General features: G+C 66.7%; 33 protein-coding genes and 4 pseudogenes. 8 read left to right on the top strand and 29 right to left on the bottom strand.

The genetic code is table 11. The features are described 5' to 3' along the window. Window positions 1-216: 216 nt before the first annotated feature. From AB0H93_RS42005 to AB0H93_RS41975, 7 genes are all read right to left on the bottom strand, one after another. Window positions 217-2115 (bottom strand): acyl-CoA dehydrogenase, encoded by a 1899-nt coding sequence (locus AB0H93_RS42005; protein ID WP_358582011.1) that lies wholly within the window; start codon window positions 2113-2115, stop codon window positions 217-219. 39 nt (window positions 2116-2154) lie between these two features. Next, a complete protein-coding gene (locus tag AB0H93_RS42000) occupies window positions 2155-3378 on the bottom strand; it encodes a beta-ketoacyl-[acyl-carrier-protein] synthase family protein (RefSeq protein ID WP_358582009.1) in 1224 nt (407 codons plus the stop codon). Further along, on the bottom strand, window positions 3378-3617 hold the full coding sequence (locus AB0H93_RS41995) for an acyl carrier protein (RefSeq protein ID WP_358582007.1): 240 nt from the start codon (window positions 3615-3617) through the stop codon (window positions 3378-3380). Before AB0H93_RS41995 ends, AB0H93_RS42000 begins: the two co-directional genes overlap by 1 nt. 32 nt (window positions 3618-3649) lie before the next feature. Beyond that, complete coding sequence (locus AB0H93_RS41990) at window positions 3650-4672, bottom strand: beta-ketoacyl-ACP synthase III (protein WP_358582005.1); 1023 nt, start codon at window positions 4670-4672, stop codon at window positions 3650-3652. A 729-nt stretch (window positions 4673-5401) separates the two neighbouring features. Then, the gene (locus AB0H93_RS41985; protein WP_358582002.1) at window positions 5402-5899 is read right to left on the bottom strand and encodes an SRPBCC family protein; all 498 of its coding nucleotides are present in this window, start codon (window positions 5897-5899) and stop codon (window positions 5402-5404) included. Window position 5900: 1 nt separating this feature from the next. Further along, window positions 5901-7184, bottom strand: a complete 1284-nt coding sequence (locus AB0H93_RS41980; RefSeq protein ID WP_358581999.1) for an aminotransferase class III-fold pyridoxal phosphate-dependent enzyme — start codon at window positions 7182-7184, stop codon at window positions 5901-5903. After that, window positions 7181-8239, bottom strand: a complete 1059-nt coding sequence (locus AB0H93_RS41975) for an SDR family oxidoreductase (RefSeq protein ID WP_358581996.1) — start codon at window positions 8237-8239, stop codon at window positions 7181-7183. The genes AB0H93_RS41980 and AB0H93_RS41975 overlap by 4 nt, the downstream gene beginning before the upstream one ends. 248 nt (window positions 8240-8487) lie before the next feature. On the opposite strand from AB0H93_RS41975, the gene AB0H93_RS41970 reads away from it, so the two are divergent. After that, window positions 8488-10122: a flavin monoamine oxidase family protein gene (locus tag AB0H93_RS41970; protein WP_358581993.1), complete on the top strand. Its 1635-nt coding sequence runs from the start codon at window positions 8488-8490 to the stop codon at window positions 10120-10122. A 292-nt stretch (window positions 10123-10414) separates the two neighbouring features. On the opposite strand, the gene AB0H93_RS41965 is transcribed toward AB0H93_RS41970, so the two are convergent. The 14 genes and pseudogenes from AB0H93_RS41965 to AB0H93_RS41900 form a co-directional block, all read right to left on the bottom strand. Next, entirely contained in the window at window positions 10415-11803 is a 1389-nt protein-coding gene (locus AB0H93_RS41965) for a hypothetical protein (RefSeq protein WP_358581990.1), read from the bottom strand. Window positions 11804-12037: 234 nt separating this feature from the next. Then, a complete protein-coding gene (locus AB0H93_RS41960; RefSeq protein WP_358581987.1) occupies window positions 12038-12316 on the bottom strand; it encodes a hypothetical protein in 279 nt (92 codons plus the stop codon). Window positions 12317-12380: 64 nt separating this feature from the next. Further along, window positions 12381-12626, bottom strand: a complete 246-nt coding sequence (locus AB0H93_RS41955) for a non-oxidative hydroxyarylic acid decarboxylases subunit D (protein WP_358581984.1) — start codon at window positions 12624-12626, stop codon at window positions 12381-12383. A gap of 26 nt (window positions 12627-12652) precedes the next feature. Then, window positions 12653-14074, bottom strand: a complete 1422-nt coding sequence (locus AB0H93_RS41950) for a non-oxidative hydroxyarylic acid decarboxylases subunit C (RefSeq protein ID WP_358581982.1) — start codon at window positions 14072-14074, stop codon at window positions 12653-12655. Continuing rightward, entirely contained in the window at window positions 14064-14711 is a 648-nt protein-coding gene (locus AB0H93_RS41945) for a non-oxidative hydroxyarylic acid decarboxylases subunit B (RefSeq protein ID WP_358581979.1), read from the bottom strand. The genes AB0H93_RS41950 and AB0H93_RS41945 overlap by 11 nt, the downstream gene beginning before the upstream one ends. Before the next feature lie 149 nt (window positions 14712-14860). Further along, window positions 14861-14944 (bottom strand): annotated as a pseudogene (locus AB0H93_RS41940) (RpiB/LacA/LacB family sugar-phosphate isomerase); the annotation flags it as partial. A gap of 5 nt (window positions 14945-14949) precedes the next feature. After that, window positions 14950-15552, bottom strand: a complete 603-nt coding sequence (locus AB0H93_RS41935; RefSeq protein WP_358581976.1) for a hypothetical protein — start codon at window positions 15550-15552, stop codon at window positions 14950-14952. Between the two features lie 216 nt (window positions 15553-15768). Next, window positions 15769-16095, bottom strand: coding sequence for a methyltransferase (locus tag AB0H93_RS41930; protein ID WP_358581974.1), 327 nt, complete (start codon window positions 16093-16095; stop codon window positions 15769-15771). 37 nt (window positions 16096-16132) lie between these two features. Further along, window positions 16133-16426 (bottom strand): methyltransferase, encoded by a 294-nt coding sequence (locus AB0H93_RS41925; protein WP_358581972.1) that lies wholly within the window; start codon window positions 16424-16426, stop codon window positions 16133-16135. 299 nt (window positions 16427-16725) lie between these two features. Beyond that, entirely contained in the window at window positions 16726-17301 is a 576-nt protein-coding gene (locus AB0H93_RS41920) for a sigma-70 family RNA polymerase sigma factor (RefSeq protein ID WP_358581970.1), read from the bottom strand. 301 nt (window positions 17302-17602) lie between these two features. Further along, window positions 17603-20491, bottom strand: a complete 2889-nt coding sequence (locus AB0H93_RS41915; protein WP_358581967.1) for an AAA family ATPase — start codon at window positions 20489-20491, stop codon at window positions 17603-17605. 392 nt (window positions 20492-20883) lie between these two features. Next, window positions 20884-22014, bottom strand: a complete 1131-nt coding sequence (locus AB0H93_RS41910) for a S8 family serine peptidase (protein ID WP_358581965.1) — start codon at window positions 22012-22014, stop codon at window positions 20884-20886. Continuing rightward, window positions 22011-25997: a type VII secretion protein EccCa gene (gene eccCa, locus AB0H93_RS41905; RefSeq protein WP_358581962.1), complete on the bottom strand. Its 3987-nt coding sequence runs from the start codon at window positions 25995-25997 to the stop codon at window positions 22011-22013. The genes AB0H93_RS41910 and eccCa overlap by 4 nt, the downstream gene beginning before the upstream one ends. Before the next feature lie 157 nt (window positions 25998-26154). Further along, window positions 26155-26343: a hypothetical protein gene (locus AB0H93_RS41900; RefSeq protein WP_358581960.1), complete on the bottom strand. Its 189-nt coding sequence runs from the start codon at window positions 26341-26343 to the stop codon at window positions 26155-26157. A gap of 75 nt (window positions 26344-26418) precedes the next feature. On the opposite strand from AB0H93_RS41900, the gene AB0H93_RS41895 reads away from it, so the two are divergent. Beyond that, a complete protein-coding gene (locus tag AB0H93_RS41895; protein ID WP_358581958.1) occupies window positions 26419-27987 on the top strand; it encodes a glycoside hydrolase family 88 protein in 1569 nt (522 codons plus the stop codon). 177 nt (window positions 27988-28164) lie between these two features. Here AB0H93_RS41895 and AB0H93_RS41890 read toward each other — a convergent pair whose 3' ends face one another. After that, the gene (locus AB0H93_RS41890) at window positions 28165-29391 is read right to left on the bottom strand and encodes a glycosyltransferase (RefSeq protein ID WP_358581955.1); all 1227 of its coding nucleotides are present in this window, start codon (window positions 29389-29391) and stop codon (window positions 28165-28167) included. A 368-nt stretch (window positions 29392-29759) separates the two neighbouring features. On the opposite strand from AB0H93_RS41890, the gene AB0H93_RS41885 reads away from it, so the two are divergent. Both AB0H93_RS41885 and AB0H93_RS41880 read left to right on the top strand, forming a co-directional pair. Then, window positions 29760-30116 carry a hypothetical protein gene (locus tag AB0H93_RS41885; protein WP_358581952.1) on the top strand — a complete coding sequence of 119 codons (357 nt, stop codon included), beginning with the start codon at window positions 29760-29762 and terminating at the stop codon, window positions 30114-30116. A gap of 327 nt (window positions 30117-30443) precedes the next feature. Continuing rightward, on the top strand, window positions 30444-30971 hold the full coding sequence (locus AB0H93_RS41880) for a VanZ family protein (RefSeq protein WP_358581949.1): 528 nt from the start codon (window positions 30444-30446) through the stop codon (window positions 30969-30971). Between the two features lie 75 nt (window positions 30972-31046). Here the strand turns inward: AB0H93_RS41880 and AB0H93_RS41875 are convergent, their stop codons facing one another. The 4 genes and pseudogenes from AB0H93_RS41875 to AB0H93_RS41860 all read right to left on the bottom strand — a co-directional run bounded on the left by AB0H93_RS41875 (window position 31047) and on the right by AB0H93_RS41860 (window position 34554). Further along, window positions 31047-31415, bottom strand: coding sequence for a Tn3 family transposase (locus AB0H93_RS41875; protein WP_358582015.1), 369 nt, complete (start codon window positions 31413-31415; stop codon window positions 31047-31049). A gap of 193 nt (window positions 31416-31608) precedes the next feature. Continuing rightward, complete coding sequence (locus tag AB0H93_RS41870; RefSeq protein WP_358581947.1) at window positions 31609-32391, bottom strand: hypothetical protein; 783 nt, start codon at window positions 32389-32391, stop codon at window positions 31609-31611. Window positions 32392-32431: 40 nt separating this feature from the next. Continuing rightward, a pseudogene (locus AB0H93_RS41865) lies at window positions 32432-32626 on the bottom strand (DUF4158 domain-containing protein); the annotation flags it as partial. 155 nt (window positions 32627-32781) lie between these two features. Next, window positions 32782-34554 (bottom strand): hypothetical protein, encoded by a 1773-nt coding sequence (locus AB0H93_RS41860; RefSeq protein WP_358582013.1) that lies wholly within the window; start codon window positions 34552-34554, stop codon window positions 32782-32784. A gap of 399 nt (window positions 34555-34953) precedes the next feature. On the opposite strand from AB0H93_RS41860, the gene AB0H93_RS41855 reads away from it, so the two are divergent. Both AB0H93_RS41855 and AB0H93_RS41850 read left to right on the top strand, forming a co-directional pair. Continuing rightward, a complete protein-coding gene (locus AB0H93_RS41855; RefSeq protein ID WP_358581945.1) occupies window positions 34954-35955 on the top strand; it encodes a LacI family DNA-binding transcriptional regulator in 1002 nt (333 codons plus the stop codon). A 13-nt stretch (window positions 35956-35968) separates the two neighbouring features. Beyond that, window positions 35969-36223, top strand: a pseudogene (locus AB0H93_RS41850) (FAD-dependent oxidoreductase); the annotation flags it as partial. Between the two features lie 200 nt (window positions 36224-36423). Here the strand turns inward: AB0H93_RS41850 and AB0H93_RS41845 are convergent. Then, entirely contained in the window at window positions 36424-37032 is a 609-nt protein-coding gene (locus AB0H93_RS41845; RefSeq protein WP_358581942.1) for an AMP-binding protein, read from the bottom strand. Between the two features lie 570 nt (window positions 37033-37602). On the opposite strand from AB0H93_RS41845, the gene AB0H93_RS41840 reads away from it, so the two are divergent. Continuing rightward, window positions 37603-39447 (top strand): Hsp70 family protein, encoded by a 1845-nt coding sequence (locus AB0H93_RS41840; protein WP_358581939.1) that lies wholly within the window; start codon window positions 37603-37605, stop codon window positions 39445-39447. On the opposite strand, the gene AB0H93_RS41835 is transcribed toward AB0H93_RS41840, so the two are convergent. Both AB0H93_RS41835 and AB0H93_RS41830 read right to left on the bottom strand, forming a co-directional pair. Further along, window positions 39435-39833 (bottom strand): tetratricopeptide repeat protein, encoded by a 399-nt coding sequence (locus AB0H93_RS41835; protein ID WP_358581937.1) that lies wholly within the window; start codon window positions 39831-39833, stop codon window positions 39435-39437. The two genes, AB0H93_RS41840 and AB0H93_RS41835, sit on opposite strands and share 13 nt — an antisense overlap. A gap of 172 nt (window positions 39834-40005) precedes the next feature. Further along, on the bottom strand, window positions 40006-41160 hold the full coding sequence (locus AB0H93_RS41830; protein ID WP_358581935.1) for a hypothetical protein: 1155 nt from the start codon (window positions 41158-41160) through the stop codon (window positions 40006-40008). 303 nt (window positions 41161-41463) lie between these two features. Here AB0H93_RS41830 and AB0H93_RS41825 point away from each other — a divergent pair. Then, window positions 41464-41769, top strand: a pseudogene (locus AB0H93_RS41825) (IS5/IS1182 family transposase); the annotation flags it as partial.

Here is a 41769-nt window from a genome sequence, read left to right as displayed (position 1 = left end):
AGCTGCTCCAGCCGCACGTCGGGGTCGCGCGGATCCCGTTGCGCCTGCTCGGTTTCCGGCCGGGTGGCCACTGCGGTCATCGGATCCTCCGGAAGTTCGGTGTTGGGTGGTCCCTCGGGGCTCCCGAGTTGGTGCGGGTCAGTGGCTCGTGAGTCCGGTGCTATGACGCCTCAACAGACTCACGAGCCCAGAACGGTGGAAACCATGCGGGGAAGGTCAACGGTTTGCGGTGCGCGGAGCCGGGAGAGCGTGACCGACCAACCTGCTGACAGCCGTGATGTAGTCATCATCTGCGATCGGTGCCCGCAGGAGTTCTGGCGTTAGTTTGAACCCGTCGACCAGCAGCCGGGAATGCGGAAGGATCTGCTCGCACAGCGATTCGATCTCGCGCGGGAGTCGTTCGACCTGCTCGGCCGTCAGCGCGTTTCTGGCGAGATACCAACCGCTGTCCCTGTTGACCTCGAGGAGTCCGTAGAGGCATGCCAGCAACCGCAGGGCGGTGCGGCCGTCTTCGGTTTCCGCGTTTTCCACGGCGGTCAGGAATTGCTCCAGTGCCAGTCGCACCCCACGGGTGCGTGCCATGGATGTGGCCGCGGTCATGTTCTGGTTCCAGGCGGAGAACAGCGTGCCGTCACCGCGGGTCTCCTCGGTCATCGCCTGCCGTGCTTCCCGCCGCAAGCTGTCTTCCCGATACTGCAGCAAATCGAGCTGGAACGTGCCTGTCAGCAGGTCCCTGCTTGCCGGATCGGATGGTGTCGTCTTGCCTGCCGATCGGCTGCGGCGCGCGAGCATCTGTGCGGCCACGGTGGCGAGAAGTGGCAGGTTGTCGCCTTCAGCCGTCACCACTCCTTGGGCCATCGGCACGTAATCCGCGATGCGGTTGATCGAGAACATGCCCTGGGCGCCACACCGCTCACGGCAGACGTGGATGACCCTGGACATCTCCCAACTCGACAGTGCCTTGGCGATCGAGATCAACTGGTCGACCTCGGCCTCGTTCCCGCTGTGGCGGGACAGGTATTCCGTCTTGACGTGGTTGACGAGAAAAGTCATTGCGTAGACCTGCGCGAGCGCGCTGAACAACGCGATCTGCTGACTGCGGTAGGCGAGGATCGGCACCTCCCCGCGACCGGGCGCAGCCGTCAAACGCTGCTCCGCGTACCGCACGGCGATGTACACGCTGGCGCGGCCGGCCGAGATGAGCGCACCAGTCAGGCAGATACGCCCCGGGTTCACCCGGTCCAGTGCGCGCAGGACCTGCTTGCGCTTACTACCAACGGCGCCTTGGAACACGCCATCGTCGGTAAGCTGTCCCATGTCTCCAGTCAGCAAATTCCGGCGGGGAATCCGGACGTGGTCGAACCGCGTCACCGCGTTGTCCAGGGCGAACCCCGGTTTTTCCGGAAGCCTTGTGACGTGCACCCCTGTGCACAGGCCGTTGCGGTCGGAAATCCTGACGATGAAAGGGAAAACACCACGATCCGCCCCGTCGACCTTCAGCCGCGCCATCACGACTGCCAGCTTCGGGATGTCGGAGATCCCCGTGTTCGGCATGAATTTCTGCGCGCGGGCGTGCGGGGTGTTCAGCACGAACTCGCGACTGGCGTGGTCGTAGACGGCCTCGGTCTCCAAGGCCGCGATGTTGTTGCCGTGGCCGAGTTCGGTGGCGATCAACAGACCGATCGACGACATGCTGCCGAGTTCGTCGATGTAATCCGCGAGATCGTCGCGCCCTGCACCGTGTTGGAGGATCGTCCCCAAGCAGAGGTTGTAGTGGATGTTCAGGATCGGAAGGGTGGTGGTGTCGATCAGGCACGACCATTCGCCGATCGCGAACATCCGGAGCTGATCGCGCATCAACTCAGCCGCCGGTTCGAGGCGACTGTGGAGGAACCGGGCCCGTTCGTAGGACAACCGGCCCGCCTCCAGCGGCGCCAGGCCGTGGCGCGGGTCGAACATCGGATCTTCCAGCGCAGCCCGCAGATCGGCGTGGACACTATCGAACTTACCGTCGTAGACGAGTGCGGCAAGGTCCTCCGCTGCGTCCCGGATTTCCGGCTCGGCCTCCCGGATTCCCGAAGCGGCCGGAAAGTATTGTGTTGTAACGCTTGTCATTCTCAGTACCTTTCAGCACTCGACGAGCGAGCTGATCGTTTACGAGGCTGCGAGGGCGAGCACGGCGTTCTGCCCCCCGAAGCCGAAGGAGTTGCTCAGTACGATCTCAAGCGCGCAGGGACGTGCCGTTTTGGATACGAGATCGAGTTCGATCTGCGGATCCGGGTTTTCCAGGTTGGCCGTCGGAGGAATGCACCCGTGTTGGAGGGAAAGGATCCCGTAAGCCGCTTCGATCGCCCCGCCGGCACCGAGCGCGTGCCCGGTCACTCCCTTGGTGGAGCTGACTGCGACGTGCTCACCGAGCACCCGCCGTATGGTGGCGCTTTCGACGACATCGTTGAGGGGCGTGGAGGTGCCGTGGGCGTTGACGTGCTGGACCTCACGCGCCGTGAGACCAGCGTCGGTCAACGCACCACGAAGCGCCTGTTCGGCCCCGTTGCCCTCCGGATCGGGCGCCGTCACGTGGTGACCGTCGGCAGACGCGCCGTAGCCGATAACCCGCCCGCGCACCCGAGCGCCTCTGGCCAATGCATGGCGCTCGCTTTCCAGGATCAGGACCGCGGCGCCCTCAGCGATCACGAAGCCGTCCCGCGCCGCATCGAAGGGCCGGGACGCGGCGCGTGGATCGGAGCTCTTCCTGGAAAGTGCTCGCATCCGGCTGAAGGCGGCGACGAACAGCGGTGTCACCGCCGCTTCCGTCGCCCCGGCAATCACGATGTCGGCCGCGCCGGAGCGAATCAGGTCCCGTGCCACGCCGATCGCGCTCGTGCCGGAGGCACAGGCGGTGCAGATCGTGAGATTCGGACCGCGCGCCCCGAACTCGATCGCCAGTTGACCTGCCGCCATGTTCAACAGACCCATGGGAAGGGTCAGCGCCGAGACCTTGGCCGCGCCGCTGTCCAGCAACTTGGTCTGCTGCGCTTCCATGGTCGAAGTTCCGCCCGCGCCGCTACCGAGAACAACGCCCACTCTGGTGCCATCCCAGTCCGCCTCGGACAGTCCCGCATCACGAACGGCTTCGCGCGCCGCGACGAGGGCGAACTGCTGGTGACGGTCGAGCCGCCAGGCGTTGTGCTCGCCGAGACTCGCGGCGGGGTCGAAACCCGGGACGCGGCAGGAAAAATCGACCTGGAGCCCGGTCAGCTCAGGGTCGGTGGCTGCCATCGGAGAACCTTCGGCGACTCGGTTCCAGTTCTCCTCCACGCCGATCCCCGCGGGCGTGGTGAGCCCGAGGCCGGTGACCGCCACCGCGAATCCGGACATCAGACGGTCACTCCCTTTTTCTCCAACGCTCCGAGGATGTCGGTCAACGTCGCCATTTCCTCCATCTCGGCATCGGTGACCTCAACCCCGAAATGCTGCTCAAGCAATTCGCCCAGTTCTACCTGCGCCAATGAGTCCAGGCCCAGATCGTCGAGCGAGGCGTCGAGCCTCAGATCCGGCTTCTCGACACCGAAACTGCTCGTCAGCAATTCGCCGAGTCGGGTGTACAAATCACTCATCGCGGTCTCCTTCTAGGTTCAACTCGAAAAAATCACAGCGGACTGTCTACCGAGATGCTCGGCCACACCAAGACTGTGGAACCCCACGACAATCCTGCCCCGAATGCGGTGATCAACACCCTGTCCCCCGGGCGCAGGTCGCCGCCGGCGGCGGCGCCGGCCAGGACGAGCGGGATGGACGCCGACAGGGTGTTTCCGACTCGATCGATGTTGATCAAAGCCCGCTCCGGCGCGATACCCAACCGTTGGGCGACGGAGTTGAGGATGCGGATGTTGGCCTGGTGTCCAACGAAGCGATCCACCTCCGTCACCGACCAGCCGGCACGATCGAGCACGGCAAGTGACGATTCGGTCATCCGGGTGATCGCCTGCTGATAGATCGCCCGGCCGGCCATCGACAGATACCAGTCCTCGGTCGGCACCTCGCCGTGACCGAGCCCGGTGGCGGACCGCTGCCGTGAGCCACCACCGCAGATGGCCAGCAGGTCGGCTTGCGCGCCATCGCTTCCCAGGTCGAACGGTCCGATCGCGCCCGGCTCCTCCGGGCTTCCGCAACGCAGCACCACCGCCCCGGCTCCATCGCCGAAGATAGGTGCAGTGGCGCGATTCGCCGGGTCGATGAAGGTCGAGAACGCTTCGGCACCAATGAAAAGCACGCTTTTTGCGATCCCGGCGCTAATGAGTCCGGCGCAGGTGGCAAGGCCATAGACGAAGCCACTGCATGCAGAGGTCAGGTCGTAAGCTGCGATGGGTCCCAGCCCAAGCCTGGACGCCACTTCCGGCGCCCCGGCCGGACAGATCCGATCTGGTGAGGTCGTCGCGACGACGACCGCATCGACCCCGGAAACCCCGGCTGCTTTCAGCGCCCGACCGCCGGCCTCCACCGCCAAGTCCAGCGTCGCCATACCGTTCGAGACGGCCCGACGCTCCAAAATACCCGTGCGACGCTCTATCCACTCTTCGGAGGTGTCCAACCTCGAGCACAAATCGTTATTCGTGACAACCCCGGGAGGCAACCATGCCCCCAACCCCGCGATAACAGCGCTGACTGTCATTCAGGCCAACTCCGTTGCTCAATGATTTCTGCACGAGACGATGGAGCGTTTTCATGCTCTTAACATGCGCCGGTGAGGCGGGGTGGATGTGTGCCACACCATCTCAATATCTGACGTCGGTTCGCGACGACCAGCCGGTACTCAGAGTCTATGAATTTGGGTGTTATCGCCGAACCGAAGTAGGTACTTTCATACTCGTTGCCCTGCACGAAAGTACAGTCCGGCACGCGAACCCGTGAGCGCGGCGCCTCGGCGGCTCTGGTCTGGACCGCTGCCACCGACGACCAGCGTGGACCTCCAGGAACCGCGCGAGACCAAACCCCAGGGCGAAGATCTTCGCGGACCACCCGACGTCGCACATTTTGACGGTTTTGTCCAAATCCACCAAGTGGGTGCCCGAAATGGCCGACGACGGTGCCTGGACAACTCTTGTTGCCACTGCTGCGACTCGGCCAGTATTGCTCGGGTCAGCTCGTGGCACGTGGCCCGATTGCCTCCTTCTGTCGCACGTCCCCCCCGGCAGGAGGAGATCCCGCGGGGGCCGGCCGTCGCGAAATCGGCCCTCGCGGGAACCCCAACGGCAACGCATCGCATGGCAGCGCTAGTTGGTCGGCATCGCCGCAGCACCGTCCTCCTCGGACTGCTCGCTCGGCCGGGCGCAACGAGACAGCGGATCCCGAACCGTGGTCAAACTTGAAAAGTGCGGAGAATACGGCAAAGACGGCGACCTCACGACGGCCTTTCTGCATCGGACGCGGCCGGGTAGGAGGTCGTGTCGAGGAAGACCAGTTCTTCGCCGAGCAGGCCGCGAAGGATGGCTTGGATGCTTGCGCGCAATGCCTCCTCCGCGATCGGATCGATGATCGCCGCCAGGCTCGGCATACCGAGATCGAAGTGCGCAGTGAACGTGACGATCGTGTCGGGTCCGAACTCGACAACCGCCCACTCGCCGTCGAAGCGTTCAAAGTCTCCGTCGAGTTGCCGGAACGTGATAGTCCTTGCGGAGTGGTCGATCCGCTCTCGTTCCGACCAGCACAGGATGCCGTTGCGAAACGTGACCGCCCATTCCGAATCCTGGGTGCCGTCTTGCCTTGCGGTGACGGTAACGCTGCGGACCTCATCGGTTTGATCGGCGAAGCGCTCGACGTCGCAGATCGCGGAGAAGACAGTGTCAGCGTCGGCCCCCATGGCGGCGGGCACAAGCGACTCGACCGTAACAGTCGGCATATCAGGGGGTTCCTTCCACAACAGCGTTGGGTGGGCATCGGCGCGCGAGGGTTTCCGCGGCTCGGGTAACCGCCTCAAGAAGCCAGTGAACGTCCTCGGAAGTCAGGACCGCCGGCGGGGTGAAGCGCAGCACCCGATGCGCGTTCAGTGAATGGTTGACGAGCACTCCCTGGTCGAGCAGTTCCATCAGCAGTTCACCCGTGACCTGCTCGTTGACCAGCTCCACTCCGATCAGCAGACCCAGCCCGCGCACGTCGGTGATCAGGTGACCGCAGTGGTGCAACAGGATTCGGCGTAACTCCTGGAGCAGGTACTCGCCCAACTCGCTGGCCTTGGTGACGAGGTTTTCCGCCACGATCACACGGATCGCCGCCTCGGCGGCGGCAGCAGCGATCGGCGACCCGGCGAATGTCGAGGTGTGCAGGAACGGGTCGCGATTGAACGGCGAATACGCCTCTGCTGTGGCGACCATGGCCGCTACGGGCACGACTCCCCCGGAAAGGTTCTTGCCCACCAGTAGAATGTCAGGAGTGACCGACTCCCTGTCCGCGCCCCACCAGTGACCAAGCCGGCCCAGTCCGGTCTGCACCTCATCCAGGACGAACAACGCCCCATACTTCCGGCACAGCTGCGCGACATCGCGCAGGTATCCGGGCGGCGGAACAACGACACCGCCCTCTCCCTGCACCGGTTCCACCACCACGCAGGCCGGTGGTGCTGCGGCCAATACCTCTTCCAGCGCCTGTGCGTCGCCGAAGGGAACGTGGTCAACGGAGGGCAGCAACGGCCGAAACGGAGCCTGATAGAGCTCCCGGGCGGTGATGCTGAGCGCACCCGTGGTCTTGCCGTGGTAACCGCCGACCGCGGAGATGAGGTGCGCATGCCCATGGGCACGTGCCAGCTTGATCGCGGCCTCGGTGGCCTCGGCTCCGGAGTTGACGAAATGCACGTAGTCCATCCCGTCCGGGGCGACGCCGGCGAGCGTTTCGGCAGCACTGGCGACCGTGGGCTCCAGCATTAGCCGTGTGGTCAGCGGGTGCCGGTGAACCTGTTCCACCACCGCCCCTACCACGGACGGGTGGGCATGGCCGAGGAGGAACACGCCGTATCCGCCGCAGTTGAGGTACGTCTTTCCATCAGCGTCGACAACTCGGCTGCCACGCGAGGACACTTCCGTCAGCCCGCCGGTCATGTCGGCCAGTCGGGCCCGTCCACGGGAGATGTGGCGGCGGTAGCGTTCCGACGTCTGCCGTGAACCGGCGTGCTGGATGCCATGAACGCTCATACCGTCGCCCCGGCAGCTGCGGCGGGGACAAGGCGTTTGGTATGGGCGAAAAAGCGCACTGACGTGCGGAAGGCAGACTCGAACCACTCTGCCGAGGGCAGCGTCAACGCTGCCGGGTCACCGGGAAGGGCGCCGAAGGAGGTCGGGAACGACTCGGCACCGGCGAACAAAGCGGCCATGGCCAGCAGGTCGTCAAACTGCTTGCGTGCGGCCGGAGGAAGAACATCGGTCAACACCGGGCGGATCAACCGATCCACCATGTCCGGCGATACCAACCGCGGCGGCGTGACATCGATGCCCGATTCCTCGGCCACGGCCACGCATTGGTCGACGAACCGCCTGGAGGTCAGCGCGTGGGGCCCCGCGGTCAACCAGTACTCGCCGCCACGCACATCCGCGTCCACCAACGCCCGCAGCCCTGCAGCGAGAAGGTCCTGCGGTATGACGTCCACCAGCTCTTCAGTTGCGAACGGAAGAAGCGGAAACCTGCTCCTGAGGATGCCTGCGGCGACCATGTGGACGCCCTGGAAATTGGCCATGGCGCCGGTCACCGAATCACCGACCACCACCGAGGGGCGGGCGATCACCACTGGGACTTCCGAGCCGCGAAGCAGCTCCTCGGCTTCTAGCTTGGAGTCGAGGTAATTTTCGGGGCGAGCCGCCCCCTCGGACATCAATCCCTGTGCCGACCGGGTGAGTTTGCTACGGGTCACGAATGCGGTGCTCACGTAGATGACACGGGCCTGCGCGGCAGCAGCGAACTCCAGGACTCGCTTCGTGCCGACGACGTTGAGCTGGTGCGCGGCGTCGGCTCCGGCGCCGAAGTCGGTCTTCGCCGCGCAGTGCACCACGGTATCCACATTGGACGCAAGCATCTGGTATGTGAGCTCATCGAGCCCCAGGAACGGTTGGGTCACATCGCCGATCACCGACTCGGAGTCGATTTTGGCACGATGAGTCAGGCTGATAACCCTGTGGTGAGCCAGCGCCGGGCGCAATGCCGTACCGACCACGCCAGAGGCGCCAGTCAGCAGCACGAACTTGGGTTGCGACATGCCGGTCTCCTCGAATCGCCGTGTTGGTCCACACCTGCGTCAAGGGCAATGAACCGCGCAACGGTGCTACGTTGCCAACCCGACTCACTGCAGCGTCGGGTCGTGTGCGCCAGGCGTGACGGCAATACCGTGGCGTGAGAGACGGCGCCGCCGCAACCGGGGAAGCGCGACGCGTGCCCGGTTGCCCATCATGTCCTGGCTCGCATAGGCAAGACTCCTGATCAGCTCTGGAGCTATCGCATCTCGTCATGGTTGAATTCGGAACTACTGTCAACAGCAAGTCGTCGGCCACCACGATGCGGATCCGGAGGCTCGGTCACCTTGGCAACAGCCAGATGTTCATAGCCCAGGCGAGCGGTACGGAAGAGGACATGAATCGGTTCACACGTCGTGGTTTGCTGTCCGGTGTGGCCGCGGCTGGTACCGGGGTGCTGATCGCGCCTGGTGCGCCGCGTGCCCTCGCACAGTCGACTCCCGCCGCTGGGCGGAGCGAGACCCAGGTCGTTGTCGTCGGTGCGGGATTGGCGGGGCTTACCGCCGCTCGCGAGCTGGTCGCCGCGGGGTGCGAGGTACTCGTGGTCGAAGCACGCGACCGTGTCGGCGGCCGTACCGTCAATCAGGCCGTGACTGCGCCGGGAGCCAATCCGGGCACAATCGTGGAGGTCGGCGGCCAGTGGGTGGGGCCGACACAGGACCGGGTGCTCGGTCTCATCCAGCAGCTCGGCCTGGAAACGTTCAAGACCTACGACGCCGGCGATTACGCCGACTACCACAACGGGAAACTGACCCGGTACGGCCACGTGTTCCCGACGGATCCGCTGAACCTCGGACTGAACCGGATTCCGCCCAGCGACCCGGTGGGCGCGGCAGAAGCCGCCGCCGCGATCCAGGAACTCGACAGGATGGCACAGCGAGTTCCACTCGACGCGCCCTGGACCGCGGATGACGCACGTACCCTGGATGGCCAGACTTTTGAAGACTGGATGAATCATCATCTTGCCCAGCCGGGCGCGAAATCGCTGATATCGTTGGTGATCAACGCGGTCCTCTCGGTCGAGCCTCGTGACGTGTCGCTGCTTCACGTGCTTTTCTACATCGCCTCCGCAGGCGGACTCGACCGGCTGGTACGCACCTCCGACGGAGCCCAGGAATCCCGTATCGTCGGTGGATCGCAACGCATCTCGCTTGAAATGGCACGCGAACTCGGTCCCCGCGTCCTCCTGAACGCACCTGTAACCAGAATCGACCAGGACCCCGCAGGCGTCAGTGTGCACGGCGACACCTTCAGCGTGCGCGCCAAACGCTGTGTCGTGACCGCGCCGCCCGCGCTAGCCGCCCGAATCCGGTACACGCCACCGCTGCCAGGAACCCGTGACCAGCTCACGCAACGCATCCCGATGGGCAGCGTGATCAAGGTGCAATGCGTTTATCCGACCCCGTTCTGGCGCGCCGCCGGTCTGGCCGGACAAGCGACCAGCGACACGGGGCTCGTGCGAACCACGTTCGACAATTCACCGCCGGATGCGAATGTGGGCGTGCTGCTTGGCTTCATCGAAGGTGAACAAGGACGCCAGGCCGATCAGATGTCCGCGACACAGCGACGCAGAGACGTGATCGAATGTTTCGCCCGGTACTTCGGCGAACAAGCCGCTGATCCGCTCGAATACATCGAGAAGAACTGGCTGGAAGAAGAATGGACCCGCGGCGGCTACGGCGGCGTGTTCACACCGGGCACCTGGCTCGACTTCGGTATAGCACTACGCGCGCCTGTCGGCCAAATCCACTGGGCCGGCACGGAAACCGCGACCATCTGGAACGGCTACATGGACGGCGCGATCAGATCCGGCGAACGCGTCGCGAAGGAAGTAACAAGCTCGCTGTGACATGTCGCCGGCGACCGGCTCGCCGCCGAAGTACACAACGACGACTACGACGACTACCACGACTACGAGGGGTAGCCGTACATCTGGCGGTGCAAGCAACGTTTTGGGTTCTAACCAGCGCGGATACCGCTGTTGGTCAGCGGCCGGCGGGTGGGCTACTTCGCCAAGGACAGCGCCAAGGACGCTGAACAGCTCGTGCTTCGGCATGAGAACGACCGCCCTCCGCCGCCAAATCACCGGTCAAGTCCGGTACAAGCTAACGGACCGTTTCTGGTTCGCCGCCCTGTCCTCGCTACTCCCCCGCCGCCGCTGGCACGACATCTTCCCCATCCAACCCGCAACGATCCTCGCCTGGCCCGCGTACCCGCGGTGGGGGCACAGAAGGATCCAAGGCGAACTGGCCGGACTCGGACGTCCGCTCGCCGCATCGACGGTTTGGGAGATCTCGGACTCGGCCGGCATCGATCCCGGGAACGACCAGGGTACAGGCGGGGCTCGGACGCCGACCGAGTTCAGCTTCGGCCGCCACCAAGCTTTTCGGGTCGACGTGCCGGAGGATGTCGTCGAACACGCCGCGCAGACGCTGCTCGGCCAGGCGTACGACGTCCTGCTCGGTCATCCCGGTGATGCCCGAATCGTTGGACACCGCGGTCGGGGACGTGGACGTGCGTGCCTGCTTGCGGAGGTGGCTGAACAGGAACTTCCGCGCCAAGCCGAGGTGTGCGGACGAGCACCGGCCGGTCGCGCGCCACAGCGACCGGGCGGCCAAGGTGGTGGCGGCCAGCCTCGCCTTGGTTGCCGCGTCAACCTCGTCGCGCAGGTCAGATCGCCATGCCACGCGTAACTTTTCCGCCAGCGACGGCTGTCCGATCGCCTTCTCAATGGCGTGAACGTCCGGCTCCAGCAGCATCGGATACCTGCGGCGAACGTCCGCGAGGTAGTTCGGGCTCCTGAGCCCGAGCATTACGTCCCGCTTGATCCACTCGGCCTCGTGGGGACCGCTCGGCGCCTCTGCACCGTCCTCCCAGGGGACACCGAACTGGCGGATTCCATATATGAAGACGTCCGCGGACATACCCCCGGCGCGGTTGCCGGCCATGCTGAAGATCCGCATCTGATCCTGCATCTCCTCCATCGCCGCCGTAGCCACAGCGAGCCTGCCCGGCGCGTCAGGGGAGTCGACCGGGAGGTCGCCGAAGACCACGGGCGCGAGTGCTACGTTGGCGACCGCACCGAGACCGGCGCACTTCTTGAACAGGAGCCACAGGCTTGCCTCATCAGAGGTTCCGGTCCACGTCCTTGTCCGCTGGTCGTCGAACACGCTCGGCAAGGTCGCGGCGACGGTATCGTCCACCCGGACTTCGATCGTTGGTGCGTTCCAGGTGATTGTGGACACGAACGTCTGCCGTGGTGGGTGACCCACGCCCGATCGCGTCGCGAGATCCGCGTAGTAGTCGCGGAAAGTGCGTCGGTGCGCACCTACACCAAGCGTGCCGAGCAGGTGGGCGACGTCGTGACCGCTTTCCGTCGCGACCCTGGCGACGGCGCTACCGCAGAAACCCAGATCAACCAGGAGGCGTCGAGCCTCCATCTGGGTGAGGTCCACCACGTCCGGGAGGTCGGTGAGCACCACCGAATCGATCTCGGCGAGGAACGCGGAGGGCACGGAGTCGTCATCCAACGCCCGTTTCGTGGCTTCTGGTAGACGTTCGAGCGTCCACTCGCCAACTTTCTTGATGACACCCGGTGAGATCGGTCCGGCTGGCTGGGAACATAAGGAATCCACGTGCATGGCAGTCCTTGTCAATGACATCATCGCGGGCCTCTCTCACGCGATCACGGGACCTGGACACTCACCTGATCAACAAGAGCCGTGCCCGTCCTTTACTCAGGGCCAAACGACTTTGCCGGGTCGTCACTTGCGATAGAAGGCGTGTTTGCGGAAGGGCCATTGGTGTACGGCGCGTAGCAGCAGCCCGTCGGGCGGGTCCGGCAGGCGGGGCACGGTGCCGGTGGTGTGAGCGATGACCACGACCCGGTCCTCGCCGCCCAGGTAGGTACTGGCGTCGAGGCAGCCGGGTTCGGCGAGCAGAGCGAGCACCGCGGTCTGTTCCACCCAGGCGAGCAGTTCGTCCCGGCGTCCGGGCTGAGTTCGGGCCTCCCACATCAGGGTGTCATGTGGCTCGGGTGTCATCTCGCAGCCTCCTAGGAAACGGTCCGCGGGAACCCGGTTCCCGCGGATGGTGACGGCTCTGGCGTCAGGACGCGGAGCGCAGCGGAGGAATGGTGGGGACCTCGCGGGCTGCCTTGATGTCCTCGAGCGTCATCTTGAAACTGTCGGGGTAGGCGTCGCGACTGGTGCGACGGGCAGGTTCGCTGGTGCGCCAGCTGTAGAGGCACTGCTGGCATTGCAGCACGTCCCAGACGCCGGGGACCGGCGAGCTGTAGAGCTTGTCGACGGTCTCGTGGGCGCAGCGCGGGCAGACGGTTTCTTGTGGGGCCACGGCAGGTCGTCCTTTCGACTGGTGGGTCAGCGGGCGGCGAGCGACTGGAGCTTGGTGAGCCACTCCCCCATCTCGGGCAGGTCCAGGACTTGGTTGCCGTAGTTGCCGCGCGTGTCGGGCGCGACGGGGGTGGTGGCGTCGATGATGAGCTTGTCCACAATGCCCGGTGTGTCGGCTTGCGGGGCCAGTCCGAGTACCGGCAGTTTCGGGACGACGACCAGGTCACCGGCCGGATTCATCTTGGTCGACAGCGCCCACATCACCTGCGGCAGGTTGAAGGGGTCCACTTCCGCGTCCACCACGATCACGGTGGCGGCGTAGCCGAGTCCGTGCGGGGTGGTCAGCACGCGCATGCCGACGGCCTTGGCGAATCCGCCATAGCGCTTCTTGGTGGACACGATCACAACCAGGCCGTGGGTGTAGGTCGCGTTGACCGCCTGGACCTCGGGGAAATCCTTCTTGAGCTGCGTGTAGAGCGGCACGCAGGTGTTGGCGGCCATCAGGTAGTCGATCTCGGTCCATGGCATGCCGAGATAGAGATGCTCGAAGACCGGGTCGGTGCGGTAGGAGATCTGGTCGATCCGGATCACCGTCATGTTGCGCCCACCGGAGTAGTGGCCGGTGAACTCGCCGAACGGGCCCTCGATCTCGCGCTTGCGGCCCTCGATGACGCCTTCGATGACGATCTCGCTGCCCCACGGCACGGGCAGGTTGTTCTTCGGCGAGCGGGCGATCGGGGCGGGTTCACCGCGCAGTGCGCCGGCCAGCTCGTACTCGTTCTGGTCGTATTCCATCGGCGTGGAGGCGACGATGGAGATCACCGGGTCATTGCCCAGGGTGATCGCGATCGGCAGGTCCTCGCCACGTTCCTCGGCCTTGCGCAGGTGCTGCGCGATGTCGTGCATGGGGACGGGCTGGAGAGCGAGCTTGCGCCTGCCCTTGACCTGGATCCGGTAGATACCGACGTTCTGCTTGTCCGTCGAGGTCGGGTCGTCCGGGTCCTTGGAGACGACCGCGGCTTTGTCGATGTAGAAACCGCCGTCCCCGTCGTTGAGGCGGATCAGCGGCAGGACGTCGAAGATGTTGATCTCGTCGCCTTCCACCGTGTTCTGCGCCCACGGCGGATTGTCCCGGTACTCGGCCTTGACCGGGAAGTTCGCCCAGCGGCGGATGAACTCGTCCACCTGGTCCTTGGGTCCGCTGTTCTTATCCATGTCCAACGCCAGGGCGTGGTTGGCCCAGGAGCCGTGCACGTTCATCGCGATCCGGGCATTGGTGAAGCCCTTGACGTTGTCGAAGTACAGGGCCGGGGCGGCGGCGCCTAGGCGAGGGGCGGCGTTGGCGGCCGCGGCGATGTCGGGTTCGGGCATCACCTCGTCGGCGATGTGCAGCAGTTGGCCCTCTTTGTCGAGGGTTTGCAGGAAGCTCCGCAGGTCGTCATACGGCATGGGACTCTCCTTGTTCGTTCAAAGCGAGGGACCGCGGCGCGGGCAGCTTCTGCGGGAAACGCTGCTCCCGTGCCGCACGGATGCCGACCCACCGCCGGGCGTTCGGCGTCGGCAGGTCGAACTGATCCAGCACCCGCGCGGTGATGTGGTCGACGATGTCGTCCACGGATTCCGGGTGGTTGTAGAAGGCAGGCATGGGCGGCACCATCTGCGCTCCAAGGCGCGTCAGCGCCAGCATGTTCTCCAGGTGGATTTCGCTCAGCGGGGTCTCACGCGGGACCAGCACCAGCTTGCGGCGTTCCTTGAGGACCACGTCCGCGGCGCGGCCGATCAGCCCGTCGGCGTAGCCGGCCCGGATACCGGCCAGGGTCTTCATCGAGCACGGCGCGATGATCATTCCGTCGGTGCGGAAGGAGCCGGAGGAAATGCACGCCCCCTGGTCTTCGGGGCTGTGGGCGGCATCGGCGAGGTCGGTGACTTCGCGCACCGACAGGCCGGTCTCCAGCTCGAGAGTGGGCCGCGCCCACTTCGAGAGCACCAAGTGGGTCTCCACCTCGGGCAGCTCGCGCAGGGCCTCCAGCAGGCGGACGCCGAACACCGCACCCGTTGCCCCTGTCATGCCCACAATCAGTCGCATAGTGTGCGGCTCCTCTGCTGCTCATCGGCCGGTCAGGCAAGGAATGTTTCGGTCATCGTGGTAGGCCACCGCTTGGTTCCGGACCGGGTTCTCACCGCCCCGCCGCATTCCACGGTAGGTGCGGCTCGGGCACGTCCGGCTATATGCTGTGGACCCTTGTTCGCGCAGATCGCCACCCCCAGCCCGGTGCCGCACACCAGCAGTGCGCGGTCTGCCTTGCCCTCGGCGACCAGTTCGGTCACGCGTGATGTGCCGGCCTCCGGGAAATAGGCGATTCCTGTGACCTTCGGGCGTTCGGCAGTCTGTCGACGACCAGGGCATCGTCCGCGGTGTCGCATTGCGACGGCCCGGGCTTGAACAGTTGGAGATAGACGATCTCGTCGACGGCCGCGACCAGCTCACCGGCCATCGTGACAGTCGCCGCCACGCGCAGTACCTGTCGGCCGTTGGCATCGACAGTTGAGACGCGGGTGATGTCATGGGTGTGCCGCCGCATCCCGTGGCGACTTAGGATCTTGCCGAGCGGGACCTTCTTGGACTCCAACGATTGTCGGGCATCCGGGTGCAGTCGGTCCTCGACCACGACGGCTCGTACCTCGGCCACCCGCTGCCGAAAGCCGGTCGATTCCGATTCGAGATACCCGCGTCGATGTAACACCTTGCTGCCTGCCGAAACATCCAATGCCGCAGCATGTTCGGGCGTGACGAGGCAGTACTCGTGGCACAACGAGACGTAGTCGACCCGGCTGTTCAGCCAGTGGGCAACGGTTTCGGTGAAGCTGTCCGTATCACGAAGCCGGGTGCTGAGAGTCCGTATCTGCTCCGTTAGGTAGTCCTGCATTGAACGAGGACCTCTTTTCCTTTACGTAGCGCGAATTTTGCGGTATGGCGAACGAGGTAGTGGTGGCCAGACGACTTCACAAGGTCGTGTCGAGCCAGTCCTGGATCACGCGGCTTCGGGAATTGAGAGGATGAACACGTTGGCCAGCAGTCGCAGTCTTGCTTAGTCAGCAACGGCAGCGCTACTCAAATGGGGTGAACATGCAAGACGTGTGGTTCAGAAGGGCACGCGAGGACAGGAATCGGTCAAAACCAGCCCCGCCGCAGCGTCCAGCAGCTGACGGTACTCGGCCGCCGTGCGCTGTCGGCCTCCCACCATCAGCATCAAGTGCAGATCCCACAGCAGTGCGAGATCGAAAGCTCCGCCATCGGGAGGAATCCGATCGATTATGAGCAACCGGGCGTCCGGCCGCATCGCCCTGCGGCAGTTGTCAAGTAGGGCTAGGCACGCCTCGTCCGGCCGGTCCTGCAACACCCGGGACAGCAGGTAGACGTCGCGTGGTCCGGAATGGACTCGAACAAGTCTCCCGCGACGAATTCGCACGCCCGCGCTCCACAGCGCTCGGCAATGTTCTTCTCTGCTAGGGGAGGACGTGCGGTAGATCTAACAGCACACCGCGAATACCCGGATATCGCCGCAGGACACTCGCCAGCAGGTCACCCGCTCCCCCGGCAACGTCGACGACCGTGCGCACTGAGGAGAAGTCGAACCGGACCGGTACCTTGTCCAGGAAGGCGTTCCCTGCGTTCATCACGTGCTGAAGGCCGGAGCGGAACTCCTCGCAGGTACGCAGATACTCGCCGAGCGACTGGCCGTGGGCACGCTCGAAGGCAGGGACCCCCTCAGCAATCGCGGGCAGCGCGGCGCACCCCACGCTGAGTAGAACTCCTGACCGTAGATGTCACACATGTGGCGCATCGAGCCATTTACCTTGGCACGCAACAGATTCCCGCTCGGTCAGGCGATAGCCCGTTCCTCGTCTCCGGAGAAGACATCAAGCGATACCAGTAGCCGCTGCAGCCGCAGCAAGCGGTCGGCTGCCGGTTGTCGGCCAGCCCAAGGCGCGCGGCTACCGAGACGGAGACCAGATGGCGTCTGAGGTTCCGACCCGCACCGCCACGCAAGACGAGTTTGGAAACAGCCTCTATGGGACCCAGCACGCCCCCGCTGGGCTCATGCTGCGAGTTCGGTTGGCTCCACCGATGTCTTCAGCTTGCGGAGTGCGTAGTGCAGGCGGGATTTGACCGTGCCTACGGGAATTCCGAGGACGTCGGCTGCGCCGGCCGCAGTCCGGTCGGCGAAGTACACTTCGTAGAGCACGCTGCGGTGTTCCGGGATGAGCTCTAGCAGCACATTGGCCACCGACATCGATGTGAGCACGTCGTCCGAGTGGTCTCCCAGGATGCCGACTCCGATGCCCGCGGACTCCTCGACCTCGTCGGGACGTGCCCGGCGAGCACGGATCTTGTCGATGGCGATGTTACGCGCTACCTTTTTCAGCCAGCCCCAGGCCGAACCGAGTTCGGGACGGCTGAGCGCGTCGGCGTGCCGCCAGGCACGCACCATCGTCTCCTGGGCGATGTCCTCGGCCTGGTGCGGATCGGAGATCATCCGGCTGACGTAGAGCTGCAGAGCCGCGAAATAGTCGCCGTAGAGCTGATTGACCACGGATTGCGGGTCGGGAGCGGGGCCGTACGACTCGCTGGCGCGTGCCTCGTCCTCCCGGCGTGAGGCGATGGAATTCACCATGATGACCACTCCTGGTCCAATTCTGCGAGCTGCCCGCGCGACCCGTCGGCGGCGCTGTGACGTACCGCGGTTGTGCTCGATCACTTGCTTGTACGACCAGGTTTCCTCTTGTAGTGAGCCGGAAAATCAGTGAACTCACGTACACCGTCAAATTGGGTAAATAAGGGCAACCAGAAGAACTTCCGCAGAGCCGAATCCGTGACACGAACGTGATGGTCATGACGAGCGAGGGCGCCGTGCCCAAGCAAGTTGGTCACGGCGCCCTCGCCTGCAATGCCTTTGAGTGGAGCGTGGGGTTGTTTCAGCCGCAGAGGCGGTCTTCTTGGGGCACTGGCAGTGGAACATGTTGGTCGAGGCTCGGCTGCCGGGCGGCTTCGATGGCGATCTCGACCCGGGAGCGCGCCCCGAGCTTGGCCAGGATGCGCGATACGTGCACCTCAATGGTTCGCCTGGACGCGAAGAGAATCGCCGCGATGTCCGCATTGGCGTGGCCTGCCGCGACGAGTCTTGCAACCCTGAGTTCGGTCGGCGTCAGGGCTTCCCACCCGGTGGTCGCACTTCGGCGGCGTGCGCGCAGTCGACGCGTACCGTACGGGCGCAGCCGGGAGTCTGCGCGCAGCAGGTCCCACTTGGCGCCCAGGTCGGTGTAGATGCGGGTCGCCTCAACGTATGCGGCGCGGGCAGCGCCGAGATCGCCGCGTCTGGCGTGCAGGACGGCGGAATCTTCCAGTGCCTGAGCGCGTTTCAGAGGTTGCTCCATCCGCCGGTAAGCCTCGACGACGGCGTCGATCAACGCCGGATCGCCCTCCAGCAGCCCTCGGCAATGCCGGGCCGCCGCCCCGATGGCCGGCGCTGACCCGCGGGCAGCATCGGCTTCGCATGCCTCCGTAGCCCGTACTGCGGTGTCGCGGTCGTCGCTGGCCAGCGCAAGCCGGACCAGCAGCGGAAGCCAGGTGTGCCGGGTACCCGGGTGCTCGTCGCGGGCCAGCGCAGAGCCCAGAGCTGCCGCGGCATCACCTTGACGACCGTCCCTTTCGTACCACATCGATTGCGCCAGCAGCGCGAACTCCGTGCGGCGGTCCGGGTTTTCGGGCACCGCGGCAAGATGTTCTTCCACAGTGTCGCGTTGGTCGCGGTGACTTGCGATGGCCGCTGCCAGGCAACGCAGTCGCGACTGGTGCGTGGCGGCCATCCGGTCGTAGCACTCCATCGCCGCTTCCAGTTCGGCGACCGCTTCGTCCCACCTGCCGGTGGCATGGAAATGCTCGGCAGCGCAGAGCCGCGCCGCGCCGCGCCTGGGCGACGTCCCATAACGTTGCACGATGGCCTGCATTTCCCGCACGGTTTGCTCGGCCTTGTCGGCCTTGCCGAGTTCGAAGAGCACGCCGCGCAGGTCGGCCAGGACCAGCAGCCGTTGATCGGTGCACTCGGGATCGTTGCCCAACTCGGACAGTGCGCGATCGAATTCGGCAGCCGCCCCGGCCAGATCCCATCGTTGGGCGGAAATCACCCCGGTCGCGTGTAGTGCCAGGCCGGTCGCGAACCGGTCGCCGACCTCCCGTCCCGCGTCGAGCGCCCGTCGGGCCGCCGCCTCCGCGATCCCGGCCTGGCCGATGGAAAGCGAGATTCTGGCGAGCAGTCCGTGCAGGCGAGCGGTCCAGCGACAATCCGTATTGGATTTTCTACCGGCCTTTCCGGCATGACTTGGCTTTCCGCCGCCGATGGCGTTTTCGATCACGATCCGGGCCTTGTCGAGCCTGCCCCACATGGTCAGCGACCACGCGAGGAGCCAACTCATCTCGGCAGTGATTTCGGGGTCTCGGGTGTCGGCCAGGATTGCTTCGGCCAGTTCCTCGGCTTCCTCCGTGCGGCCGAGCAGCAGCAGCGCCTCCGCCAACCTGATCCGCAACGGTTCGCGGCGCGGGTCGTCAGGATCCAGTGCGTCTGAAGCGGAGGTGAGCAGGTCGACCGCCAGTTCCGAGGCACGGTGGGCCAGCTTGCGGGCATGTTGCACGAGCCAGTCGACGCCCCAGTCGTCGAGGCCGACGGCGGTCTCGCCGGGGAGAGCAGCGAGCAGGTGCCCGGCAACGTACTCGATCCGGGCGCCGGTTGGGCCCAGTGCGCGGGCAGCCTGGTTGTGCAGTGCGAGTCGAAGCGGGGTAGGGATGCCTTCGTACAGTGCCTGCCGGACCACGGTGTGCCGGAATTCCAGCCGGGCACCGGATTCCACCAGGATGCCGGAGGCGATGGCTTGTTCGGCGACTCCGGCCAAGTCGGCCACCGAGCGGCCGCACACCGCGCTCAGATCGGTGACCGAGAACGCTGGGCCGAGAAGCGTCGCCATCCGCAACACTTCCCACGTGGTGTCGTCGGCGTGGCGCAGCCGAGCCGAAATGGCCGTCGTCAACGATTCGGGCATCCTCGCCAATTCGGAGGTCAGCTCGACGGCGTTCACCGCCGAACGGGTGAGGTAACCATCACGTTGCAGGGAATTGACGATTTGGTGAACATAACAGGGGTTTCCGGCCGCACCTCGCAGAACCTGTCGCAGCGTCGGCCCTACCGAGTCAGCGTCGAGCAGCTGCCCGGCGAGTTCTGCCGTCGACGCTTCACCGAGGGGGCTCAGCGTGATGACCGAGGCGGTCTGGGCACGACGAAGCAGTGCCAGATCGGGCCGGTGCGGGGCAGGGCCGCAGGCGGCGATCAGCAACAACGGCAGGCGCTCGATCATCCGGCCCAGTCGGTGCCAGACGAGGAGGCTGGCCGCGTCGGCCCACTGGATGTCGTCGATCACCAGCACTACCGGTGCAGTCGTGCACATGCCCTCGATGAGCGCCAACAACCGGTCGGCGGCAACCGTTGACGGGTCGGCGGCGGCACTGGACAGCAGATCGCTGATGGCCCGCCGGTCCGGATCAGGCGAATTCGGCGTGATACCAAGGCATTCGAGCATGACGCGCAGCGGGCAACGGCGCGCGAACTCGTCGGCGGCTGCCCGGAACACCTGGCAGCCGAGTCCTTCGGCGCCGTCCAGCCCGGCTGCCAGCAGCGCCGACTTGCCAATGCCCGGCTCACCGTCGATCCACACCGCTGCGCCGCGTCCCTGTACGACGTGGCGGACTGCGTCCTTGAGACGCCGCACTTCGTTGTCGCGGTCGACCAGGACAGCGCCGTCAGCGAGAGACTCCACGACCCGCTCCTTGCTCGACACTTGCCGTGCCATGCTCCACATGGGTTACACAGCAAAGATTCAGCTGTGCCGTACAGCGGAGTCAAGCTCGATAGGTGTCCTGGACGCGCACTCTGCCTCAACGGGCAAGATGGATGCCCGTTGTGCCTAGCTGGGCCGTTTCGCCGGGTGATCTTTCGCGTTCTCGGGGTTCTGCCGGTCATTGGGGACGCGAGCCTTTGCGGTGCCGTAACGCCCCAACAGCAGCTACCCGTCCACCGCCGCCAAGCCCTCCTCCAGCGAACCTTGTCGGCGGTTTCTTCTTACTGCACGTACACCGGATGCTTTCAGTTCACCGGTAGGAATTCGCGGAACCGCGAGCAAGATGTCTCCATAGTGCCTGCGGGCAGCCGTCAGCTCTCCCGTCGTCGCTTTTCTCTGGTGGCGACGATGGCCGGACCGGCGATGAGCAGGGCTACGGCGCCGGCCAGGCCGGCGAACCACAACGCCCGGTTGCCCGGTTCCGGGTCGGGCGGCTCGGGCAGGGGGACCGAGAGTCGTTCGGCGACCGCCTGCACCGGGGGGTCGGTATCGAGGATGGTGGTGACCGCGGCGAACGGGTCGACCACGCCGTAGCCGATGTACTCGTTCGGCAAGCGGCCGGCGGGTTGGTCCGCGGTCTTCTGCAGGCGGTCCACGACCTGCGCCGCGGACAGCGTCCGGTGATAGCTGCGGACCAGGGCGACGGCGCCCGCGGCGTAGCCAACGGCCAGCTCGATACCGGAGCCAACGCGGTTACCCGCACCTGCCGGGGCGATGCCCACCAGGTCGTTCGCGGGCGCTGCCACGTCGGGGGCCGCTCCGTAGGACAGCTCGGTCAGCGGACCCTCCACAGCCACCGGCGCCACGGCGACCACGTCGGGATAGCGGGCCGGGAACGCGAGCTGTCCCTTCTTGGGCACCGCGGCCGCCGCGAGCACGACCACGTCCCGGCTCGTCGCGTACTCCACGGCGGCCTTCAACTCCTCGGTGCCGATGGTGGACACCAGCCCCACGGCGACCACCCGGGCACCGGCGTCGACCGAGGACCGGATCCCGGCCGCGATTTCCCGGGACAGCGCGGCGTGGTCCTGGATCTTGGGCGGGTCGTCGCTGACCCGCACCGGGTAGATGGACGTCCCTGGCGCGATCCCGACGAACGGACCGCGGCCCTGCCGCGCCGCGATCAAGCCCGCGATGAACGTGCCCCGCCCGAAGCAGTCGCCGTTGCCGAGCCCGCCGTGCAGGTCCGTCCCGCGCTCGACGGCGCCGCTCAAAGTCGGAGCGGCCGCGCTCACACCCGTGTCGACCACGGCGACGGTGACCGAGCCCTTGGTCAGCGGCCACACCCGGTCCGCAGCCATTCGCTCCTGGGCCCACGACGCGCGCTCAATGGTCGTCTCCGCCGGTGGCGTGCACTGCCCGGTCGGCCCTTGCGCGAACGCCACCGGAGCTGCCGACACCGCGAACAGCGCCGCTGCGGCGACGGCCAGTACTCGTCTCATTCCGGGGCCTCCGTCCAGCCGATCTGCAGCCCGATGCCCTCCCGGCGGGTGGCCAGCACCGCGCGTCCCGGCGGCAACGACCGTCCCCGCGAGCCGTTGAGCAGCGGCATCTCCCCTGGCGGCATGGACAGCGTCAGCTCCGGGGTGTTGGACTCCTGCATGCGCCGGATGCAGGACTCCATGCTGGTGCGCCCGGCGCCGGCCGCCGCGCGAGAGACGACCAGGTGCAGGCCGATGTCGGCGGCCTGCGGGATCAGCTCCACCATCGGGTCCAGCGGCCCGCCCATGCCGCTCGTCAGCAGGTCGTAGTCGTCGACGAGGACGAAGTACTCCGGGCCGCTCCACCAGTCCCGCTTGCGCAGCTGAGCGGGGGTGATGTCGGCGCCGGGAATCCGTTCCCGCAACCGCGCCGCGAGGTTCTGGGCGAGCTCCTCGGCGGCCTGCTTGGCCACGGCAATCCCTTCGCGGTACTCCTCCGGCACCGACTCCACCAGCGTCCGCCGCGGGTCGATCACCACGATGCGAATATCGTCCGGGCTGTTGACGCGCGTGACGGCCTGCGCGATGAGCCGTAGAGCCGCCGTCTTCCCGCTGCCGGTGTCGCCGACGACCGTGAGGTGCGGATTGGTGCGGAAGTCGTGCCACACCGGCTGCAGGTCGAGCTCCCCGGAGCCGAGCGGGACACGCGGCCCCGGCTCCGTGTCCGGCAGGTCCTCGGCGGGGAGCACCGAAGGCAGCATCCGCACGGCAGGCGCGGCGGGACCGCGCCACGTCTCCCGGATCGCCTGCACCAGGTCGCGGGTCGCCTCCGACAGGCCTTCGGTGGCGGGCATTCCGTCGATGCGCGGCACGCCACCGAGGAAGTGCCGCTGGTCGGCCGTCAGTCCGCGGCCGGGAATCTGCGGCACCAACGCGGCCGCCCGCATGTTGATCATGGAGTCGATGGAGTCACCGAGTCGCAGCTCCAACCGGGTGCCGAGCTGGTCGCGCAACGCGCTGTGCACGTCCGACCAGCGGTTCGCGGTGATCATCAGGTGCACGCCGTAGGCCAGCCCGCGCTGGGCGAGCTGCCGCAGCGTCATGTCGTGCTGTTCGTAGTCGGTTCGCAGCGAGCCCCAGCCGTCCACGACCAGGAACACGTCGCCGTGCGGCTCGTCGGCGAACTCCCCAGCGGCACGCCGCGCACGATATGACGCCATGCCTTCCACCCGATGTTCGGTGAACAGCCGCTCGCGGTGGGTCAGCATCGTCTGCACCTCGGCGATCGTGCGGGCGACCTGCTCCTCCTGCATCCGGCTGGCGATACCGCCGACATGCGGCAGTCGCTCGAGGGCGGAGAGCGTCCCGCCGCCGAAGTCCAGGCAGTAGAACTGAACTTCGGACGGCGAGTGGGTGAGCGCGAGCGCGGTGATCAGAGTGCGCAGCAAAGTGCTCTTGCCCGACTGCGGACCGCCGGCGATACCGACGTTGCCGCCCGCGCCCGCGAGGTCGACCAGGTGCACGTCACGCAGCTGTTCGAACGGCTTGTCGACCACGCCGACCGGAACCTCAAGGCGCCCGCACCCCCGCCAACTCTGCGCGACGAGCCCGCGCACCGGATCCGGCACCAGCGGCGGCAGCAGGTGGTCCAGCGCCGGCGGGTTCTCCAGCGGCGGCAGCCACACCTGGTGCGCCGGCGGGCCGTGCTCGAGCAGCTTCTCCACGGCCACGTCCAGCACCGATTCGCCGATGGCCGCGCGGTCGACACCGGTGTCGTTGTTGTCCTTCTCGTCGTCCTGGGCAGGCGGAGGCGGAGCGGGCGGTTCGTCGCGAGCCAGTCTGGCCATGCCGAACGGGACGACCTGGCGCCGCACCTCCTCCTGGCGCTCCTCACGGGTGCGCCGACGGTGCTGGCCGGACACGTACGCGGCCTTGAACCGGATCAGCGTGGACACGTCCGTGCGGATGTATCCATTACCGGGAGAGGCGGGCAGTTGGTAGGCGTCGGGAACACCGATCACCGAGCGGCTCTCCATCGCGGAGAACGTGCGCAGGCTGATCCGGTACGACAAATGGCTTTCCAGCTTGTGGATGCGGCCGTCGTCGAGGCGCTGGCTGGCCAGCAGCAGGTGCACGCCGAGTGAGCGGCCCAGCCGGCCGATCATGACGAACAACTCGGCGAAGTCCGGGTTGGCCGCCAACAGCTCGCTGAACTCGTCGACGATGACGAACAACGTCGGCAGCGGGTCCAGCGGGGTGCCCGACAGCCGCGCCTTCTCGTAGTCCAGCAGCGAGGCGTAGTTGCCCGCCGAACGCAGCAGCTCCTGCCGACGCACCAGCTCACCGTGCAGGGCGTCCTGCATGCGGGTGACCAGCGGCGCCTCGTCGGCCAGGTTCGTGATCATCGCCGACACGTGCGGCAGCCCGTCCAGCCCCAGGAACGTGGCACCGCCCTTGAAGTCGACCAGGACGAAGTTGAGGGTCTCCGACGAGTGGGTCATCGCCATGCCGAGCACCATGGTGCGCAGCAGTTCGGACTTGCCGGACCCGGTGGCGCCGATGAGCAGCCCGTGCGGGCCCATCCCGCCCTGTGCGGACTCCTTGATGTCCAACTCGACCGGGGTGCCGTCCTCCGCGATGCCGATCGGGATGCGCAGCCGGTCGCGGGTCAGGCCGTTGCGCGCGATCGTCTGCGGGTGCCATTCGTCCAGGTCGGACACCCCGAGCAGCCGGGGCAGCTCGAAGTTGACCAGCATCGGCTCGGAGACGTCGGTGGTGGTGCCGCCGAGGCGATACGGCGCGACGACCCGCGCGAGTGCCGCCGACCGCGGCAGGCTGAGCAGATCCGGGGTGCACAGCCGGGTGCGGATCTCCTTGCCGGTGCGGCTGGTGCGCACCATCTCGACCTGCTCCTTCGTCACGTCCAGCCGCAGCGCGGACGTTCCGACGTTGCCTTCGACGGCATCGCTGAGATCCAGCACGATGGAATTGCGGTAGCCGGTGCCCGCCAGCCGCGACTCACCGGGAACGAAGACGCCGTCCAGCACGATCACCACGTAGGGCTCGTCGCGGTTGGGCGACGCGGCGGCTTCGAACCGACCGCGCTCGCCGAGCTCGGCGTCGAGCAGGTCGGTCAGTGCGTCCACCCCGTCGGCGAGGAGCCGCACCTGCCCGGCGTCGTCCTGCTCCAGCGGGTGCTGCGCGTGCGGCAGCCACTTCACCCACTCCCACAGCGACGCACGATCCTGGCTCGCACACACCGCCACCCTCAGGTCTTCTGGCGAATGGAAGGTGATGAGCTGGGCGATCATCGACCGGACGGTGCCTCGGATGGCGTCTTCGTCCCCGCTGAACCGGATCTTGAAGAACCCCCGGAGGAACAGCGCGGTCGGCAGGTTGGCGACGCTGGTGTAGGCGTTGATGAACCGCCGCAGTGATCTGGCCGCGAGGGGCTCAAGATCCTGGATGGGCTTGCTGGACGGGGGCGTCATCTTCAGCGCCAGCCGCTGCGAGCCGGTGCCGAGCCGCACCTCGGCGAAGTCCACGTGCGCCGCGCGGCGCTCCCACAGGCGGCCGGTCATCGCGACCGACCACAGCGCCGCCGGATCCGGATGCCGCCAGGCGAGGGCGGCGCGCTGGCTGGACGCCGCGGTGCGGACCTGCTTGCGGACCTGGCCGAGGTAGCGGAGGTAGTCCTTGCGGTCGCCGCGCAGCTTCTGACGACGTTCCACACCCCCGCGGGTGACCTGCATCAACACCATGAAGACGGCCATGAGCAGCATGAGGCCGAACATCCCGAGGCCGAGCATCGGGTTCATCCTGCCCATGTAGATGAGCATGAACACGCCGGTGCCCAGCATCATCGGGATCATCATCAGCGAAGAGAGGATGTCCTTGCCGCCGCTGGCTTCCGGCAGCGTCGGCGGTTCCTCCAACGCGAGCTCGCCGGTCGGCATCTCCGGCGGCTTCTCCCGCCCTGGGCGGCGGAACAGGGTCGTTGTCATCGCGGTCGGCTCCTCACGCCATCCGTACACCGGACACACGTCGGGCAGACCGCGAGTAGTTCAGCATCGAGAGTCCGGATGTCCTGGCAAGGCTCGACGCGGCGGTTCACGCACCGCCAGCGGACCCGCTCACCACGGCCAGTTCGCGGGGCTCTGATCAGCCACCTGCTGCGTCGTCCGGGCCGCGAGGTTGACGTCCGGCGAAGTTCGGCTGAACCAAATCGGTGGTCACATGCGTGCGCCTGACGAGCTCGAGCAGTTCCGCGATCTCGCGACCCGCTACGCCAAACGGGCCGTCTACTACCAGGCCGTTCCAGATAATGACGATTAGCTTGTTGACCGGCATTTTCCAGCGGCACCAGAGTGAGAGCGATCTCATTGGACCACCCGCTGGGGGCTTATGATGTCAAGACTGCGCGTAGTGCTCGTAGTGCTGGCTCTCCTCCTGCTACTTCCGCCACCCACTCCCGCGTTCGCCGCGACCACCGTGTACGAGGCGGAACGCGCGGCTCGCACGGACGCCGCCGTGGAGTCGAACCACCTGGGCTTCACCGGCACCGGATTCGTCAACTACGACAACACCATCGGAAGCTCCCTCTCGTTCACCGTGCACGCGGCCGTCGCCGGCGGACACGCACTGACGTTCCGCTTCGCCAACGGCACCGGCGCAGACCGCTCGCTCGACGTGGTCGTGAACGGCACGCCATACGCGATCTCCTTCCCCAGCACGGGAAGCTGGACGGCATGGGCGACGCGAACGCTCCGCGTCAACCTCAAGCATGGGACGAACGTCGTGCGCGCCACCGCGACCACGGCCGAAGGCGGGCCGAACCTCGACTCGCTGTCCGTCGACAACGGCGTCACCGCGCCGAGCCCAAGCGACTGGTCCACCGCGGTGGTGGACTCGACGATGGCGCGACGGCCCGCCACGTCGCTCGGCCTCGGCTACACCGACGCGTTGTTCCTGCACGCGGCTTTCCAGGTCTACCAACGCACTCACGACACCCGCTACCTCAACTATGTCAAGGCGTGGGGTTCGGCGCGTGTCGCTGCGGACGGCAGCACGGGCAAACCGTACAACGACCTCGACAGCATGCTCGTGGGCAACGTCTTCCTCGACCTCGCGCAAGCCACCGGCGATTCGCGCTACCGCCTGGCCGCGAACAGGATCGTCACGCGGATCGCGACCTACCCGCGGGCCAGCGACGGCGCCCTGATCCACAACGTCGCGTTCACCGGTCAACTCTGGTCGGACGGTGCCTTCATGGCACAGCCGTTCCTGGCTCGCGCAGGTGACCACACCGGCCCGCCGCGTCAGCTGCTGACCTACTTCGAGCACTTGCGCAACGAAGACGCCCTGCTGCGCCACGCCTATGACGAGACCCGCCGCTCCGAGTGGGCCGACACCAGCGGGCGCTCGCCGGAGGTGTGGTGCCGGGCGGTCGGGTGGTTCGGCATGGCCACCGTCGACGTGCTCGAAGAACTTCCGCGCACGCATCCGGACCGGGCCGCGCTCGTCGAGATTGTCCGGTACCTCGCGGACGGCTACCGGCGCTGGCAGGATCCCGCAACCGGTCGGTGGTTCCAGCTGCCCGTCAAACCGGGTCTGGCAGGCAACTGGACCGAGACATCGTGCTCGGCGATGTTCACCTACACCCTCGCGCGGGCGGTCGAGCGAGGCTACGTGAGCCCGGCGTTCTGGCCGGTGGCGCAACGCGGGTACCGCGGCGTACTGGCGAAGGTGTCCATCGGCTCGGACGGCCGGACCAGGATCTCCGACGTCGTGATCGGCACGAACGTCGGCGATGCCCGGTACTACCTGGAGCGCCCGCGAATGGACAACGACTTCCACGGGCTCGGCGCGTTCCTGATCATGAACGAAGAGCTGAGATCGTTGACTCCTATTGAGCGTTTTTCATCCTGGTCGGCCCGCAACCGCGGGTCGCAAAGTTGCACGTCGATGGGTGTCGCATGCGCCGCAGGCGCATAACCCACCTACGACACCTGCACCGCCGCGGGTTCACGGTGCCCACCACTCCGGGGTTCCCTCGGCGAGGACGGCCCTGACGCCGTGTATTGGACATACATAAGTCAGGGCACCCACAGACCAGGGAGCCTCTGAGGTTCCGCCACCCGCACCGCCACGCAAAACGAGGCTGGAAAAACCTCATTGCGGCCGCAGCCGCGACACTTGAGTAATTACCGGTGTGAGCTGTCGCAAGCGCGCAGCGCCTGGCCTACCCTCGCAGCTCGCACCGCCGCGGGTTCTCAGGCAATGCCCGCCCTTGGGCTCCCTGCGAGGCCGTGCCCCTCCGCCGCGTATTGGACATACATCAGGAGGGGCACCCACAGTCCGGGGAACGCCTGAGGTTCCGCTACCCGCACCGCTACGCAAAACGGGGTCGCCGGACATTTCGCGGAATATCCAACGGAATAGGCGCTGACCTGCGGTGATGGCTGCGGCGGGCGGGGTTCGCTCGTTGAGTGGGGATGCCGGGGTTATGTCCGGAGGTGGGCGGTGTCGTTGTGGGTGAGCAGGGTTCAGCGCCATCCGGCGTCGGGCCTGGTCCAGGCGAGGGGTTGTTGTTCTCAAGCGGGTGATGCTGGCGTAGTGCACGGCGAACGCGGCGCTGGCGCGGAGGCCGGCGGTGCGGTTGAGGAAGAGGTGCGTGGCGGCGGTGACGGTTTCGCCGTGGCCGACGATCAGCACGGTGCCGCCGGCGTGCTGGGCGAGGCGTGGGCCTCGCCGGTGAACCGGCCGGCGCGCAGCAACGTGGTGGGCGAGGTTCGCCGCGGCTGGGCCGCCGGTGGCGACGGTGTCCAGCCCGGCCGCCAGGGCGTGCGGATCACCGACGGGCACGACCTGGCCGGCATTCCCGGCGAGTTCGGCCATGTTCACGACGTCGGTGGCGCTCACGGGGACGGCGTGGGCGAGGTAGTCGGCGATCGCGCCGCTGCCCTGGAAGCTGGGGTGTGGCCGGTACGGGAACACCCCAGCCGCGCTGGCGTGGACCAGCGCGGCACGGTCGGCGGGGCCGAGGTAGCCGGGCACCACGACCAACTCGCTGGCCCCAACCGGCGGCGGGCGGCCGGTGAACGCGCGCAGGTCGACGCCGGCCTGCGCGGGGTCGTTCCAGAAGTACCCGGCCAGCACGATCCGCGCCGGGGACCGCATCCGCTGGAGCGCGTCGCGCAGCAGCCCGGCGTCTTTCCACGGCACGGCGTAGCCGTAGAGGCTGATCACCGGCAGCCCTGGCGGGACGCTCAGTGCCGCAGCGAGCTCCGGCAGGGCCGCGGCAACGGTGTGCGGCGGGATGGCGGTGGGCAGCCACGCCACCCCGGCCGGGGAGTGTCCCGGCGAGCCGGTGCCGCGCGTACTGTCCGAAGTAGACATGTCCATCCATGATGTGGATCGCTTGCCGCGTAAGGCGATCCCAGTGCGGGTCGGGCACATGGTCGCGCAACAAGGTCGGGGCGAGGGTGTGCACGTGGTAGACCACCGGCGGCCTTGACCGGCCGGTGTGGGCCCATAGCGCCACGCCTGATCGACGCGGTGAACACGTGGCGCCCCGCGATCCGCATCGATGCGCAGGAAGGTTGGTCGCTGCAGTTGGACGGTGCACTGAGCGACGGCGGTCTCGACCTGGTCGTCTCGCACACCTTGCCGGATCGGGTCGAGTACGGCCGTCAGCCGTTGCGCCAAGAAGCGTTGCGGCGCTGGTCGGCTCGCGGCATGCATTCGCTGGACGCCAAGGCGTCTCGTTGCGCGACTTCGCCGGCCAGACGTTTCGCTTCTACAAGTCGCAGCTGGCGCCTGCTCACCACGCCACGCTGATGGCGGCGCTGCGGCGGACCGGCGAGAAGTTCACCTACCAAGAGGACCCGATTCCCGGGATGAAGCACCTCGACCTGCATGACGGCAAGAGCTTCACGCTCGTGCCGGATTCGATGGCGCAGCATCTTGTCACGACGGATGTCGCCGCAGTCCCGCTCACGGACTCTGATCTCCCGACCTTCAACCTCGAGCTCGTATGGCGGAAGGAGGGCCTCGCTCCGGCAACAGCACTCGTCGTCTCCGCGGCGGATGCGCTCGGCCGAGGGCAGCGCTGGATCAGCTGACCCGAGCGGGTTCGTGAAGCATCTGCCTCGGCGAGGACACCGAAGGCCAGGTGCTGATCATCAACGGCCAACACAGGATCCGCGCCATGCTCGACGCCGGCGCCACCCAGACGGTGCTGCAGCGCGAAGAACTCATCACCCCGGACGAGCGGCCACAGCACGACTAGCAACGGCGGTCTGCCTTCGATCGCGCGCAGTGAAGACATCTACGGCAAAGACATCAGTAAGCCAGACCCCGCCGCGGGATGCGCGTGGCGTAGTGCAAGATATGCCGCCAAGGCGTTGGCAAAGTCTTGCGCTGCAACTCGTGAAAGGAAGCGATACGAAGTGTTTCGCGAGGTCCCGGTACTTCCGGTGGTAGTTCCCGCTGCGGCAGCGATCTTCCTGGCCATGCTGTGGTACCTGCACAGCCGCGGCCGCCTGTCGGTGCCACGTGCCGCCGTCGCGCTCGCACTCTGTGTCTACGCCGCCGGCGTCGTCGCGAACACAGTATTCCCAATCTATTTGAACAAGTCCTTCACCTCGCAATGGAAGGTCTACTTCGAGCCGCTCGCGGACTATGGGGTCGGCGACGCGGTGAAGAACATCCTGGTCTTCGTGCCTGTTGGGATAATTGTGCCGCTACTGCTGGCCAAAGCCTCCTGGTGGCGTGTGGTGGCCGCGGCAGCGGCGTTCAGTCTGGCGATCGAGCTGACCCAGTTCCTCACTGACAACCTCTTGGGCGGCGGCCATTTGGCCGATGCGAACGATCTGTTCTTCAATGTGATCGGCGGCGTGCTGGGTTTCGGCTTGTTCGCCGCGTTGTCTCGGGTGCCTGCTGTTGCTGTTTTTATCAACCGGTTCCGCTGGCACTGACCCGCGTCCTGCGGCGCGGCGGTGGCAGATCGGTCAGTCCTCAGCTGTCGTATGTCGTGGGATGTGACCGCGTGTTCACTGACCGCCGCAGTGCGAGATGGGAAGCAATTGCTCCGGGGCAGGTAGGGCGTGCCGGTGAGTAATCCGTCTGGAAACGGGGCGCGCCACTAGCTGCGTTGCCCTGGCGGGTGCACGGATGTCCTTTCGGCGCGCACTACAGCACCGTCTCCCGGCCGCCGGCGCCCCGGCGAGGTCCAGGCGGGTGGACATCCGGCCGTAGGGGTTGATGTGGGTCCAGAACAGCGGCGTGAGCGCGCGCCGCTCATCCGGGCCGATGAGGTCGTGGAAGCGCGGGACTTCCAGGACCGCCTGCAGCAGCAGGGTGTTGACGTGCACCAGCGCGGACTGGAGCAGGTGCAGAGTCCGGCTTCCTCGGCGAGCGATTTGACGGTGAGCTGACCGTTGGAACGTAGCGGGACACCGATGAGCAGGCGAACCATGGCCTCGGTGATTGCCCGGACCTCGGCGGCGCCCTCGGTCCGGCTGGTGGCGGTGGCCTCGGCCGCTTGGGTCAGCGCGTCACGGATGGCGGTGGCGATCTCGGCTGCCGAGTGGTGTTCCGGCTGCGGTTGCTCGGTCACTGGGGTTCCTCTGATGAGTCCGGGTGGATGCGAGTGGCCTGGTGGCGAGCGATGATCTCCTTCAGTGCGGACTGGCGCTGCTGTAGGCGTTCGCGGATCGGCAGCGGAGCCAGACCGTCGGTGATATCGGCGTCGATCCGGTCGACCTCGGCCTGGATGCGCTCGATGTGGGTGTCGGTGCGGGAGATATTCGCGCAGGAACTGTGGCATCGGTCCTGGCTCGGGGTGCGCCGGGGCCGAGTTCCCGGCTTGCCCCGGTTGGGATCGCAGAGCGCCTTGAGCGGGTCGTGGTTGCAGGTCAGCAGTGCCTCGGGGTGGTCGAAGACCTGCAGGCGGGGATTGTCCAGCAGCGCCTTGTATTGGCGTTTGGAGGCGAAGCCGCCTGCGTAGGCGGCCTGGAACTCCTGGGCGGCGGCGATGTAGTGGGTGGCGGCTGGGCCGCTGACGCCCTCCCCGTTGTCGAGCCGCTCGGCGGCCGCAGCGAGGGTGTCGGCGGTGGCCAGTGCCTGCTCGAGGTCGAGGATCTGCAGAATGTCCACGTGGGAGCGGCCGCCGTAGGACTCCGCCAGCGACGCCCGCAAATGTCCATATTGGACGCCGAGTGCGATTCGCCCGCCGGGCTGTCTGTTGATGAACCAGGCGACGGTGCGCCTCAGCAGCCGCAGGGTGACCGCGCCGTCCGGGTCGGCAGGGATCACTTCGTGGTCGCGTCCGTGTGCGGCGGCGAGGGTGTTCGCCCAGGCGGTGAACCGCGCGATCCGCGCGTTGGCGGTTCTCACGCTGAGGCTGACGTGCAGGCCAGGGTGGGTGACGGTTCGAGAACCCTAGCCACGGCAACGTCGCCAGCTGCAACCCCGGCCCAAGCTTGTTCGGAGCCCCGCGGGTCGTGCGATGCACCCACTCAACATCCTCGGCGGCCGGCTGGAAATACCGCACCAGCTCGTCGCGGCCCACCTCAACCGGCCACGACTCCAACTCCCGGATCTCACTCGCGGAGAAGAACTGCGTCGCCACAGCCCACCGCCAACCCGCGCTCACCCGACCCGAACGCGAAAGATCATCTCGAGCACCGACCACACCACCAACGCCGGGGTGTGATCACCGCAGGTCAGCGCCTATTCCGTTGGATATTCCGCGAAATGTCCGGCGACCCCAAAACGAGCCTGGAATCAATCAGCTGAGATCGTCACGGTGAACGTGCCGTCGTGCGGCACGGTGAGGATGTGCATCCGGCGGCCGGGGTAGGTGATCGAGGCGGGCCTGATCGCGGGCTGCCGCGGCTGTGCCCAGTCGAATCGCAGCACCACCCGGCCGCGGGTGAGCGTCAGCCCTCCCGCGTCGAGTGCGACGGTGTCGGAGTCCTTCACCACCAACGGGATCTGCTCGGTTGCCGGTGCGTTCGCCCGCACCGACCTCGTCATCTGGTCGGGCTGCACGGTCACGTCGGTGACGACCGAGCCGCTCGCGGTGCGGTAGCGGAACCGGTACGGCTCGCCGCCCAGGAACTCCGCCTGCTGCGGTCCGTTCGCGTCCGGCACGTGGCCCGGGAAGACCGTCGCCCAGCAGGCGTGGTCGTTGTTGTTCATCGACTGGACGACCGTGCCCGCCACCGGGTGCCACAGGAACGTCAGACCGGTGCGGGCCAGCGAGGTCGCGCGCCTCGTGCCGAAGTAGCCGCCGAGGTAGAACTGCGGCCTGCGCAGGAACAGGAAGTTCTGCCCCTGGTCGCTGCGGATCTCGGTGAAGTGCGCCCGGCGGTATGGAAGTTCCGCGATCGCGGCCGTGCGCTGGGCACGGGTTGGATAGCGCTCGCCGTAGATCGAGTGGCTGAGGATGCGCGGTGAGGTGTCGGGTTTGACGAGTGCGGGCACCGGTGCCGGGTCCGCTGCCCAGGCCGCCCGTGCGGCGACGAGGTCTTCGCGGCTGGACAGGAACGCGGACAAGTTCGGCACCACCGGCACGAACTGGTTGTTCAGCGCGGTACGTTCCGGGTCCGGCCGCACGTCGGCGTAGAACCGCGACGTGGTGCGGGAGTTCGGGGCGACGTTGGCGAACCAGCCGGAGCCGTCGGGTTCGCGCAGCAGGTTGTAGCCGAGCCAGTCGGTGTACCGGCGCGTCATCGTGACGAGGTTGGCGTCGTTGGACTGGCGCCACGCGTCGGCCATCTCCGGCAGCATCACCTCGAAGTTGTAGTTGGTGTCCGCGCCGGTCTCCTCGTAGAAGAAGCCCGCGGGACTCTGCCCGTTCGCGGCAAGGCGCGCGAACGCCTCGGTCAACCGCTGCCGCAGCGAGGGATCGGGGGCCTGGTTCAGCGCGAGCGCGGCACCGGCGAGCCCGGCGGTGACCTGGTTCGCGTAGTGGATCGTGGGCTGCCAGACGCGACCGTTGGCCGGGTTGAGGAGCCACGTCATCGCTGTGCGCAGCGCCGAAGTGATCTGCGCCTGGCGTTGCGTCAGGACGTTCGCCTTGCGCAGCAGGGCGTTGGTCTTGCTCAGGTACCCCATCGCGAAGCCGGTGGCGGCGAGCGAGTGCTCGGTCGGCGAGTACTCCGGCCACGAGCCGTCGGCGTGCTGCAACCCCAGGTAGTGCCCGAGCCCGGCGTCGAGCGCGGCGAGCAGATCCGCGCTGCCCCGGTACGGGTTCCACGTTCGGGACTGCGTGGCGAACCAGGCGAGCGTGTAGACGTGCTCCTGGACGCGGGCGTTGTACGACACCGCCGGGCTGCGCCACCAGCCTCCGGCGAAGAAGCCGCTCGAGTCCATGTCGGCGACCATCGGTGAGACCGCTCTGAGGTACGGCGCGAACCGCTGCTCCTCGGGTGCGAACAGGCGCCGGATCGGTGTGGTGGGCGGCGGCGCGGGCAGTGCGACTGCGCGGGCCGGCAATGCGGCGAGCAGTCCGAGAGCGGCGGCGCCGGTCATCAGGCTGCGACGGCTGAACATGGTCACGGGCCTACCTCCTTGTGGGCGGTAACGCTCGTCGGCTCGGCAGCCGCAGGTCAAGATGATAATTCGAATTAGGTTTTTCCAACCTCGTTTTGCGTGGCGGTGCGGGTAGCGGAACCTCAGAGGCTCCCTGGTCTGTGGGTGCCCCTCCTGATGTATGTCCAATACACGGCGGAGGGGCCGTCCTCGCCAGGAAGCCTCTGAGAACCCGCGGCGGTGCGAGTGTCGTAGGTGGGCTATGCGCCTGCGGCGCATGCGACACCTCATCGACGTGCCGCTTTGCGCCCCGCGGCTGCGGGCCGACCAGGATGAAAAGGCTCAATTATTAGTGCTTGACGACACGTGGGCCGACGACGCAGAATCGCTGCCAATTCGAATTGGCAAGCGGGAGTGCTCGTGGCCCGACGGCTCACCCAGCGGGACATCGCCAGGATGGCAGGAGTCAGCCAGGCCACGGTGTCGCTGGTGCTCAACAACCGGCGGGACGGCAACGTCCGGATCGCGCCGGAGACCCGTGCGCAGGTGCTGGAGGTGATTCGGAAGACCGGCTACGTCGCGAACCCGATCGCCCGCAGACTGCACGACCGGCGCAACCGCATCCTCGGCGTGTTCACCTACGAGACGGTGTTCCCGAGCACCCGTGCGAACTTCTACCAGCCGTTCCTCGAAGGCATCGAGGAACGGGCCGAGGATGTCGGCTGCGACCTGTTGCTGTTCACCAGCGCCAAGGCCGCTGGGGCGCGGCGGCGGATCTTCAGCGACGACAGCCGGGTGCGGCTCGCCGACGGCAGTCTGCTGCTCGGTCGCACGGTCGACCGCGACGACCTGGCCCAGCTGCTCGCCGAAGGCATCCCGTACGTCTCCATCGGACGGCGCGACGACGCGGGCGGCCCGGTGCCGCACGTCGGCGCCGACTACCGCACCGCGGTGCGAGACCTGGTGGACCGCGCGGTCGCGCTCGGCCACCGCGGGTTCGCGTACGTGGGGCCCGGTGCGGGCGCGGAGTCGTCCGCGGATCGGCTGCAAGGCTTCCACGAAGCCGTTGCCGCACATGGCGTCCAAGGGGTGCATGTGCAGACCGCACGGCTCGACCAGCTGCGCGAAGCGGGCGTCACCGCCGTGCTCACCGAAGAGGTGTCGGACGGGGCCGCGATCGTGCTCGCCGGACGCGCGCGCGGGCTCGCCGTGCCGGGCGACCTCGCCGTGCTCTCGCTCGGCGCCGCTACCCGGCCGGCACCGGACGACGTGGCGCTCACCGGTTTCCGCATCCCCAGGCGCGAGATGGGGCGCCGGGCGGTGCAGGCACTGACGGAGGCGCTCGAACACGGCACCACACCTCAGGAACTGCTCCCGTGCGAGTTCGTCGAGGGCGCGACGCTGGGCGCACCACGCCTTTGACCCAGCGGAACCGTTGCTCGACCGCACCACGGACGTCGTCGTCGTTGGCAACGGACTCGGCGGTGTCGCCGTCGCGCTCGCGTTGCTGCGCGCGGGCCGCCGGGTCGTGCTCACCGAGGAGTACGACTGGCTCGGCGGCCAGCTGACCAGCCAGGCCGTGCCGCCCGACGAGCACAGCTGGGTGGAGTGCTTCGGCGTCACCGCAAGCTACCGGGCGTTGCGCGACGGCATCCGCGACTACTGCCGCCGCCACTACCCGCTGACCCCGCGCGCACGGGCGCGACGGGTTCACCCCGCACGACTTCATCGGGCTTGGCGAGTGGACCAAGATGCGCTGGTGGCGCAGTACGAGGCGAGGCGCGTCATGACTGGCGACGACCAAAGCACTTGCCGCGAAAGGGGAATCGTCACCAGCGAACAGGGCCTGATCGGTTGCGCGTTACCGCAGAACGGTTGTCGCGCCCCGGCTCAGCGGCAGGAAGAGGGAGTTGGCGAGGCCGAACCCGACATCCGCGACACGGAGAAGCAGACATCGTCCTCCGTCAGCCGGAACGCAGAATTCGTCGCCTGTTCGAAAGTCTCAGGATCGGCGTGGGTGTGGAAGCACAGCTTCGGGTCGCCGGTCGTTCCCGACGTGAACAAGCCGAAGCCTGCCGCATCAGCGCCGCCGGTGAAGTACGGCGCCTGGTCGGGGGCGCGCAGCTTGTCCGGGTCGATGACGGGCGCGCTGAACCGGGACGCCAGCGCGGGAGCGCAGATCACCCCCGCGGGATCGGCGATCTCCTCTGCCTTGCGAAGCTCGTCGACGTGCAGGTCCGTGTTGACCGGGATCGCGACCATCCCGGCCCGCAGCGCCCCGAGGAACGACCAGACGAAGTCGATGCCGTCCGGCAGCGCCAGCAGTACCCGGTCGCCCGGCGTCAGCCCGGCCCCCAGCAGCGCGGCGGCGGCACGCCCGGCCCCCTCGTGAACGTCGCCGTACGAATACCGGATGCCATCCGCTACATAGGCGGTCCGGTGCGCCCAGTTGTTGCGTTCGGCCAGCGAGGCCAGTCGTTCGACGAGATTCCCGAACATCGTCGGCTGATTTCCTTCCAGAAGCTGACTGGCGACCTCAATCGGAGATCGCAGGTGGGATTCTGTCCTGATGCACTGCATCCGAGGAGAACGCGCCAGTGGGTGTCGAAGCGCCCTTTTGCACGCAACGACAATTGTTGATCAAATTTCGCCAGTTGCGGCGAACTTCGGATTCTTTCGAGTCTTATGGGCAGTCAATATGACCCGAACCGCCGCCCTGCCTCAGCTCTGACTTAACGAAACTCCAGGTCAGGCAAATCCGACCGATTTTCCCGGATACTACGGCGACCCCGTGGAGGGCGGGCAGTGGACGTCTCGGCGAGGCGCCGTCGTTCCCGCACCCCTCGGGTGCCTGTAAAAAGGTGCCATCCCTGGTGTCCAAAGGGGCACAACCCCACAGGTTGTGCTACCTAGCCGTCAACCTGTGGCGATAGCGTGGTTCCGAATAGCTGTGATCAGCTTCACCCTTCGTGGCAATGGGAAGGAAGGAGCGCCGTGCGGTATGGCGTGGGCATCGACCTCGGAACATCCTTTACTTCAGCCGCCGTAGCAACCCCCACCGGGGTACGCATGGCAACCCTGTCCCCCGACATCGTCGTCCCCTCGATGGCCACCCCCGGCCCCGACGGCACCCTGCTCACCGGCCTCGCCGCCGCTAACTCCCGCAACGCCACCACCAACCCGGCCCTACTCGCCCGCGGCTTCAAACGCCGCCTCGGCGACCCCACCCGCCTCATGCTCGGCGGCGCCTCCTACACCCCCGCTGCCCTCATGGCCGCCCAACTGCGCGACGTACTCACCCACATCAGCACCGCCCATGGCGGCGGACCACCCGCCGCCATCACCCTTACCTGCCCCGCGATCTGGGGCCCCTACCGCCGCGAGCAATTCGCCGAGGTCCCCCGCCTCGCCGGCATCACCCACTACCAACTCATCACCGAACCCGAAGCCGCCGCCACCCACTACACCAACGAGCGCCGACTCGGCAACGGCGAAATCATCGCCGTCTACGACCTCGGCGGCGGCACCTTCGACACCACCATCCTCCGTGTCCAACCCCACGGCATGGAAATCCTCGGCACCCCCGAAGGCATCGAGCACATGGGCGGCATCGACTTCGATGACACCCTCCGCGCCCACCTCGACGACAAACTCGACGGCGCAATCAGCACCCTCGACCCCGAAGACCCCACCCACGCCACGGCCCTCGCCGCCATCCACACCCTCACCACCCACGCCAAAGAACAACTCTCCGCCGAACCCGACCTCACCCTCACCATTCCCCTCCCCACCGGAAACCACGAGGTCTACGTCTCCCGCCACGACCTCAACAACATGATCCGCCCCTCGCTGCAACTCACCACCGAGGCGCTTCACCGCACCATCACTTCAGCCGGCATCCACCCCGACGACGTCTCCGCCATCCTCCTCGCCGGCGGTTCCTCCCGAATCCCCCTCATCCACCAAACCCTCAGCCACGAATTCAACAAACCCATTCGCGCAGCCCTCCACCCCAAACACACCGTCGCCCTCGGCGCCGCCACCACCACAACTCGCACCGCCAAACCCCAACCCAGCAACAACCCCGTAACCCCAACCGAAATCATCCCCGTAACCCCAACCGAAATCATCACCACAAACGCCACACCACCCACCATCAGAACGTTCCCGCCAGCACTACCCAGCACCACACCACCCAAGAAAACCCGCAAGAAATGGCTCATCCCCCTCGCCGCGGGCATCACCGCCATTGCCGTCATCGCGACCATCACCACCTACGTCACCGCCAGCAACGCCGAAACGCATGGCCCCGAACCCATCGCCGGGAGCACGCAGCCCGGTGAGCCGTTGCCGGTGTTCGACGGCATGGCGGCGAAGCCGTGGGTCGGACTCATCGGCTCCGAGCAGGGCCGGACCGGCACCGAATTCTGGGTGAACGGGGCCCAGACCAAGGAAGGCCCGGTCACGGTACGGCTAGACGGCATGGGCGGACTCAAGATGAACTGGTCCGGCGGAGGCACCGGCCAGGTCTACTTCCAAAGCCAGCCAGGATCAGGCGGCAAACAAGACCTCTCACGCTACTTCGACAACGACGGTGCGATCGTCTTCGACGCGACACTGCACAGACTGCCGTCGGGCACCGTGTCGATGGAGGTGCACTGCACCTCCCCGTGTCGCGCAAGGGTCACCGCCACGAACCTGTTCAAGCGGCTGCCTGCCGGGAAGCCGGTGACAGTCAAGCTGCCGCTGCGCTGCTTCGTCGAGAACCGGGCCGAGCAATGGGATCCGACGGCTATCGACACTCCGTGGCTGGTGCACACCGACGGTTCGTTCGGGATGACGGTCTCCAAGGTGCGCTGGGAGGCAGGAGCGGCGAACGATCCCGACGCCACTCGTTGCGATCAGCTGTCCTGACCCTGGGACGCAGCTCCGGTGCTGATGAGCGCGTTCGTCAAATGGAAAAGCGACACCGCAAGTCTCCAACGATCGCCGGCTTGCCGGTTCAGTGAGACAGCGCGCCGGTGGAAGTTCACGGCTTCCTCTGGCTGTACGATTTCCAGATAGGTTTGGCCTGCTTCGTCGAGTGTCTGTGCTTCCCTGCCTCGGTCACGGAGCCGTTGCTGGATCGTCGCGGCTCGTTGGCATGGCACGAGTGCATCTCCGAGCTTGCCAAGGGCGCGCAGGACCCGGCAATGTTCCAGGAACAAGTGTGCCTCGGCCGCCTCGTTTCCGTGATCGCGGGCCAAACCCGAGCGTACTGTCGACAGCCTCCGCGGCCCGATCGGTCCTGCCCTGTTCACGTTCCAGCCGGCTGGTCAGATAGCATGCGTTACCCTCGCCTGCGTGGTCGTCTCGCCGAAGGCGCTACTGAGAGCCCCACACCGACCCTGCCCATCACCTGCACGCCGGACGGCGTCCCGGCACCGACGCTGCCCACTGCCGACGTCCCGCCGGTGAGCCAGGTGTTCCGGCCTATCCCATCGACTGCGTGCCCGCTGGAGACCCAGGCATTCCGGCTTTGGATACGCCGGCGGCACGACACGCGGATAGGTGAGTTGATGCCGGGCCGGTGGCCCGGCACCAACTCATCCGGCTCAGCGGGTCCAGACTGGTTCCGCTTCCGGGGGTCGACGGAGGGCGTCCATTGCTCGGTCTATGGCTACCGCGTCCAGTTCTGGGGGGGAGTAGGCCGGCGTCGCGGATGTGCGCCAATAGGTCCGGATCCGGGGCCAGGTGGTGGTGTTCCAGGTAGTACGCGATGGTGTCCGGCCAGATCCAGGTGCCGTCGGTGCGGAGGCTCATTGGGACGACCGCGCCGCGGGAGGGGTCGACGACGTCGTCCAGGGTGGCCGTCGTGATCATTAGGGCAGCGCCGGCGCGTAGGTAGTCGAGGATCTGGCCGCGTTCAGCCTCGTTGTCCATCCGGGGGTGGTCCGGGGCGAAGCTCGGGCCGGAAATCGGGTCCACCGCGTCGAAAACCCGCGCCACCGTGATTTCCGGCGTCTCGGTAGCAGCCCACAGGAGCGCGCCGTAAGCGCGGGCCGCGCGCTGGTACGTGGGCACCGGGCCGACGACCGGGGTGACCTCGACCTGCGGAGCCGCTTCACCGGCGGCGATGAGCGCTTGCTGCAGGCGAGCGGTGAGCGCGGGCAGGTCGTCATCGTCGGCTTCGACGACGTAGACCGCTCGCGGCGGCGGGTACGGTGCGCCATCCGGGGACATTCGCCATGCACGCCACATTCCGTGCGCGGCCGGCTCTCCACTGAGGACTTCGATCAGTGCTGCCACGACGGAATCGTCGTTGGAGCCACCGGAATCCGGTGGCTCGGCGCTGAACTGCCACACCAGCGGTGGATCGTCGATCACGGGTTCGATGCCTTGCAGGACGTCCAGCGATGCACCCTCCGTCTTGAAGACGGTCGCGAGCACGCCCAAATCCCCTTCGGTGAGCGGCAGGACGTACCGCGTGGCGGTGGATGCCACCGCGCGGGCAACCTCGTCGAGCCGGTCGTCCGCGAGCCAGGCACGAGCCTGCGTGACCAACTCGTCCGGTGCGAATCCGGCCTGCCGTAAAAGTACTTCGTGCATGGCGGCCGTTACGTCCGCTTTCTGGTCAGGTGTGGTCATTTCCTTCTCCTCGGCACGTTGTCGGTACCAAAACTCGGGCGGTCCGCCCGGTCATGCTTCACTCGTCATCCGGTGCTGACATTCCGCAAATACTGCTCGGCTGCCAGCATCCCCTCCAGCTTCGACGCGATCTTGTCCACCTGCTCCGGGGTCCAGCTCCCCAACTGCGCCCACTGAGCCGTTCCGAGTAACGGTTCGCGACGCTGTGTGATCTTGGGGCGCGCCGAGCGGGGATGCGTGTGAAGACGCGGGATCCCTGCTACGAAGTGGTCTTCGCACAGATCAACTTCACAGGGACCCCGCGTGTCTACGAGTGTCACATATACCGCTGTTCTGGAGGTATCCGAGGACAGCGTCTTGTTCCTGTCCGGACTGCTGCACGCCGAGCGTCTCCGGCGGGGTACCCGCAAGGGACGGCGTGCGATGGGGACCTGCAAGCAGGCCGTTTTGGTGCTGCGCTGGTTCCCGGAAGACACCCGGATGGCGGCGCTGGCCAGGGACAACGCCGTCGCCATGTCGACGGCGTATGAGTACCGGGACGAGGGCATTTCGGTGCTCGCCGCGCGCCGGCCGTCGCTGCACGGGGCGCTGCTGACGGCCAAGGCGACT

This window comes from Saccharopolyspora sp. NPDC050642 (genome assembly GCF_040654735.1).
GTDB classification, from domain to species: domain Bacteria; phylum Actinomycetota; class Actinomycetes; order Mycobacteriales; family Pseudonocardiaceae; genus Saccharopolyspora; species Saccharopolyspora elongata.
This window is presented reverse-complemented; position numbering and strand designations above follow the sequence as displayed.

What these genes read in the sequence shown, in the direction of transcription:
- AB0H93_RS41935 (WP_358581976.1), bottom strand. Translation starts at nt 15,552, where the DNA reads ATGCAGGACTACCTAACGGAGCAGATACGGACTCTCAGCACCCGGCTT.
- eccCa (WP_358581962.1), bottom strand. Translation starts at nt 25,997, where the DNA reads ATGACAACGACCCTGTTCCGCCGCCCAGGGCGGGAGAAGCCGCCGGAG.
- AB0H93_RS41860 (WP_358582013.1), bottom strand. Translation starts at nt 34,554, where the DNA reads ATGTTCAGCCGTCGCAGCCTGATGACCGGCGCCGCCGCTCTCGGACTG.
- AB0H93_RS41975 (WP_358581996.1), bottom strand. Translation starts at nt 8,239, where the DNA reads ATGTCGCAACCCAAGTTCGTGCTGCTGACTGGCGCCTCTGGCGTGGTC.
- AB0H93_RS41840 (WP_358581939.1), top strand. Translation starts at nt 37,603, where the DNA reads ATGGCAACCCTGTCCCCCGACATCGTCGTCCCCTCGATGGCCACCCCC.
- AB0H93_RS41830 (WP_358581935.1), bottom strand. Translation starts at nt 41,160, where the DNA reads ATGACCACACCTGACCAGAAAGCGGACGTAACGGCCGCCATGCACGAA.
- AB0H93_RS41920 (WP_358581970.1), bottom strand. Translation starts at nt 17,301, where the DNA reads ATGGTGAATTCCATCGCCTCACGCCGGGAGGACGAGGCACGCGCCAGC.
- AB0H93_RS41945 (WP_358581979.1), bottom strand. Translation starts at nt 14,711, where the DNA reads ATGCGACTGATTGTGGGCATGACAGGGGCAACGGGTGCGGTGTTCGGC.
- AB0H93_RS41845 (WP_358581942.1), bottom strand. Translation starts at nt 37,032, where the DNA reads ATGTTCGGGAATCTCGTCGAACGACTGGCCTCGCTGGCCGAACGCAAC.
- AB0H93_RS41950 (WP_358581982.1), bottom strand. Translation starts at nt 14,074, where the DNA reads ATGCCGTATGACGACCTGCGGAGCTTCCTGCAAACCCTCGACAAAGAG.
- AB0H93_RS41960 (WP_358581987.1), bottom strand. Translation starts at nt 12,316, where the DNA reads ATGACACCCGAGCCACATGACACCCTGATGTGGGAGGCCCGAACTCAG.
- AB0H93_RS42000 (WP_358582009.1), bottom strand. Translation starts at nt 3,378, where the DNA reads ATGTCCGGATTCGCGGTGGCGGTCACCGGCCTCGGGCTCACCACGCCC.
- AB0H93_RS41970 (WP_358581993.1), top strand. Translation starts at nt 8,488, where the DNA reads ATGGTTGAATTCGGAACTACTGTCAACAGCAAGTCGTCGGCCACCACG.
- AB0H93_RS42005 (WP_358582011.1), bottom strand. Translation starts at nt 2,115, where the DNA reads ATGACAAGCGTTACAACACAATACTTTCCGGCCGCTTCGGGAATCCGG.
- AB0H93_RS41990 (WP_358582005.1), bottom strand. Translation starts at nt 4,672, where the DNA reads ATGACAGTCAGCGCTGTTATCGCGGGGTTGGGGGCATGGTTGCCTCCC.
- AB0H93_RS41985 (WP_358582002.1), bottom strand. Translation starts at nt 5,899, where the DNA reads ATGCCGACTGTTACGGTCGAGTCGCTTGTGCCCGCCGCCATGGGGGCC.
- AB0H93_RS41910 (WP_358581965.1), bottom strand. Translation starts at nt 22,014, where the DNA reads ATGAGACGAGTACTGGCCGTCGCCGCAGCGGCGCTGTTCGCGGTGTCG.
- AB0H93_RS41890 (WP_358581955.1), bottom strand. Translation starts at nt 29,391, where the DNA reads ATGTCTACTTCGGACAGTACGCGCGGCACCGGCTCGCCGGGACACTCC.
- AB0H93_RS41995 (WP_358582007.1), bottom strand. Translation starts at nt 3,617, where the DNA reads ATGAGTGATTTGTACACCCGACTCGGCGAATTGCTGACGAGCAGTTTC.
- AB0H93_RS41900 (WP_358581960.1), bottom strand. Translation starts at nt 26,343, where the DNA reads ATGCCGGTCAACAAGCTAATCGTCATTATCTGGAACGGCCTGGTAGTA.
- AB0H93_RS41980 (WP_358581999.1), bottom strand. Translation starts at nt 7,184, where the DNA reads ATGAGCGTTCATGGCATCCAGCACGCCGGTTCACGGCAGACGTCGGAA.